38 protein-coding genes, 1 tRNA gene and 4 pseudogenes are annotated in these 43,204 nt (G+C 57.7%); 28 read left to right on the forward strand and 15 right to left on the reverse strand.

Annotated elements, in window-relative coordinates:
• Window positions 1–428: 428 nt before the first annotated feature.
• A pseudogene (locus tag HMPREF3147_RS12545) lies at window positions 429–713 on the reverse strand (transposase); the annotation flags it as partial.
• Between the two features lie 593 nt (window positions 714–1,306).
• Window positions 1,307–2,532: pseudogene (locus HMPREF3147_RS04550) on the reverse strand (IS3 family transposase).
• Window positions 2,533–2,880: 348 nt separating this feature from the next.
• Between HMPREF3147_RS04550 and HMPREF3147_RS04560 the strand changes: the two are divergent.
• From HMPREF3147_RS04560 to HMPREF3147_RS04645, 19 genes and pseudogenes are all read left to right on the forward strand, one after another.
• Complete coding sequence (locus HMPREF3147_RS04560; protein WP_070445058.1) at window positions 2,881–3,474, forward strand: hypothetical protein; 594 nt, start codon at window positions 2,881–2,883, stop codon at window positions 3,472–3,474.
• 130 nt (window positions 3,475–3,604) lie between these two features.
• Complete coding sequence (locus HMPREF3147_RS04565; RefSeq protein WP_070445061.1) at window positions 3,605–4,513, forward strand: tetratricopeptide repeat protein; 909 nt, start codon at window positions 3,605–3,607, stop codon at window positions 4,511–4,513.
• Window positions 4,513–5,496, forward strand: coding sequence for an HAD-IIA family hydrolase (locus tag HMPREF3147_RS04570; protein ID WP_070445064.1), 984 nt, complete (start codon window positions 4,513–4,515; stop codon window positions 5,494–5,496). Before HMPREF3147_RS04565 ends, HMPREF3147_RS04570 begins: the two co-directional genes overlap by 1 nt.
• On the forward strand, window positions 5,487–5,648 hold the full coding sequence (locus HMPREF3147_RS12840; RefSeq protein WP_168160899.1) for a hypothetical protein: 162 nt from the start codon (window positions 5,487–5,489) through the stop codon (window positions 5,646–5,648). The genes HMPREF3147_RS04570 and HMPREF3147_RS12840 overlap by 10 nt, the downstream gene beginning before the upstream one ends.
• A 40-nt stretch (window positions 5,649–5,688) precedes the next feature.
• Window positions 5,689–6,498: a TlyA family RNA methyltransferase gene (locus tag HMPREF3147_RS04575; protein WP_070445067.1), complete on the forward strand. Its 810-nt coding sequence runs from the start codon at window positions 5,689–5,691 to the stop codon at window positions 6,496–6,498.
• Complete coding sequence (locus HMPREF3147_RS04580; protein WP_070445071.1) at window positions 6,495–7,406, forward strand: NAD kinase; 912 nt, start codon at window positions 6,495–6,497, stop codon at window positions 7,404–7,406. The genes HMPREF3147_RS04575 and HMPREF3147_RS04580 overlap by 4 nt, the downstream gene beginning before the upstream one ends.
• Before the next feature lie 38 nt (window positions 7,407–7,444).
• Window positions 7,445–9,121, forward strand: coding sequence for a DNA repair protein RecN (gene recN / locus HMPREF3147_RS04585; RefSeq protein ID WP_070445074.1), 1,677 nt, complete (start codon window positions 7,445–7,447; stop codon window positions 9,119–9,121).
• Window positions 9,122–9,147: 26 nt separating this feature from the next.
• The gene (gene steA / locus HMPREF3147_RS04590; RefSeq protein ID WP_070445078.1) at window positions 9,148–10,332 is read left to right on the forward strand and encodes a putative cytokinetic ring protein SteA; all 1,185 of its coding nucleotides are present in this window, start codon (window positions 9,148–9,150) and stop codon (window positions 10,330–10,332) included.
• Window positions 10,332–11,291, forward strand: a complete 960-nt coding sequence (locus HMPREF3147_RS04595; protein WP_070445081.1) for a copper transporter — start codon at window positions 10,332–10,334, stop codon at window positions 11,289–11,291. Before steA ends, HMPREF3147_RS04595 begins: the two co-directional genes overlap by 1 nt.
• Window positions 11,292–11,930 carry an NUDIX domain-containing protein gene (locus HMPREF3147_RS04600; RefSeq protein ID WP_070445084.1) on the forward strand — a complete coding sequence of 213 codons (639 nt, stop codon included), beginning with the start codon at window positions 11,292–11,294 and terminating at the stop codon, window positions 11,928–11,930. It abuts the gene before it with no gap.
• 41 nt (window positions 11,931–11,971) lie between these two features.
• Entirely contained in the window at window positions 11,972–12,850 is an 879-nt protein-coding gene (gene xerD / locus HMPREF3147_RS04605; RefSeq protein ID WP_070445087.1) for a site-specific tyrosine recombinase XerD, read from the forward strand.
• Window positions 12,851–12,895: 45 nt separating this feature from the next.
• Window positions 12,896–14,011 (forward strand): hypothetical protein, encoded by a 1,116-nt coding sequence (locus tag HMPREF3147_RS04610; RefSeq protein WP_070445090.1) that lies wholly within the window; start codon window positions 12,896–12,898, stop codon window positions 14,009–14,011.
• A 164-nt stretch (window positions 14,012–14,175) separates the two neighbouring features.
• On the forward strand, window positions 14,176–15,054 hold the full coding sequence (locus tag HMPREF3147_RS04615) for a ParA family protein (RefSeq protein WP_201828169.1): 879 nt from the start codon (window positions 14,176–14,178) through the stop codon (window positions 15,052–15,054).
• Window positions 15,055–15,063: 9 nt separating this feature from the next.
• On the forward strand, window positions 15,064–15,861 hold the full coding sequence (locus HMPREF3147_RS04620) for a segregation and condensation protein A (RefSeq protein WP_070445094.1): 798 nt from the start codon (window positions 15,064–15,066) through the stop codon (window positions 15,859–15,861).
• Window positions 15,862–15,877: 16 nt separating this feature from the next.
• Window positions 15,878–16,492, forward strand: a complete 615-nt coding sequence (scpB, locus tag HMPREF3147_RS04625; protein WP_070445097.1) for an SMC-Scp complex subunit ScpB — start codon at window positions 15,878–15,880, stop codon at window positions 16,490–16,492.
• Window positions 16,493–16,579: 87 nt separating this feature from the next.
• Window positions 16,580–17,497, forward strand: a complete 918-nt coding sequence (locus tag HMPREF3147_RS04630) for a pseudouridine synthase (RefSeq protein ID WP_070445100.1) — start codon at window positions 16,580–16,582, stop codon at window positions 17,495–17,497.
• Entirely contained in the window at window positions 17,497–18,207 is a 711-nt protein-coding gene (cmk, locus tag HMPREF3147_RS04635) for a (d)CMP kinase (RefSeq protein WP_070445103.1), read from the forward strand. The genes HMPREF3147_RS04630 and cmk overlap by 1 nt, the downstream gene beginning before the upstream one ends.
• Window positions 18,200–19,828: a ribosome biogenesis GTPase Der gene (gene der, locus HMPREF3147_RS04640; RefSeq protein ID WP_070445106.1), complete on the forward strand. Its 1,629-nt coding sequence runs from the start codon at window positions 18,200–18,202 to the stop codon at window positions 19,826–19,828. Before cmk ends, der begins: the two co-directional genes overlap by 8 nt.
• Before the next feature lie 85 nt (window positions 19,829–19,913).
• Window positions 19,914–20,444: pseudogene (locus HMPREF3147_RS04645) on the forward strand (anaerobic C4-dicarboxylate transporter family protein); the annotation flags it as partial.
• 7 nt (window positions 20,445–20,451) lie between these two features.
• Here the strand turns inward: HMPREF3147_RS04645 and HMPREF3147_RS04650 are convergent.
• The 5 genes from HMPREF3147_RS04650 to HMPREF3147_RS04670 all read right to left on the reverse strand — a co-directional run bounded on the left by HMPREF3147_RS04650 (window position 20,452) and on the right by HMPREF3147_RS04670 (window position 24,864).
• Window positions 20,452–21,060 carry a response regulator transcription factor gene (locus HMPREF3147_RS04650; protein ID WP_070445109.1) on the reverse strand — a complete coding sequence of 203 codons (609 nt, stop codon included), beginning with the start codon at window positions 21,058–21,060 and terminating at the stop codon, window positions 20,452–20,454.
• Window positions 21,057–22,172 (reverse strand): sensor histidine kinase, encoded by a 1,116-nt coding sequence (locus HMPREF3147_RS04655; RefSeq protein WP_070445112.1) that lies wholly within the window; start codon window positions 22,170–22,172, stop codon window positions 21,057–21,059. Before HMPREF3147_RS04655 ends, HMPREF3147_RS04650 begins: the two co-directional genes overlap by 4 nt.
• The gene (locus HMPREF3147_RS04660) at window positions 22,169–22,963 is read right to left on the reverse strand and encodes an ABC transporter permease (RefSeq protein ID WP_070445115.1); all 795 of its coding nucleotides are present in this window, start codon (window positions 22,961–22,963) and stop codon (window positions 22,169–22,171) included. The genes HMPREF3147_RS04655 and HMPREF3147_RS04660 overlap by 4 nt, the downstream gene beginning before the upstream one ends.
• 13 nt (window positions 22,964–22,976) lie before the next feature.
• A complete protein-coding gene (locus tag HMPREF3147_RS04665; RefSeq protein ID WP_070445118.1) occupies window positions 22,977–23,915 on the reverse strand; it encodes an ABC transporter ATP-binding protein in 939 nt (312 codons plus the stop codon).
• A gap of 106 nt (window positions 23,916–24,021) precedes the next feature.
• On the reverse strand, window positions 24,022–24,864 hold the full coding sequence (locus HMPREF3147_RS04670) for a class I SAM-dependent methyltransferase (RefSeq protein ID WP_070445121.1): 843 nt from the start codon (window positions 24,862–24,864) through the stop codon (window positions 24,022–24,024).
• An 82-nt stretch (window positions 24,865–24,946) separates the two neighbouring features.
• Between HMPREF3147_RS04670 and HMPREF3147_RS04675 the strand changes: the two genes are divergently transcribed.
• Window positions 24,947–25,957 carry a CE1 family esterase gene (locus HMPREF3147_RS04675; RefSeq protein WP_236659268.1) on the forward strand — a complete coding sequence of 337 codons (1,011 nt, stop codon included), beginning with the start codon at window positions 24,947–24,949 and terminating at the stop codon, window positions 25,955–25,957.
• A gap of 22 nt (window positions 25,958–25,979) precedes the next feature.
• Here HMPREF3147_RS04675 and HMPREF3147_RS04680 read toward each other — a convergent pair whose 3' ends face one another.
• The gene (locus HMPREF3147_RS04680; protein ID WP_236659420.1) at window positions 25,980–27,062 is read right to left on the reverse strand and encodes a site-specific DNA-methyltransferase; all 1,083 of its coding nucleotides are present in this window, start codon (window positions 27,060–27,062) and stop codon (window positions 25,980–25,982) included.
• Between the two features lie 692 nt (window positions 27,063–27,754).
• Here HMPREF3147_RS04680 and HMPREF3147_RS04685 point away from each other — a divergent pair.
• Together HMPREF3147_RS04685 and HMPREF3147_RS04690 are read left to right on the forward strand one after the other, a co-directional pair.
• Window positions 27,755–27,961: an antitoxin gene (locus HMPREF3147_RS04685; RefSeq protein WP_070445127.1), complete on the forward strand. Its 207-nt coding sequence runs from the start codon at window positions 27,755–27,757 to the stop codon at window positions 27,959–27,961.
• 233 nt (window positions 27,962–28,194) lie between these two features.
• Complete coding sequence (locus HMPREF3147_RS04690; protein WP_246815726.1) at window positions 28,195–29,610, forward strand: TetR/AcrR family transcriptional regulator; 1,416 nt, start codon at window positions 28,195–28,197, stop codon at window positions 29,608–29,610.
• Between the two features lie 221 nt (window positions 29,611–29,831).
• On the opposite strand, the gene HMPREF3147_RS04695 is transcribed toward HMPREF3147_RS04690, so the two are convergent.
• From HMPREF3147_RS04695 to HMPREF3147_RS04710, 4 genes and pseudogenes are all read right to left on the reverse strand, one after another.
• The gene (locus HMPREF3147_RS04695) at window positions 29,832–31,439 is read right to left on the reverse strand and encodes a cation:proton antiporter family protein (RefSeq protein ID WP_070445130.1); all 1,608 of its coding nucleotides are present in this window, start codon (window positions 31,437–31,439) and stop codon (window positions 29,832–29,834) included.
• Between the two features lie 218 nt (window positions 31,440–31,657).
• A tRNA-Pro gene (locus tag HMPREF3147_RS04700) sits at window positions 31,658–31,731 on the reverse strand.
• Window positions 31,732–31,818: 87 nt separating this feature from the next.
• A pseudogene (locus HMPREF3147_RS04705) lies at window positions 31,819–32,218 on the reverse strand (YchJ family protein).
• Window positions 32,219–32,225: 7 nt separating this feature from the next.
• A complete protein-coding gene (locus tag HMPREF3147_RS04710; RefSeq protein WP_210384568.1) occupies window positions 32,226–33,404 on the reverse strand; it encodes a bifunctional alpha/beta hydrolase/OsmC family protein in 1,179 nt (392 codons plus the stop codon).
• 96 nt (window positions 33,405–33,500) lie between these two features.
• On the opposite strand from HMPREF3147_RS04710, the gene secA2 reads away from it, so the two are divergent.
• The 5 genes from secA2 to HMPREF3147_RS04735 all read left to right on the forward strand — a co-directional run bounded on the left by secA2 (window position 33,501) and on the right by HMPREF3147_RS04735 (window position 38,784).
• The gene (gene secA2, locus HMPREF3147_RS04715; RefSeq protein ID WP_070445174.1) at window positions 33,501–35,792 is read left to right on the forward strand and encodes an accessory Sec system translocase SecA2; all 2,292 of its coding nucleotides are present in this window, start codon (window positions 33,501–33,503) and stop codon (window positions 35,790–35,792) included.
• Window positions 35,793–35,879: 87 nt separating this feature from the next.
• Entirely contained in the window at window positions 35,880–36,311 is a 432-nt protein-coding gene (odhI, locus tag HMPREF3147_RS04720) for an oxoglutarate dehydrogenase inhibitor Odhl (RefSeq protein WP_070445142.1), read from the forward strand.
• A gap of 116 nt (window positions 36,312–36,427) precedes the next feature.
• Window positions 36,428–37,183 (forward strand): transcriptional regulator FtsR, encoded by a 756-nt coding sequence (locus tag HMPREF3147_RS04725; protein ID WP_010186535.1) that lies wholly within the window; start codon window positions 36,428–36,430, stop codon window positions 37,181–37,183.
• A gap of 136 nt (window positions 37,184–37,319) precedes the next feature.
• Window positions 37,320–37,910 carry a bifunctional nuclease domain-containing protein gene (locus tag HMPREF3147_RS04730; RefSeq protein ID WP_070445145.1) on the forward strand — a complete coding sequence of 197 codons (591 nt, stop codon included), beginning with the start codon at window positions 37,320–37,322 and terminating at the stop codon, window positions 37,908–37,910.
• A 313-nt stretch (window positions 37,911–38,223) separates the two neighbouring features.
• Complete coding sequence (locus tag HMPREF3147_RS04735; RefSeq protein WP_168160900.1) at window positions 38,224–38,784, forward strand: MerR family transcriptional regulator; 561 nt, start codon at window positions 38,224–38,226, stop codon at window positions 38,782–38,784.
• A 180-nt stretch (window positions 38,785–38,964) separates the two neighbouring features.
• Here the strand turns inward: HMPREF3147_RS04735 and HMPREF3147_RS04740 are convergent, their stop codons facing one another.
• From HMPREF3147_RS04740 to HMPREF3147_RS04750, 3 genes are read right to left on the reverse strand one after another with little or no spacing between them, the layout of a single operon-like run.
• A complete protein-coding gene (locus HMPREF3147_RS04740) occupies window positions 38,965–39,783 on the reverse strand; it encodes a vWA domain-containing protein (RefSeq protein WP_070445153.1) in 819 nt (272 codons plus the stop codon).
• A 56-nt stretch (window positions 39,784–39,839) separates the two neighbouring features.
• Complete coding sequence (locus HMPREF3147_RS04745; RefSeq protein WP_070445156.1) at window positions 39,840–40,694, reverse strand: 3-methyladenine DNA glycosylase; 855 nt, start codon at window positions 40,692–40,694, stop codon at window positions 39,840–39,842.
• Window positions 40,691–41,995, reverse strand: a complete 1,305-nt coding sequence (locus HMPREF3147_RS04750; RefSeq protein WP_070445159.1) for a DEAD/DEAH box helicase — start codon at window positions 41,993–41,995, stop codon at window positions 40,691–40,693. Before HMPREF3147_RS04750 ends, HMPREF3147_RS04745 begins: the two co-directional genes overlap by 4 nt.
• Window positions 41,996–42,110: 115 nt before the next feature.
• Here HMPREF3147_RS04750 and HMPREF3147_RS04755 point away from each other — a divergent pair, with 115 nt between their 5' ends.
• On the forward strand, window positions 42,111–42,920 hold the full coding sequence (locus tag HMPREF3147_RS04755; RefSeq protein ID WP_246815727.1) for a hypothetical protein: 810 nt from the start codon (window positions 42,111–42,113) through the stop codon (window positions 42,918–42,920).
• The last annotated feature ends 284 nt before the right edge of the window (window positions 42,921–43,204 follow it).

Raw genomic sequence — 43,204 nt, forward strand, 5'->3', positions numbered from 1 at the left:
CCGACACCAAACAAAACAAACAACTCAATACACCAAGCCCGTCACCTTTGAGCAACCACTCGACGGTGACGGGTTTCGTCGTCGTTTTCGCACACAGCCTACAAGCACAGACCCGAAAATGCTAAAAGTACAGACCTGAAAGTACAGACCCCCAAGTAACAGGACGCTTCATTACTGAGAATACGCAGTAGACGTACTGAGCCGTTCTCCAAGCTGCCCGTAGCTCGACAGCTCCGGAAGAAATGAGGTTTTCTTGAGCAAAATACCGCTTTAAAAGCGAATTCATGTAATGGGCAAAAGACGCTATGCTCCAATTATTTACCATGTTTCACTCCTCGTATTCGCGCTACTGACAGTCAATGCAGCTTCCGCAGTCCATACCAACTGCATAGTACCTCTGGGTACTTTAGTGCCCAGAGGCTTATCTACATGGCACGTTCGCTACGGGTTCGTCGTTCTAACAGCCAGTCAGACAAGAAGGAACCGTGGCGTAGTTTCGGGATAGCCACATCGACGGTGCTGACCCGTGTATCCAGTAGTCGGTTGCGGTAGCCGTTGCGGTGGTTGACGCGGTTGTCGCTGGTGGTGCCGTAGTCAGCGCTGCCGACAGTATCGTCTTGGGAAGATAGAATTTGGTTGATGAAATCACCGAGCATCTGACGCGTCAGATCGGGTGATGCTTGAGTGAGTAGCTCTTCGAGGTATGCTTTTGGTTGCCAGTTGTGTCGGCACCGGGGGCTTAACTGTGAGAAGCGGGTCGAATAGCGGAGTTCTCCGCTAGGAGGTGTAAAAATTCCTCTGGGTCTTTAACCGTCAAGCGAATGGGTCTTCCGATATTGCGGTGTAGGAGGATATTTGCAGAACCGGCATGGAATGAAATAGTGCCATCCAGGAAGTGAACCCCAAACGTTTGGGATTCGAGTATGGGGCCCGAGGGAAGGATCTCCGCCCCCTTCAGAGATTCCAAACGAACGTTGCTAACTGGAATGCCAAGAACTGAAATCCGAAGGATTTCATCATTCAGCAACACCCCGACATTAAAGAAAATTGCCAGAGACACTAAAAGACCGCATGTGATAAAGGCGGTTTGATCTCTTCTGGTCAAGAAGTAGACACACAATAAGAGTACTGCGAAGATAAGTACGATCCGACTAAAATTATATCCAAATACTCTTGATCGATAACTTGAACCAGTCATGAATATACTCAACTTCCTTCCAACTATCTTCATGGGTAGTAAGGCGAAAATCACCACTGTGAGCATCGTGAGGGAGAATGAAGCGTCCTGGGTTTAGTTCCGCTTCTTTTACGACCCTGTGTTGATGGGCTGGGTGAGATAGTACTCGGTTTCTACTTCCTGTGGGGTGGCGTAGTCCAAAGCTTCGTGAAGCCGTTTGGTGTTCCACCAATGCACCCACCGCAAGGTGGCCAGTTCGACTTCTCCGACCGATGTCCACGGGCCTTGGGCATGAATCAGTTCCGCTTTGTAGAGACCGTTGACTGTTTCGGCTAGAGCATTGTCATAAGAATCGCCGACTGTTCCCACACTCGGCCGGATTCCGGAATCCGCGAGAGCGGTGGAATACTTCAGTGACACGTACTGGCTGCCCCGATCACTATGGTGAATCAGCTGGTTTCCATGGATTCGCCCAGCAGTCGTTAACGCATGCTCCAAAGCCTCCATGGGCAGCGCATCGGTACGCATCGTCGAGCGTGTAGCAACACCAACAATCTTTCGGCTGTAGACATCCACGACAAACGCGGTGTAGGCGAATCCTGACAGGGTACGAACGTAGGTAATGTCGGCAACCCACAACCTTTCTGGTGCTTGTGCACGGAAGTTTCGCTGCACTAGGTCCGGGCGATGATCCGGTGTCTTCGGGCTAGTCGTTGTCACGGGGGTTCGTCCGCGTCTGCGGCCGCAAACACCTGCTAACTTCATTAATCGAGCGGTCTTATCGCGGCCGATATGAAAACCTTCACGGTTCATAGCGTGCCACATTTTGCGGATACCGTAAACCGAGAAATTCTGCGCATGCACACGCTGTATCTCTGGGATGAGAAGGCTATCGCTTAAGGCCCTTGCACTGGGAACACGTGTGGTGGCTTTGCGGTAGCCGCGTGAAGTAATGAATCCACGATCTGCTTGTTTAAGGACTCGGCAGATGGCCCCGGGCCCCAAACTGATCCTTATACGCGTCGATGTAGGAGATCATTTGGTCGTGGGTCGGTCGAGTTCCGCTGCGAAAAAGCCGAAGCAGTCTTAAGAATCCCGTTTGCTCGCTTCAGCTCACGGTTTTCGCGGCGCAAACGCTTGAGCTCTTCTTCCATTGTTTCGCCGCCAGACGCGTCAGAGTCATCACGTACTGAAGCGCTGTCACGATACCAAGCCCGCAACGTATGGTGAGACACTCCAAGCAGCTCACCGACCTCCGTGTAGGCACGTTGCAGTGAGCAGGACTCCAAGCGGACCATTTCGATGATCTGATGGACCGCCTTCTCCTTGAACTCGACGGAATACTTTCTAGGCATAGTTCAATCCTTCCTTAGCTGAGGTAGGAACTAAACCCAGGACGCTTCACACCACACCGCAAACAGCCCAGGACCAGCAACTTGGATGAATGCACATCCAGGTCTGCACTTATAGATAGCGGACCTTCATCGCCCGCGAACTAGAATGATTTCCGTATATGCACTTCGTTCTGAGGGGCCGCTGAGGAGAAGTAGATGAGGTTTTCACAATCATCGAGTCTGTTTACGCATGCTTATAATGCGACCTTCCTGAGGGACTTGAAGGCTGTGCCCTTTAGTCGAAAGAACGATAGTCCTTCTCCCTATGGCCTGTGTCGCGTCTTTGAGGCAGAGGAACCAGTGCCTCAGATGCGTGCTATCCGCGACGGGCTAGTCTTTTTCGGTGCGATGGTCTTGATAGCAGCTTTTATCTTCTTCTTCGGTTTACTGCTGAACAGCATGCAGATTCCAGGATTATTGGCGTTTCTCCTTGGCGGGTTGTTGCTTTACTTTCTTTTTCTTGTAGCTCGGCATATCTTCTTCGCTTTGAGGATTAGCAAGGCTTGGAAGAATGGTTGGATAGAGTTCTACCCAGTCCTCCTCGGGAGCTTTTTCCACGAAGAGAAAGGTGCAAAGGCTGGAAAAAAGGGGCATTTTTATGCCACGAAAGCTCTCGTTGTGGCGCCAAGCGGCGAATCGCGCATGCTTGACGTGATCGTAGAGGGAATGAGCCCGGACCGACTGATTGAGGAAGGCGCGGTCATGGCGAGGGATCACCAAGGGATTCGTCTTGACGCCATTCATAATAATGGCTGGACATTCTGGGCCGTTGTCCGCGGGAAGCAACTGGAGAATGGAAGCGTGGAACATGGACTATCCGCTTCCCAGGTGGCTGCTGGCTTAGACCGCGTGAGGCATTGTTGGCCACTGAACGGGTTAGATTTGCCTCTTGAATTCTCGTGAGTCTTGGACGTCAATCGGTGGTTGTGGGCCGTTTCACTTACTAGCCAGTGTATTGCCGGTTTTGTTTCGCTGACCTGTAGACTGGTTCGGTACATACGGACGCGTCAACCGCAGAAAGTGCATAGCTTTAATGTCTGAATCCAACTCCCGCGACCACCGCCGTGGCCGCGAAGGTTCCTCGGAAGGCAACCGTGGGCACAACCGCTCTGGGGGCCGCAAGTTTGAAAAACGTGGTGGCGCATCGGGGCGTCGTGAAGAGCGCCGCAGTGATCGCCGTGATGAGCGCCGCAATGATCGAAAGCGCCATGGTCGTGATAAGAACAAAGCCTCGCATCCGCAGCGTTCGGGCTACCGTGAGGAGCGTATCAACCGCCGCATGACGGATCCGGACCTGCCTTCTGATATCGACATCACTGATCTCGATCCCTCTGTTTTGCAGGACCTCTCTTCGCTTTCGAAGGAAAACTCCGAAGCAGTGGCTAAGCACCTCATCATGGCGGCGACGTGGCTTGATGACGATCCACAGCTGTCACTTCGCCATGCCCGTGCTGCCAAAGACCGTGCAGGCCGTGTTTCGGTTGCTCGTGAGATGAACGGAATCGCTGCGTATCGCGCCGGCGAGTGGAAGGAAGCACTCGCGGAGCTGCGCGCAGCACGCCGCATTTCCGGTGGCCCTGGTTTGATGGCCGTCATGGCTGATTGCGAGCGCGGACTTGGGCGCCCTGAGAAAGCTGTCGAGCTGTGGCGTAGCGAGGAGGCTAAGGAGCTTAGTCCAGAGGATGCCGTCGAATTGGCCATCGTCGCTGCAGGCGCGCGGCTGGATATGGGCCAGGCAGACTCCGCTGTGGTCACGATTCAGCGTGCGCAGCCCACGAAGGACGCCAAGGGTGTCTCCGCGTGCCGTCTTGCTTATGCCTATGCGAATGCGTTGCTGGAGGCCGGCCGTAAGGATGAGGCACGGGAATGGTTCCAGCATGCTATTGAGATTGACGAAGGAGACTGGACCGACGCCGCGGAGCGTCTGGCCGAGTGTAAATAATGAGTATTCTCAAAACTCACGATTCGTTGCTATTGGATCTTGACGGGACCGTGTGGGAAGGCGGACAGGCCCTTCAATGCGTCGTTGACGTTATTAACTCCTGTGGCATTCCCGCGGTGTATGTGACGAACAATGCGTCGCGTAGCCCCCAGACCGTGGCAGACATGCTCGGTGAGATCGGGCTGGACGCTGATGCCAATCGCGTTGTCACCTCAGCCCAAGCTGTAATAAAAATCGCGCGCGAAGATCTGCCCGCGGGCGCGAAGGTCCTTGTTATTGGCGCAGACTCCTTCCGCGCGCTCGCGCGGGACGCAGGTTTCATCGTCGTCGACAGCGCTGATGATCGGCCTGCCGCCGTGCTGCAGGGCATGGATAAGTCTGTGGGGTGGGAGCAGCTCTCTGAAGGTGCGCTCGCCATCAATCAAGGTGCCAAATACTATGCCTCGAACCTGGATACGTCGCTGCCGACGGAGCGCGGAATGGCTGTGGGTAATGGCTCGCTCGTCGCGGCCGTTGTTTCGACCACCGGTGTTGAACCTATTTCTGCAGGCAAACCGGAGCCCGCTATGTTTACGCAGGCGGCTAAGCTGGTGGGGTCGACCAAACCCCTGGCTGTCGGTGACCGTCTAGACACCGATATCGTCGGTGGTAATAACGCAGCCATGGATACCTTCCACGTGCTGACAGGCGTGTCTCGTGAGCTGGCGCTCATTGAAGCAACACCGGAGGAGCGTCCGAATTTCATTGGTGCCGGATTCCACGAGCTTTCCTTGTCGGAAGCGCAAGCGCGTCCGGGCGCCCAGGGCGGGTTTAGAGCACGTTTTGACGGCTATGACATCGTTCTGCAAGGCGGTAACGAGAAGTCTACGTCGGTCGAGGCACTGCGTACCGTTTTGGAAGTAGCCTGGGCAGGCTCTGAGCCTCCGCGCTACATTCAGCCGCGGAGCGAAGCCGCGGAGAGGGTAGTATCCACATGGCAGTAAAACCCCATGACCCACGCGCAGTGTTGGCTCCAGAGACCCTCAATGCGTCCATCACCGAGATTCTCACCGAGCCGGCAGAGACTCTTGAGGAAGAGCTAGCCCAGCTGGACCGCGCTCATACCGTGTTGCGCGATGCGCTCCAAGATAATTAGCGCGAATCGCCAAGGAATCTAGGGGAAAGAGGACCTAATCATGCCACCGCAACGTCGCCGCCTTGACGCAGAATTGGTGCGCCGCAAGATTGCGCGCTCACGAGAACAAGCCGTTGAGATGATCAAGGCTGGTCGGGTGACGGTTGGGGGCTTCAAGGCTACGAAACCCGCGACAGTGGTCGAGCCTGAGGTGTCGATCAAGGTCGAAGCTAGCGAGGGTGATGATTGGGCGTCGCGTGGTGCTCACAAGCTCCTCGGTGCGCTCGCGGCTTTCGACGTGGACCTCAAGGGCAAGCGTGTCTTGGACGCGGGGGCGTCCACCGGCGGCTTTACTGATGTCTGTTTGCGTCGCGGTGCGGCGGAAGTGTTATCGGTTGACGTGGGCTACGGGCAGCTATTGTGGCGCCTGCAAAATGATGAGCGCGTTACTGTGCTTGACCGCACCAATATTCGCAACCTGACTCTTGAACAGACGAATGGGCCTTGCGACGCTATGGTGGGTGACCTTTCGTTCATCTCCCTAAAGCTGGTACTTCCGGCAATCGTAGAATGCATGGCTGATGGCGCATGGTTATTACCCATGGTCAAGCCTCAGTTTGAAGTAGGAAAGGACCGGATTGGGGCGGGCGGAGTAGTGCGCTCGCCTGAGCTTCGCGCGGAAGTGACTAAGGACGTGGCTGTCTTCGCCCAAGAGCTCGGGTTGAGCGTCAAAGGCGTGGCGGCATCCCCACTACCTGGACCAAGCGGCAATGTTGAATACTTCCTGTGGTTGGTCAAGGATGGCTTGTCCACCCCGCAAGATAAGCTGGATGTACTCATCGACACGGCAATCAAGGAAGGACCCCAGTGAGCAGGACTAGTGCCGCGGAGGGCGCCACTCGCCGCGAAATTCTTCTTGTCCCGCACGCTAGCCGCGAGGACAACCTCGCTGCCACACACCGTGCAGCAGAGCTGCTGCAGGAGGCTGGCATCAAGGTACGCGTTTGCGGAGCGGACACCGTTCTCCCTGGGCTGCAGCACGTGCGGCATACCCCGGCGGCAGCCGAAGGCTGTGAGTTAGTCCTCGTGCTCGGTGGTGATGGCACGTTCTTGCGCGCTGCCGACATGGCACGCGCAGTAGACGTCCCCGTCCTAGGCATCAATCTGGGGCACGTGGGCTTCCTCGCAGAATGGGAAGCGGAGTCCCTAGACCGTGCGCTTGTGCGCGTCATCGAGCAGTCCTATGACGTCGAAGACCGCTTGACCATCGACGTGAGCGTCTTTGATTCGGAAGGCGAGCTGCGGGAGCGTAGTTGGGCGCTCAATGAGGCCTCCATTGAGAACCTCAACCGCTCGGGGGTCCTCGATGCCATCCTCGAGGTAGATGGGCGCCCAGTCTCAGCTTTTGGGTGTGATGGTGTTCTTATCTCCACTCCGACGGGGTCTACGGCCTATGCCTTTTCAGCGGGTGGTCCCGTCTTGTGGCCCTCTCTCGATGCCATCCTGGTGGTTCCGAACAATGCGCATGCACTGTTTACTAAACCACTCGTAGTTTCTCCGGATTCGCAGGTGGCGGTCGAATCGGCCTCGGCTACGACTCCGGCCGTGGTAATCCTCGATGGTTTCCGTGAGATTTCTATGCCGCCGGGTTCGCGCGTGGAAATCGTGCGTGGTGAAAGGCCCGTGCGCTGGGTTCGCTTGGACCAGCAGCCCTTCACCGACCGCCTCGTGTCCAAGCTCCGCCTTCCCGTGGAAGGCTGGCGCGGACCGCGGCATTAACTGCCTTAGCGCGTTTTCAGGAAGGAAGATACCGCACTGTGCTCGTAGATATCAGCATCTCTGACCTCGGCGTTATCGAAAGCTCCGCTGCGGAGCTTTCGCAGGGTCTTACCGTGCTTACCGGTGAAACTGGCGCCGGTAAGACCATGGTTGTGACTGGACTACGCCTGCTGGCTGGCGGTCGCGCTGATGCCTCACGCGTGCGCGATGGGGCCGCGAAGGCGGCTGTGGAAGGTCATTTTTCCTCCGATTCACTGGCTGTGGCGGCGTTGGTCGAGGACGCAGGGGGAGAGCCGGATGAAAACGGTGAGTATATCGCCTCCCGCACGGTGTCTGCGGCGGGACGTTCACGCGCGTACCTGGGTGGGCGTTCGGTACCGGCGGCGACATTGGGGGAATTCGCTTCCCACCTCATCACTGTGCATGGACAAAATGACCAGCTGCGCTTGCTGTCGGCTGATCAACAGTTGGCCGCCATCGATCGCTTCGAGCCTTCCATCGAGAAGTTCCGTACTGCGTATACCGAGGCTTTTAGGAAGTGGCGCGCATTGGCCAAGGACTACCAGCACCGGATGGAGTCCCGTCGTGAGATGGCCCAAGAGGTGGACCGCTTGCAGTTTGCCATCAAGGAGATTTCTGATCTCGAGCCGGAGCCTGGTGAGGATGCTGAGCTCGTGACCCTGATTAAGCGTTTGCAGGACGTCGATGCTTTGCGTGAAGGCGCAGCTACTGCTCTGAGCGCTGTGGACGGTGGAGAAGGTTTTGGTGATGAGGACACTGCTGTCAATCTTGTCGGCGCAGCTGAATCGGCACTAAATGGGGCGAGCGATGCCGAGCTGACCCGGCTGGGAGAGCGGTTGGGTGAAGTCACCGCGCAGCTGACCGATATCGCTGCCGAGCTCACCACGTATTTAAGCGATCTGCCCGCGGATCCCAACCTCCTTGAGGAATCTCTGCAACGTCAGCAGGAGCTTAAGCTCCTCACGCGCAAGTATGCCGCTGACATCGATGGAGTTTTGGCCTGGCGGGACGCCGCTGAAGCGAAACTTGCGACCTTAGATACCTCCACCGAAGCCCTCGAAGCCTTGAAGAAGGACGTAATGGAGGCCGAAAAGACGATGGTGGCCAAGGCAGAAGCACTCACTGCTGCCCGTACTAAGGCAGCGAAGAAACTGGGCACCCAGGTCTCCGAAGAGATCCACGGCTTGGCCATGCCCAACTCCACCTTGACGGTCGCCGTAAAGAAGGCCAAATATTCCAAAACTGGCGCGGATGAGGTTGAGTTCCAACTCAACGGCAAGCCGCTAGCTTCCGCGGCCTCGGGAGGTGAGCTTTCCCGCGTCATGCTGGCTATGGAGGTGGTCCTGGCCAGTGGCGACGGCACCACGCTGGTCTTCGATGAGGTGGATGCCGGCGTCGGAGGGCGTGCGGCGGTGGAAATTGGGCGTCGCCTAGCACGGCTTTCGACTACCAACCAGGTCATCTGCGTTACCCACCTGCCCCAGGTAGCTGCCTATGCAGATTCGCACCTGCATGTGTCCAAAGAGAAGTTCACGTCAGGCGTGGCGGATTTGACCCCTGAGGAGCGCGTCGAGGAGCTCGCTCGTATGCTCGCTGGTCTCGATGACACCGAGACCGGTCGCGCGCACGCTCAGGAGCTTTTCGATAGAGCTCAAGCAGAAGTGGAGACTTTCCGCGCGCCTTCCACACATTGAGCGCCTAACAGGGGAAACTGTCAGGCATGAGTCTGTTTTCCCGTAACACCGATCTGCCTGGAGAACACGGCGCGCTGCGTGATTGCACCCCGGGTGGCAAGGGCATGAAGAAGTTTAGCGCCGGTGACTTCGCCGTCATCAACGCCGCCAATATTTCCCGCCAAGAGGCCCAGACCCTCGTGGACATGAAGCCGGCCGCCGTTATCAACGTCGCCGAGTTTTCCACTGGTTCTATCCCGAACTATGGCCCGCATATGCTTCTCGACGCCGATGTCACCCTCGTTGAAGGCGTCGGTCAAGACTTCGTGAGTAACTTCAAGGATGGAAAGAAGGCTCGACTTACTGAGGACGGAGCGATTTATTCTGGCGATACCCAGTTGTCCTCCGGAACGGTAGTTACTCGTGACCGGGCGGAGAAGAATTTCGCTTCTGCTCAACAGGAACTCATCGATCACATGGAGGCATATTTCGGCAACTCCATCGAGTTCATTCACTCCGAGGGCCCGCTGCTCATCGACGGCCTAGGCGTACCCGATGCGGGTTCCGACATGGCTGGCCGTAAAGTACTCGTGGTCTCGCCCTCCGAGGAACACCGTAAGAAGCTAACACTTCTGCGTAATTTCATCCGCGAGTATGAACCCATCATCATCGGCGTGGATTCTGCAGCCGATACGTTGGTAGAGCTGGGCTACCAGCCTCACTTCATCGTGGGAAATCCCTCCGAGGTGAGCTCGGAAACCTTGCGCAGCGGCGCCCAGGTCATTCTTCCCGCTGAGCCAGACGGAACCGCTGAAGGGCTCGAGCGCATTCAGGATCTGGGGATCGGGGCGATGACTTTCCCAGCAGCTACGGACTCAGCCACCGACCTTGCCCTTCTGTTAGCGGACTACCACGAGGCCCAGATGATCGTGCAGGTAGGGGGAGCTCTCGACCTCGATGACATCTTCGCCAATGAGCCGAATGCTACGCCGGCAGCCTTGCTGTGCCACATGAAGGCAGGAACGCGCCTCGTGGATGCGGACGCTGTTATTAACCTCTATACTGCGCCGAATTCCGGCGCTATGGGGTGGCTGTGGGCGCTGCTCGGCATTCTCGTGGCGCTTGCTGTGGTTATTCTGATCGTCGGCTTGGGTGGCGATGAATCCTTCCTCCAGAACTTGATCGATACCTGGAATAACTTCGCACTGAGCGTGCAGGGGTGGTTCAAGTGATGATGTCTCCTAAATCCCTCGTCGTTGCCGGGCTCGGTTTCGGCGCAGCACTAGGCATTGCACTTGGCACATTGGTGATTGCCCCCAACATGGATTCTGCCCCTGGCCCCGGCGGTGAATCCACAGATGAGGTGCGGGAAAAGTACAGCGAGCTGGTACTGGACAATAAAATTGCAGAGGCTCAGCTGGACTCTGCGGATTCCGTCATGGGCGAACTCGGCCGTTTCGTAGTCGATGGAACCCTAGTCCAGCGCCCAGTCATGGTGCTGAGCATGCCCGATGCTGATGATGCCGATGTTAAGGCCGTGAAGGATCTGCTGGGCTCGGCGGATTCCACCGATGCCGGAAGCATCAAGCTGACCGATAAATTCCTTGCCCAAGATTCGGCAGACAAGCTCCTGTCCCTCGTCACCTCTACCTTGCCGGCCGGCGCGAAGCTCGACAAAAAGAAAGTCGACGCCGGTACTCATTCCGGCCAAGCTCTCGCCGCGGGCCTGCTGATGGATGCTAAAACAACCCAGCCTCTTGCCAGCGTTGAGGACCGGGCCACCTTGCTTCGTGCCTTGCGCGATGCCGGCTATATCGACTACAAAGACGGGACTATTCTTCCAGCCCAAGCAGTCGTTGTCGTGGGCGGCGGCTTGGTCCCAGGGGATGATGAGGACAGCCCTGCCAAGAAGTACGCTATCGATACCACCGTCAAATTCCTCGAAGGTTTTGATTCCGTAGACACCGCTATGGTCTATGCCGGTCGAGTGCAGTCTGCCGGCGATGATGGAGTATTGGATAAGCTGCGTGCCGCCAAGACAGGAATCAGCACTGTGGATTCTATTGATCACCCAGTGTCCCAGATGGCGACAGTCCTGGCGGTGAAGGAACAGCTGGATGGCGGTAAGGGCGTCTACGGTTCTGCGGCGAATGCTGAAGGCGCAGCTCCGGCACTGCCGAAGGACCTCTAGATGTCCCACGATTTTCGCACGGTAGGTAGCGAGATGCTTGTCGACGCTCCCATCATCGCCGTACGTCGCGATGACGTCATCATGCCAGGGGAGGTCGTAGCGCAACGCGAGATTGTAGAGCACCTCGGCGCTGTCGCCGTTGTGGCCTTGGATGAGAACAACCGGGTCGCCATGGTGCAGCAGTACCGCCATAGCGTCGCCAAGCGCCTGTGGGAGCTACCAGCCGGATTGCTCGACGTCAAGGATGAAGATGAGCTCAGCGGCGCGCAACGCGAACTCCAGGAGGAGGCCGGGTTAGCCGCCGAGGAATGGGCAGTGTTGACCGATCTGGTGACCTCCCCGGGCTTCTGTGAGGAAGCCGTGCGCGTCTTCTTAGCGCGTGGCCTGTCCCCCGTGGAGAAGCTCGCAGCCGAAGGCGATGAAGAAGCCGACATGGATTTCGCCTGGGTGCCCCTCGCAGAGGCCGTCGAGCGAATCCTCGCGGGGGAGATCGTGAACTCGATTGCGGTGGCGGGAATTCTCGCAGCTTATGCCTGCGTGCAAGAGGGACGCACAGCGCGCTCGGTCGAAGCGCCCTTCGAGCTGCGCCCGCAATCCCTAGCGCAACGGCGCCCCGGACCGGATCTGAAGAAGCTGTGACGCAGTCAAGCCCCGCCGCAGCTGCTGGACAAGCGTGGTTGATGCACCTCATGGTGGAAAAAGGTGCCTCAAAGAATACGGTGAGCAACTACCGCCGAGATATCAATCGCTACGTTGATTGGCTCGCGGAATCCGGCATCACGGATCTGCGCCGGGTGACCCGCGCGCACGTGGAAAACTACCTCGTTTTTCTCCGAGAATCTTTGGCGCAGTCCTCTGCTAGCCGCGCACTGATTGTGGCGCGCGGCTTGCACAAGTTTGCGCTAGCGGAGGGGATGATTGAGGCGAATGTGGCTGCGGAAGTGACCCCGCCCAAGCGGGCGCAAGCGTTGCCAGAGACACTCAGCGTGCACGACGTCGAGGCTCTCCTCAACGCGATCCCCACCAATGAATCCGCAACACCCATTGATATTCGGGATCGCGCCCTTTTGGAAATGCTGTATGGAACGGGCGCCCGTATTTCCGAAGTGATTTCGCTGAGTGTGGATGATGTGACGGGTGAGGGACCGACGTCGGTGCGCGATATTCTCCTGCTGAGCGGTAAGGGCGATAAGCAGCGCCTGGTTCCGCTGGGCTCGCATGCGGTGAAAGCGGTAGAGAACTACCTGGTGCGTGCCCGACCGGTTTTGGCAACGGGGGCCTCCCACGCCTTATTCCTCAACACTCGGGGAAGGGCTTTGTCACGGCAAAGCGCCTGGGCCGCGATCAAGACCGCAGCGCAGCGCGCACACTTGAGCACTAAAATTTCTCCGCACACTTTGCGGCATTCCTTTGCTACCCACCTGCTAGAAGGCGGGGCGGATGTACGTACCGTGCAGGAGCTCTTGGGACATTCTTCCGTGACGACAACACAGATTTACACGCACGTGACCGCGGATTCGCTCCGCGAAGTATGGCGCACTGCGCACCCACGTGCCTAAAGGCACCTAGAATCATCACGACGTCTACCAATGAAAAGGATTCTTATGGCTTCAACCGCATCTTTCTCCCGAGCTTATCGCGGGATGGCTCTGGCCTTCGCGATCACCGTAGCCCCGCTGTCCGGTATCGTCGCCGGCCCCGTGAGCGGGAAGGGTGGAATAACTGGGATTGGGTCGGCGGTTGCGCACGCGCAAGATGCCACCATCCCGGTGCCGGCTGGTCAGACGACAACCGTCTCCTTGCCTGTGCCTGTCGATGTCAACGTGGCCTCCGATGGATGGAATGTGAGCGCTTCTGGTGGTACGGCAACGGTGACCGCGCCGGCAGCTGGAGGACAAATCAGTGTTCCGGTTACCTACCAGGGCGTGACCATGACTATCGTGCTCGTGGCAGATGCTGAGGTAACTGCCGAGGAACTCAATGACGCGGCTGAAAGTGGTGATCCGGACAGCCTCGGAGGGGGACAGCAGAACCCAGGTGGTGAGGATAGTCTTGGGGATAACGGAGAACCACAGGGTGTCACAGGCGGAGATGAAAAAGAAGGCGGAAATGATCCTGCCACCGGCGGCTCGGCACCTGCCACGGATGGCGGTGGAAAAGGCCAAGCGCGTCCTCCGCGCACTGGCCGCGGCTGGGAGGGTGTCGATGATTCCCACGCGGCTTATGTCAACCTGGAATCCACGATCGACGGACAGACAATTACCGCCAAGCTTGGCTTCAAGCAGGCTCTAGATCTGTACAACCGCTTCAAGCATCTCGAGGATGACGGGGTCACGCTGCGCTACCTCAATGCGGAGGGCGAGTTTGTGGAAGGCGTGAAGCGCGAGATTGATAAAGGCTCGCGCACAATGACGTTGACCTATCCAGAAGGTACGGAGCCTGACAATCCTTTCATCATGCAGTTCTTTAATAAGGACACTCAGTCCGCGGAGCTGGTAGTGACGCTTACGGATCCGACTCGTGAGAACGCTGGTGAGGTACCGCCGGAGCAGCAGCTCGATTCTGATGGCGCTAACGAGTCTGACAGCGAGGATCAGAATAGCTCGAAAGTGGGAGCTGGCGCTCTCGCAGCGGGCATTGTGGGCATCGGGATCATCGCTCTCATCGTCGGGTTTATCGTGAAGAGGCGCCGTTCGACATCGAAGGAAGAGCTTTCTTAATCTAGGCTGCAGGGTTTATTCTGTGGTTTGTGCTAGCTATAATCGCGGCGCGGGCACCCAAGGGGTACCCTATAATCACAAGGATGTAAGAATGTAGCGCCGGTCGGGGCTGCAGTGTCGAAGCGGAAAGGCCGCAGAGAGGCCGTAAGGTCAAGGAAGCAGGTGTGACTGTGAGCGACGAGGGACTGTTTGAGGCCTCAGAAGCACAGGTCGGGTTGACCGGCCGCCCACTGCGGGAGCTTCCGGAACCAGAGCCGTTGGAAAAGCATGGTCCCGCGACGATTATCTCCATGTGCAACCAGAAGGGTGGCGTGGGAAAGACCACGTCCACCATTAACATGGGCGCATGTTTGGCGGAGCTCGGGCGTAAAGTCCTCCTCGTTGACTTGGATCCTCAGGGTGCTCTTTCGGCTGGTCTAGGCCTGACTCACGACCAGATCCAGGACACCATCTATGACGTCATGCTTGACAGCGAGGTCTCGGTGCACTCGGCGATTGTGCATACCGGTGTGGCTGGGCTCGACCTTGTTCCAGCCAACATCGACTTGTCCGCCGCGGAGATCCAGATGGTCAACGAGGTAGGCCGCGAGCACACTCTGGCCCGCGCGCTGCGCCCTGTGCGCAAGGACTATGACTTCATCATCATTGACTGTCAGCCCTCCCTGGGCCTGCTGACCGTCAACGCCTTGGCCTGTTCGCAGGGCGTCATCATTCCTATGGAATGTGAGTTCTTCTCCCTGCGTGGTCTCGCCTTGTTGACCGATACTGTGGAGAAGGTGGCTGACCGAATCAATTTTGACCTCGAGATCATGGGCATTCTGGTCACCATGTTTGATCGCCGCACCCGTCACGCGCGCGAGGTCATGGACCGTGTGGTGGAGTACTTCGGTGACAAGGTGTTCGATACGGTGATTACCCGCACCGTGCGTTTCCCTGAGACATCTGTCGCCGGCGAGCCCATTACTACGTGGGCCCCGAGCTCCCAGGCGGCCAAGCAGTACCGCGACCTAGCTAAAGAGGTCATTGAGCGGGCTAACGGCTAGCCGCCTACTATGACCCAACCGGAGATCACCGGCTTTCGCATCGCGCTGGGCAACTTCGAGGGCCCTTTTGATCTGCTGCTCCAGCTGATTCAGGCAAAGAAGCTGGACGTTACGGAAGTGGCGCTGTCTGAAGTTACTGACGAGTTCGTGGCTTATACACGTGCACTGGGAGAAACTGCGGACTTGGATGAGACTACGGAGTTCCTCCTTATCGCCGCCACACTCCTGGACCTGAAGGCGGCGCGTTTGTTACCGCGCGGCGAGGTTGATGACTTGGAGGACCTAGAGCTTTTGGAGACCCGCGATCTTCTTTTCGCGCGTCTGCTTCAGTATAAGGCCTATAAACAAGTCGCCGACCAGTTCGCGCAGTGGCAACGTGCTGCCCAGCGGCGCTATCCGCGGGCGGTGGCCATGGAGGAACGCTTTAGTGATCTCCTCCCGCCGGTGAAGCTTGGGCACACTCCAGCGAGCTTCGCAGAGCTGGCCGCAGGTGTTTTCCGGCCTAAACCGCCGGAGGAGGTCGCGACGGGGCACATCCACCAAGTTGCCGTTTCCGTGCCGGAGCAGGCCGGAAAGATCCTCACTACGCTCAAGCTGCTGGGTACGGGGCAGTGGATGAGCTTCGATGCCTTAACGAGGGACTGTACTGTCTCTATGGAAATCGTCGGCCGCTTCCTGGCGTTGCTGGAGCTATATAAAGCCAAGGCGGTGGATGCTTCCCAGCCGGAATCTTTGGGGCCGCTCGAACTATCGTGGACTGGACTCGACGTAGATCCGGCCGTAGTCGCAGCAGCGAACTGGGATTAAGGTACGCTACCGAGACATGGACGACACGTCATCTCCGGCACCTAGCGAAGCGGCCACCTCCAGCGGACAGGGAGCTTTGCCCCTCATCCCGCAGCTGCGCTCACGCCTCGAGTCGATACTCCTCGTCGTCGACTCGCCTGCAAGCGTGGAAGAGCTGGCCCGCGTGTTGGACGCGGAGCCCACTGTTATCAGCGATACCTTGCGGGCTGTGGAACGAGAATTGGCCGAGCGTGGTTCCGGAATCGACCTGCGCGAGACACCTGAGGGGTGGCGCTTCTATACGCGTAAAGAGAACGCAGATGCCGTCGAGCAGTTTGTTCTCGATGGCACCCAAACCAAACTCTCCCGCGCCGCCCTGGAAACCTTGGCGGTCATTGCATACCGCCAGCCGGTAACCCGAGCTCAAGTCGCAGGTGTTCGCGGCGTTAACGTTGATGGAGTTGTCCGGACGCTCTTGTTGCGTGGACTTATTCGGGAGATAGAAAGCCCTGAGCCCTCTGTGGGACATGCGCACCAGTATGAAACCACTGAGCTTTTCCTCGAGCTACTCGGCATTGATTCTCTTGAGCGCCTTCCGGATCTTGCTCCGCTGTTGCCAGACATCGAGCAGATCGAGGAGGACTACTCATAAGGGCATACTCTGCGGTAAGATTGCGGCCGGACAGAGGCGTGTTTTCGCGCCCAGCAAATTGAAGAACTATTGAGAGGACACACTCCCGTGACTCCACCCGCTCGCCGCGACGGCACACCGGAAAAGAAAAAGCGTGACAGCGACATGATCGTCTCGAACGCTAAGCCGGCTCGCCACCAGCATGTAAAGAAGAAGGCCACCGCAGATTCCGTCGCCCGAGACCTAGGCGCGGATTGGCTGGTAGGCGCCAACAACAAGAAGAATTCCCAGAATCAGGGCGAACGCCTCCAAAAGGTGTTGGCCAAGGCCGGCGTTGCTTCGCGCCGCCACGCTGAGATCCTGATCGATGAGGGCCGAGTCGAAGTTAACGGCCAGGTCATCATCAAGCAGGGCACCCGTGTGAACCCCAACAAGGACGTCATCCGAGTTGATGGCACCCGCATCAACGTCAACGAACAGACACAGTACTTCGTGCTCAACAAGCCCCGCGGGATGCAGTCCACCATGTCGGATGACATGGGCCGGCCTTGTGTGGGTGATGTCGTGGCTGACCGCGTCGTGGCAGGTCAACGCCTATTCCACGTCGGGCGTCTCGATGCTGACACCGAGGGCCTACTTTTACTGACTAATGATGGCGAGCTTGCTAACCGCCTCATGCACCCTAAGTACGAGGTTTCTAAGACTTACCTGGCTACCGTGCTGGGGGAGGCCGATAAGAAGTTGGTTCGCCAACTGCGTGAGGGCATCGAATTGGAAGATGGCCTGGCACAGGCAGACTATGTGCAAATCGTGGACAAGAACCAGGGCTATTCGCTGGTGCGTGTCGAATTGCACGAGGGGCGCAAGCACATCGTTCGCCGCATGCTGAAGGAAGCCGGCTACCCAGTTCAGCGCCTCGTGCGCACCAAGCTTCACACAGTACAGCTGGGCGATATGAAGCCTGGCTCCCTGCGTGCTCTTAACTCCAATGAATTGACCAGCCTGTACAAGGCGGTGGGGATGTAATGATTTCAAATATGCCCGATCAAGGCCTCATCTTGGCTGTTGACGGCCCCTCTGGGACCGGTAAGTCCACGACGTGCCGTGCGCTGGCCAAGCGGCTTGAGGCGAAGTATGTCGACACTGGGGCCATGTACCGCGTAGCTACTCTGGCTGTACTGCGCGCAGGGGTGGACCCGGCAGATACTGAAGCGGTGATTGCCGCGACTGCAGACCTTCCCCTTGAGGTCTCCGATGACCCTGATTCCACCCAGGTTATCTTCGATGGTGAAGACGTTTCCCGCGTTATCCGTGAGGATGAGGTCACCCGCAATGTCTCGGCGGTATCGGCAATCCCGGAAGTACGTCAGAACCTTGTTGAACTGCAACGGAAGCTGTCGGCACAGGCCCACCGCGCGATTGTGGAAGGACGTGACATCGGCACTGTCGTTCTCGCGGATGCCCCCGCGAAGGCGTATATGACGGCCAGTGCCGAGGTCCGCGCGCAGCGCCGCCACGACCAGAACCTCGCCGCCGGCATTGAATCGGATTTTGACACCGTGCTTGCCGACGTCGAACGGCGCGACGCCGCAGATTCCTCCCGCGCCACCTCGCCGTTGCGCCCGGCTGAGGACGCGGTGCTCGTCGATACGTCCGAGATGACCCGTGAGGAAGTCCTCGACGCACTCATCGCCGTCGTGAAAGAATCTGCTGCAAAGGAGGCCTCGAATGACTAATGAACCGCAGAATCCGGACCTGAATCCCGAGCAGCAGCCGGAAGAATTCGAGACGGAGTTTCATTATCCGGTAGGCAAGCTCGAGGAAGAGGTCGTGCGCGATCCGCACGGCGGCTGGGCGCAAAAAGATTTCGATTCCGAGGACTTCGATTATGAGTTTGACGAGTCAGAATTCGATGATTCGGAATTCGGCGAGGCTGATTTCGGTGAGCAAGACGAACCGACCGAAGGTGATGCCCCACTGAGCGAAGAGGAATGGGCAGCACTATCGCATGCCTTCGGAGTAGGCGAGGAGCACACTGAGGAAAACCTCTGCACTGTGGCCGTGGTCGGCCGCCCGAACGTGGGCAAGTCTTCCCTGGTGAACCGATTCCTTGGCCGCCGTGAAGCAGTGGTGGAGGACCATCCTGGTGTGACCCGTGACCGTGTGTCCTACGTGGCGGACTGGAATGGCCAGCGCTTCTTCGTTCAGGACACCGGTGGTTGGGATCCGAATGTCAAGGGCATCCACGCTGCCATCGCCCGCCAAGCAGAGCAGGCTATGGAGACCGCCGATGTCATCGTGTTCGTGGTGGACACCAAGGTGGGCATCACGGAAACCGATGCTGTGATGGCTCGAAAGCTGCAGCGCTCCGAAGTTCCGGTCATTCTCGTCTCGAACAAGTTTGATTCGGAGACGATGTACGCAGATATGGCCGAGTTCTACGCGCTGGGCTTGGGAGATCCGTGGCCGGTATCCGCCCAGCACGGCCGGGGTGGCGCCGACGTCTTGGATGAGATTCTGCGTTTGTTCCCTGAGGAACCGCGCCATTCTTCGATTACTTCTGGGCCCCGCCGCGTAGCGCTGGTGGGCAAGCCAAATGTGGGTAAGTCCTCGCTTCTGAATAAGCTGACGGCGGAGGAGCGCTCCGTCGTGGACAATGCTGCCGGCACGACTGTCGACCCGGTCGACTCCTTGGTGCAGCTGGATCAGCGGCTATGGAAGTTCATCGACACTGCGGGCCTGCGCAAGAAGGTCAAGAATGCGCAGGGGCACGAGTATTACGCTTCGCTGCGCACGCGCGGCGTGATCGACGCGGCCGAGGTGTGCATCATGCTTATCGATGCCTCCCAGGAAGTCTCCGAGCAAGACCAACGCGTTCTCAATATGATTTTGGAAGCCGGTAAGGCTCTGGTTATTGCCTTCAATAAGTGGGACCTTGTGGATGAGGATCGCCGCTACTACTTGGAGCGCGAGATCGATGAGAACCTGCGGCACCTGCCGTGGGTGACCCGCGTGAATATCTCGGCGGAGACCGGCCGCGCCCTGCAGAAGCTGGAACCCGCCATGATCGAGGCTCTCGAGAGCTGGGATCAGCGCGTGTCGACTGGTCAGCTCAACAACTGGATGCGCGAGGCAATCGCCGCCAACCCGCCGCCGATGAACAATAACCGCCTCCCGCGCGTGCTGTTCGCTACCCAGGCATCCACGCAGCCGCCGACCATCGTGTTGTTTACCACCGGCTTCCTGGATGCGGGCTACCGCCGTTACTTGGAGCGCAAGTTCCGCGAGCGCTTCGGATTCCATGGCTCGCCTGTGCGCATCGCGGTGCGCGTGCGCGAGCGCCGTCAACGCCGATGAGATGTCTGGTTAGTTGACTTTCTGATTGCTGTTGGGGCGGTGCGGCTCTCTTAACAGTATGGCCGTTACGCTGGCATTATACCCAATGAACCTGGTCATCCAGATGAATATGCTGGTGGCCGGCGCCATCATTTTGCTGAGCTGCAAGGTGGAACCGGCGAAGATCGCCTCAACTCCTGTCTTTAAAGCTGGTATGACCGCAGTGTTCTCAGTATTCGGCGTGGCCTGGATGGCAGACACCTTCTTCCAAGCCCACATCGATGCCCTGGAATCCAACCTTGGCAGCGTCGTCGAAGCCGCTCCATGGGCCTACGCTGTCGTCTTGGTTATCGTGTCTAAGCTGGTCAATTCCCAGGCTGCGGCACTCGTAGCTATTGCTCCCATCGGGCTCCAGCTAGGCATTGACCCAGCGGTCATCGTGGGCTTCTACGGTGCTGCTTACGGCTACTTCATTCTGCCGACGTACCCCTCCGATTTGGCCTGCATTGGCTTCGACCGAACCGGTACGACACACATCGGCAAATTCGTCATCAACCACTCGTTCATCATCCCCGGCGCCATCTCTGTCGTTACCTCCTGCGTAGTCGGTTCTGTGCTCGCGCAGATCCTGCTCTAAGTCCCTCCTAAATCCAGCCATTAGCTTCGGCTCGCCGTGCAGCTTCGAAGCGATTTGCTGCCCGCGTCTTCGCCATAATTGCGGAGACGTGGTTGCGCACGGTCCCGCCGCTGAGGTGAAGCTGTGAAGCGATGTCGGCGGAGCCGAGCCCACGCAGCAGTAGGCGACAGACCTCTACTTCTCTTTCGCTCAAAGGATTGTCGGGGGAGAAGAGAATATCTTGAGCAAGCTGCGGATCGATGACTCGCATACCGGAATGGACTCGGCGGATGGCATCAGCGAGTTCGTCGGGCGGGGTGTCTTTGACCAGAAAGCCATCGACACCTGCCTGGAGCGCACGCTTGACGTAACCAGAGCGCCCGAATGTGGTGACGATAAGGCTGCGGCAGCCAGTATCTGCGATAGTTTGTGCCGCATCGATGCCGTTCATGCCGGGCATTTCAATATCCAGTAGAGCCACGTCAACGCTGTGCTTAGCGACGAGTGCAGCGACCTCTGTCCCGGAAGCGCAGTCCGCTACGACTTCTATGTCCGGTTCGGTGTTGAGCAGTGCAGTGAGCGCTCCGCGGACCAGTGACTGGTCTTCGGCGATAAGAACTCGGATCGAAACTGTCATGGCTGCTGAAACTCCTTTACCTCGGTGGTGTTTTCAAGAGTCAAGAGGACAGAGGTTAAGCCGTCGCTACGCCGGATTATGAGGTCGCCGCCCGCGTCGTCAGCACGGCGGCGAAGGCCAGCAAGGCCTGTGAGGCCGGCGGCAAGCGCCTGCTTAGCGTCCTCCGTGAAGCCGCCGCCGTTATCCGTCACTTGCAAGGAGTTTTCGTCTAGGGTTACCCAGCACTCCGTGGCACCAGAATGCCGCACCACATTGGTGGTGAGTTCCCGCAGTGCCCAGGAGAAAAGATCCTCATGTGACTGGGGCTGCGTAAATGTATCGGGAAGGTGGGTTGTGATTCCGGCAGTGTCCAAGATGCGGCGGGCCGCCTGGATCTCACCGGCAAAAGTGGGGTTCTTCATCCGTGTAACTGTCGAGCGGATCTCTGCAAGGGACAGCCTTGAAAGAGCGCTAATTTCCTCGAGCTCGGCGGCTGCTGTCGACGGATCATGGTCGATCAGGCGGAGGGCTACTTCTGACTTGAGATTAATAGCCGTGAGGGTATGACCGAGGAGATCGTGAATATCTGCGGCGATGTCTTCACGTTGTTGAGCTAAATCCAAGTCGTGGCGCAAGGCGGTTTCAGTGTCATCGCGCTGGGACAAAGTGCCCAGCGTCAAGATGAGCAGCGGCCACCCGAAGAGGATGAGTGCGAAATCGATAAAGCGCTGCTCCGCGTAAAACCAAAGAGGGATACCAACTACGGCACCGGTCAGGGCAATGATGGTGGACGCTGTTTTGAGCGGTTGTGTGAAGGACACTAAGGCCCCAAGGTAGGGCGCGAAGACCACAGCCCAGACACCGTGAGATGGAATAGCTAAAAGCGCTAGCAGTGCGAGGATGAGCCACCACGTAGCTACGCGACGCTGGTAGGACCACTCCTGTGGGTAGGAGTGCAACGTTCCGAAAGCAAGAGAATAGGCCACGCAGAAGACGACGGTGATTGCCACTGCCCAGAAACGCCGTCCTGCAGAAGTAGTGGGTTGGAAGAGGATTTGCAGCAGTACAGGAAGGAGAAATATCAGCCAGACTGCGGCGAAGGCGGCATCGCGGGCCTTGAAGCTGTGCATCATGCTCGGTCTTTGTCGCGGCTGCGAAGAAGTAAGCACGTCCCGACGAAAACCACTGTCCATACCGCGATACTAACCCATGCGTACCAGAGAGGATCTTTGATAAAAAGCTGATGGCCATTGATCATTTGAGCTCCTTCAGACAGCGGCCAACGAGCAAGAGCTTGTGCGCCGTACATGGGGGAGAAGCGTCCTACGTCAAGAAGGTTTTCCTTGAGCGGCATGAAGACGTTTCCGGCAAAGGCGAGGATGACTATGCTAGAGGAAGCAATGGACACACTGTTTTCCGATGGAATGAGCATGGCCCAAGCCATGCCGTAGAAGCCGAAGGGGATGGCGCAGGCTACGGTAGCAAGAAAAGCCAGCACCCACTGTTCCAGCTGCATGTTGGCTTTGGTCAGCGCCCCAGTGATGAAAACGGCGGCGATAGGCAAGATAGCTCGAACCGCAATGTTGAGGAAGTGAGCGATTCCCAGCTGGACAGGCTGCAGGGGAGTAAGAGCCAATTGCCGGCCCCACCCCGCGCGGTTCTCTGCGATCATTGAGCCAGCAGCGCCTACAGCACCTGTGGCACCGGCATAGAGCGCCATGCCGATCATGACCATGGCAGCAACGTTTCCGCCGTTGAACTCAACGTCGCCATATTCTTGCATCGCGCCGAAGAGAATGTAGAAGATGATCGGTAGCCCAATACTAAAGAAGAGCGTTGGTAGGTCGCGGCGCAATCGCTTGAGGTCGTGACCGGCGTACCGTAGCGTGGCGGCAAGGTTGGGTGATGCCATGCGTGTGCTCATGGTGGTTGTCTCCTTAAAGATTGGCGGTAGTCGGGGATGCGTTGGAAAGCTCCAAGAAGGAATCCTCCAAGCTATGGCCAGCGATGGTGATATCGCGAGCTGCAGTTTTAGTGAGCAGGAAGCGGGCCACAGCGTCAGAGTCCCGTGTAGTGATGGTGAGGCCAGTTTTGGTGCGTTCTAGGCGGACAACTCCCGGAAGATCAGCACTCAAGAGGGAATTAGGCAGCCCATCGGGAAAGGTGGCGCGAATAATCCGGGTGGAGTTAGATTTGCGGATCTCCTCCGTGGAGCCGTCGGCTTGAACCTCGCCCTTGTTGAGCATGACGATGCGCTGGGCAAAAGAATCTGCTTCCTCAAGGTAATGAGTAGTAAGGACGATGGTCCGGCCGGATTCAGCCTCGTGGTGCATGGCCTCCCAGAAGTGACGCCGAGCCGCGGCATCCATGCCGGCCGTGGGTTCGTCGAGAAGCAACAGCTCCGGATCCCCCAACAGCGCTAAGCCGAACCGCACACGCTGTTGCTCGCCGCCGGAGCATTTCCCCACCCGGCGCGAGAGAATATCGCCTAAGTTCGCGCGCTCAATAATGTCCTTTAATGGGCGGTGGGATGGGAAAGCCGCGCCAAGGAGCTCGAGGGTTTCCTTCACCGTGATATCTGGGAGTAAGCCGCCGGATTGCATGACCGCGCCGATGCGTCCAGTCTTCGCTGCTTCCTTTGGCGAGGTGCCGAGCACGTTAATTGTCCCTGAAGTTGGACTCGTGAGCCCAAGGATGAGGTCAATGAGCGTGGTCTTGCCAGCGCCATTCGTACCCAGCAAACCGACGATTTCACCCCGTTGAATGGTGAGGGAGACATCGTGAAGCGCTGGAACAGGTTCTCGGGAGGATGCGTTGAAGACTTTGCCGACGCCCCTGACATCTACGGCCGGCGGGAGTGTAGGTGTTGTGCTCATATCTTCACGCTATGGCTGTGAAGTATTTGCAGCGTAGAAGAGGTGTCACCAATCGGTGATGACAGTTGTCATGGCTGCCGAAGGCCCGCTCCTGGCCATGGCGGAACTACTCGCCATGGCGGCCCAACAAGAATGCATCCGTACGGTACGGGATGCTCAGCGCTTGTCCGGGGCTAAACCCCATGTGCTCGTAGAGGTACCAGTTGAGGTTGTGCGTCATGCGTTCATGGATTTTCGCTCCATTGCGAAGCCAGTATGAGCGAGTATGCATGAGTGCATGCAGATCTTCGGGGCACAGCTCGTGTTCCCACGTTAAGCGAAGCTCCTCACGGAGCGTCCACGGATCGCTCAAAGCGGGATAGAAACCGGGACGGTGGATATCACCTGAATGCATGATGCGGGAGAGCCGGAGGATCCATGGGTCAGCGTGAACGTCTAGAGTATTCCACACCAAAAGCACTTTTCCCCCTGGGCGGAGCACTCGGTCAAATTCCGCACAAGCTCGATCGACATCGACCCAGTGCCAGGTTTGAGCACAGGTGATGGCGTCGAGGGAGGCGGTATCCGCAGCTGTGTTCTCAGCGGTGGCGCGCCAGCAGGGAATCCCCAGGCGTACCAATACTCGTGCCATATCAGGGGAAGGATCGCTGGCGTAGACGACAGGATTGTGCAGTGACTCGGTCAGTTTGCCGGTTCCTGCCCCAACGTCGAGGACGGTGTGTGCAGAGGAAATAAGTTGCGATACTTCCGGCGGATATCCAGGACGAGCATCGTGGTAGACGTCGGCTCCTTGTTGGAAAGCTCGGGCAGAATGCACCCGCTGTTGAGCAGTGCCGAAGTTAGGAGATTCTTTTCCGGATGCGTGCCGGTAGCTGGGGTAATGCTCGGGTAGTGGGTGCGGAGAGGGTACGCCCAAGGAATCGGATGGGTCGGAAGGCAAAGAGCTCATGATGCCCTCAAACTTACCGTGGTGCTGCAGGTTCGTGGATGTTGGTGGGATGTTTTAAGGTGGACGAGGATATTTTCCGATAATGAATGTGGCGAGGGGAATGATGGGCGAAGATTCCGCAACGCGGCTGCGCCGGTTGCGTGCGCTCGCTGGGTCTGTCGCCGTCGCGGCAACTGTCATGGCGTTGGCGTCGTGCAGCTCGCCTGAAGAGGAAGCACCTACGTCAACCTCCCCAGCAGAGTGGACAAATGATCTCGGTATCCCACTAGCTCCTATGCTGGTCGGCCCGGAGCCTGGACACACGAAGAAAGTTCGGTTGGCCTCTGGTCGGAGCTTCCTTCTCCATGTGCCTGAAAACTACACGCCTGAGCGTTCCTGGCCGGTGCTGCTATCTTTCCACGGGTATACAGATTCTCCGGAGAATATGGAGCAGTACACCCAATTCAATGCCGCTCACGCCATCGTTGCCTACCCAGCGGGGGAGAAGGCCGCGTGGGCGCCAGCCCCCTACGCTGCTACTAGCGCTGAAGAAGACCTAGAATTCGTTCGCTCTCTCGTGGATAGTCTGCGTTCTACTTACGAGGTGGACGATAACGCCATCTATGCCGCAGGTCTGTCCAACGGCGGGGGGTTCGCAGCCTTCCTGGCCTGCCGGATGCCGGGCACCTTTCGATCTGTAGCGACAGTTTCGGCGGCATATTACGAAGGAATCCATACCAATTGTTTGGATAAACCTGTCGGCCGTTTGGATATCCACGGTACAAAAGATCCCGTAGTTAATTACGAAGGCGGAGTGCGCCACGATACTGCCTATTCTTCAGTAGCAGAGGTGCTCGGGCAGGATCAGCGGCGCAATGACTGTCGAGGGGACGTCGATTCCGTGCGCCTGACAAACGGTGCCACTAGAGAGACCTGGACTGCCTGTGAAGCACCGCTACAGCACATCCGCATCGAAGGCGGATCTCACGTATGGCCGGGCGGAAACAATGACACGAAAATCGAAGTCGGACAAGGATTCGCCACCGATGCAGTACTGGATTTCTTTGGCATCCCCGGGCGCCCAGAAGGCACCGAAGAGCACGGCGTGGCCTAGGGGGCGTTACTGCGCGGTTTTGCTAGTCCAGGGTGAAGTGGTCAAAGGGCACATCGAGTGAGCGAACTCGTGCGAGACAGATATCTGCAACCGTGTCGAAGCCTGCTTGGCGCGCCGCACTGGAGGCCTCTGTGGGGGCGGGAATCTGCACCAAATGGAAAGAGCGATGGCCACCGTCCTCGCGGTTGAGCTCGACGACGGCTTGAGCGGTTGTCCCCGAGCCAGCGAAAAAATCAAGGACTACCGCGTCTGGCCCACCGGCGATGGCAATGAGGTGCTTGAGAAGCCGTACGGGTTTAGGGAAGTCGAAGACACCTGTGATGCCGAGAGCTTCTTCGGCATCGCGACGGCCTGTGCGTGTGACTCCGAATCGCTGCCCATCCAGGATGGAACGAGGTCGTGCACCCTTCTTTTCATAGTTTTTGGTGTAGACAAAACCACGCCTGAACACCAATTCTTCGTAGTGTTCAGCAACCTTGTCCTTGCCCCATCGCCAGCGAGCTACCTTTGATTTTCCTTCTGGTTGATGGGGCCAGTACTCGCGGCCGTCGGGGGCGACGATGGGGAAGTCCAGACTGGGTAGGTAGCCCAAAGTTTTAGAGTCCAATCGGACTAAGGAGTAGTTGCCCTTCTCGTCACTGTGGTTGTAGCGGGTCGAGGTCTGCGCCTCTACATCCACATTGAACCCAGGATTTGCTGGGGACTTGGCGTAACACAAGATGTATTCATGTTCTAGTACGGCATACTTCGAGTCATTCTTGCCAGTCCCGCCCTTCTTCCAAATGAGTTGGCCAGCAAAGCAATCTTCACCAAAAACTTCATTCAGAAGGAGGCGTAGATGGGCCGATTCTGATTCGCCGATTGACACGAGGATGAAGCCTGCGTCAGCAAGCACCTCACGCGCCAGGATTAAGCGCGGCAGCATCATGGAAAGCCATTCTGCATGCCACTGCCCAAAATGCTCTGAGCGCATATCGCGGCGCTGTCGGAAGTTGTCACGATAGACAAAGTCTTTACCAGTGTTGTACGGCGGATCGATGTAGATGATGTCCGCGCGCATACCCCGCTCAATAAAGTCATTCAGTGCAGCTAGATTATCTGCCACGCTAACACTGTTAGGGGAAGAACCCCGGCCGCTGATGAGCTTTCGCTTGCTCACAGAGTCTTCTTTGGCCAGCGCAGCAGCTTGTTCCTTGCCCGGCCATACAAGCCCAAAAACCGACCCCACATCGGTGGAAGCGCGCTCTACGGGGGATGGTGCGGTGACGCGAGGGCGCGTGGCAGGAAGGCAATCAGGGGAGGAATGAGACGAAGACATCGTGGCGATTAGTGTGTTGGTTATAGAGATTAAGGACCAAGGGGGGCGTTGAACATCGGGCCCTTTACTCGTTTCCCGCGGCAAAGAGGGAAAAGAGCACAAAAGGATTGTGTCTTAGAGTACAGGCGTTCACAAATGAGAGGGTGATGGCACGTACCAAGTTGTTGAACGAAAAGGGGTAGATGGTGGGGGTGGGGCATTATAGAGATACTTAAAACTCTTAGAATCTAGTTTTCCAAAACTGCCATGCGCTGTTGACAGCGTTAATTTATAAACGCTGTGGCGAAGAACTCAGGGCGTCGGTACGGTGGGGGTGTGTCGGCGCGCACGCCGAAGGCAGCGACCGTAGAGCATCTGTTCGTTGCGTGGGGAGTCTAAGGAGGCTTCACGTAATAGTGAACACGGCTCTGGTGTAGGTGCCTTCGGGTGTTGGAAGCCAGCACTGTTAGAAACAGTAAAGCAAAGGAAGGACTGTAGAAATGGGTATTTTTGACAAGGCAAAGGATGCGCTGAACACCGATAAGGGTGAGCAGATTTCGGATAGCGCACTGGACAAGGGTGCAGACTTGGCTAAGGGAAAGCTGGGCGAGGACAAGGCAGATAAGATTGACTCTGTGCGTGACCAGCTTGATGAACGTATCGGCAACCAGGGTGCTGAGGCTCCCGAGGGCGATGAGCAGAAGTAAAGACTAGCCGCCTCTCCGGCATGGTAGCCTGGGGCGACTAGGGCATGCCCAGTAGTCTAAAAAGTCCTGTCCACAAAGTGGGCAGGACTGTATAAGTTTTACACTAATGTATAGTTCAACCTGTTTTGGTTCAGTTGCGGACTGATGCGGCCAGGAAGGAAACTGAGAATATTCTATAAAGTTTCCTATCTTGCGTTTATGGAATTAGAATTGACCTATTCCTGGGTAGGCTAATGACCGTGATTACTTCAGTAGATGTGGAACACGGTAACCGCCCCTCTCGGCAGCTACTTATTGAGCAAGCCGGCCGGGTCATTGCCAAGGCGGGTATTGATGAAGTCCGCCTGCGGGAGGTTGCAGATCAAGTCGATGTGCCTTTTGGGGAAGCACGGGCACTGTTTGCATCTGAGGCTGAGCTTGTTGAAGCTACTAAGCATTCGCTCAATGAAGCATTGACCTCAGTAGTTGATTTACATCTAGAACGCTTACCTGAAAACGCAACTGCAGTGGACAAGCTCCGGGCCACAGCTCTGTCGTATTTCTCTTTTGCGGTTGAGGATCCTTCCGCCTTCGCAGCATTTACTGCGGTCCACGCAACGCCGCAGGTGGGGCTGAAGGCGGAAGATTTTGGTGACCGAGGCGGGCGCGCCGAGACGTGCCCTATAATGCGGATGCTTTTTGAGCTGACTGAAGACGCTATAAGGGAATCTGGCGGCCGAGAGGTCGATGCAAAGGGGACTCTGCTTTCAGCGTTGTCTATCTTCTCGCATTTGCACGGCGTAACGCAGCTCGCTGCTGAAGGAATCTTGCGTTACCTTTCGCCAGCAGCCAAGAAGCAGACGTTTAGTGCTGTTATGGATACTCTCAGCGTTGGTCTTTACCCATTTTTTAGGGGTGAGCGAATTGAACGCACCATTCCTTATGGATTGGTGGGGGAGCAGCCGGAAGCGCTTTTGACAAAGGCTAAGGATCTTCCACGCACGACAGAAGAAGAGCAGCGTTCAGCGCTGCTTCGGGGTGCTGTCGAGGAGATTCTTGATCGTGGTGTAACCGGACTGTACATCGGCGGAGCTGCGAATCGAGCAGGCCTCAGCGTTCAAGAGGCTGAACACCTGTTTGAAAGTGATAAGGAACTAGCTAACTATCTTGAGCGCTATCTGGACAAGATCAACTATGAGTTCATTTACCGTCAGGTGGCTGCATTGCCTGAAGATGCTAGTGCCGTATCCAAGATTAAGGCCACAGGTTATGGGTATGTCTCACATGCCCTGTATGACCCACAAGGTTTCGATACGCTGATCAAGATTGCATCTGGGCCAATCGTCCCCATGTCATTCGAAGATAATTTCCTCCCGAATGCAAACAAAGCGGTCGAGCTCGAGCGCGACTTTAGCGAGTTTGGACGAGCTTTTGGCTTCATTATGTCTCTTGTGCGCGAGGTTATCGATGAGGTTGATGGACCACGCACCCCGTGGGTGCTTTTCACCCTAGTTATTTCGGTATGGGCGGGTGCTCATGGTCTTTCCATGTTGAGCACAAAGGGTCCATTGCGTGGTTATGACTCGGACTTCATTTTTGAAGTCCTCACGCAGTATATGGATATCGAATTTGGCGGTATCATGCGAAGCCTTAGCGGTATGGCAAACTAGTTTCACTCTCGTGACGGTGCAGCGTTCCTAGTTGGCCGCAACGCTTATCACGGCTAATCTCCACTTCCTTAAGGGGAAGCGGAGATTTTTCTTCTTAGTTCTTCCGTGTGAAGTTACTTTGTGGCGGGTGAGATATGCGTAGTTTCTAGGTGCATTTGTGTGGCCGGAGGAGGAGAAAGCCCGCCGGGGTGGGAAGGCGCCGCTCCGATGCCGTCGTAGACCTAGAGCTCACCAGCCAGGCGCAGGCGCCGCATCTGGTTTTCGGTGAAGGTCCGTTCGGCCAGTGATTCGCCTGCACCGTCCTGCAGATGCACCACGACGTTAAGCCCGAGTTCCTCGAGGTCTTCTACGTCCTCGCGGTACATTGCCACCGAGCTAATGGTGCATTCCTCGGGGTTGATATCGGAGGCGAAGATCTCCTTGACTGCGTCGACGTTCGCGTGCTGGGCGGGCATAGCAAGCATGATCATGTCAATGTGGTGACTGTCCTTGACACGCTCCCAGAAGTCGACATCGGTGGCATCGCCTTCCACGACATTGAAGCCGCGCTCTTGGAGGTGGCGCACCCGGGCTGGATCATGCTCCACGCCTAAGACTTTCGCGCCATAGACCTCTGTGAGCTCCTTGTAACAGGAAAGTCCTAGGCGGCCGACCCCAAGGACCAAAGCATGGGCATCCCCCAGCTCGATCGGACGATCTTCCGGGTGAATCTTGTGCGGTGGGCGCGTAGGTAAGCGTTTGGCCACGTGCGTGGCCCGCGAGACGCTCTGTGGGTTGAAAATGGCGGAGATGACGAAGCTCAAGGACACTGCGAGAACCAATGAAAGTAGCCAGCGCTGATTCAGCCAGCCGTCTTCCACCCCGAGGGCAGCAATGATTAACGCGAATTCGGAATAATTGGCCAGGAGCAAAGACGCGAGGACGGAAGTACGGTTGCGCAGCCCTAGTGTCCACAGGATGGCCCAGTAGGCGATTCCCTGGACAGGCAAAAGCATTAGGAGCAGGCTGGCGTCAAGGAGGTGCTGCCACGTCGGGAGGCCCAGGAAGCCGATGTTGACGAAGAAGCCAACCAGCAGCAATTCTTTGAGTGTGAACAGTGAATGGCTGAGTTGTTCCGCCCCAGGGGAGCGAGAGAGAACCACGCCCATGATGAGAGCACCCAGACTGCCCGAGAGTCCGACCCATTCGAAAAGAGCATAACCAGGCAGAAGGGCCATCACGATGCCGAATAGTGCGCCCAGCTCACCGTGGCCGAGCTTGTACCAGCGGCGCGTTGTCAATGCCAGTAGCGGCACGATGAGTACAAGCAAGAGGGCAGTCAAGCTGGGCGGCTCCCCGCGGAGAATGCTCATGAAGGCAACAGCGATGATGTCCTGCATAATGAGTACGCCAATACAGATATTTCCGTACAGGGCTTGTTCATCGCCGCGGTCCTGCAGGATTTTTAAGACCACGATGGTGCTTGAGAAGCTCAGTACCAGGGCGATGTTGACAGCTACCGAAAAGCTCGTAGGCCCAAATACACCAAGAGCCCCGAGTGCTGTAATGAAGCCCGCTCCGAGCAGAGTCATCACGAGTACATGTGCGCTGGCTGTCAGCCACACAGCTTTATCAGTTAAGGCCCTGAGATCGAGGCGTAACCCGATTGCGAAAAGCATGAGAGTAACGCCAATGTCCGCGAATAGATTTAATGCTTCGACATGCTCGACTCCGCCGGCGTTGAGCGCAAAGCCAGCGGCGAGAAATCCAATAAGTGGAGGCAGGCGCACTGCCCACGCGATGAGGCCGCAACCAAACACCACAGCGAGGTAGGTCAACAACAATTCCATGAATTGTAATAGTGCCTCAACCCAGGTTATAGCCCTAGTTAGAAACGCTCTTTAGCCCATGAGGGGGAGAAACATAGGGGCAGCGCTGCTTGGCGACGACACATTAGGCACTTTGAAGTTCTGAGTTACGGTGGACTAGCCGGCTAGTCCACCTCAGGATGGGAAAGGAAAACGTGAGAAAAGGCTGGCCAGAATCGCTCTGACCAGCCGTAATACTGTCGGACTAACAGGATTTGAACCTGCGACCCCTACACCCCCAGTGTAGTGCGCTACCAAACTGCGCCATAGTCCGCCGTCGCACTATTTCGTGCAACTGCTACAGATTACACCAGCGGTATTCGCTTCGACAAATCCCAGCTCAACCTCTGTTTTAAAGGCTCTAAAACTCTCCGGTGGAACAGACCCACTGCCCGCCTTGGCGGCGAAAAGAGGAGCGCTCCCGTTGAGAGCCCTTGGCAGCTCCCTTATAGAAAGCCTCGAATTCAACGATGCCGGTCTGGTCCAAGGGGCCGCCCGCGACGGTGTCGATAATGTCGAGGCGATAAAAGCGAATGCCGGTTTCGGCGAGGTCGAGGCGCTCCGGGCGGGTTTCGGGGTCCCAGGTGCGCAGCAAATAATCCTCGTCGCCGGTGACGAAAGCGCTGAAACGCGAGCGCATCAGGGCCTCCGCTGAGGGGGGCGGGTGTGCCGGTATGGTAGCGCGAGCAGCACTCGCCGAAGCTTAGGCCGGTACCGCAGGGGCAGCGGGCGGCAGGATCAAGTGGGTTAAGAACAACCATGGGCGGCTTATTCTGCAGTGGTTGCCACGGCGGTGGCGATGTCCACAGCGAGGAGGGAGTCGATGGTGGTGGAAGCGGCGGCGTCGGCAAGCGCGCGTTGTTGATCGGCACTCAGAGAAGCAGGAAGCGTCACCATACGTGTGAAACGAGATTCGGATTCTTGGCTAACCCTTACAGATACCGCTTCGAGTACCTTCGCGTCGATTTTCTGCGCCTTGCCCGCTTCTTTGATGGCCTGAGTGCTTGCCGCAGCCACAGCGGACATAAGAAGGCCTTCCGCGGTGAAACCTTGGCCTTTGCCGCCGTTCTTTTTCGTGCGGTCAGCGCTCACCGATCGGTCATTGTGGCGCACGACGACGCCCATCCTGGTTCCAACTGCCGGGATTGCAAGCGCTGAGTCCTCAGCAACTGGGGTGGGAATGCTCTCCGGAACAATGAACTGCTCCGCCCACGCCCCGATGAGGTCGGCGGCACGGGCTGCCGCGCCCTGCTTAGTCACCAGGTGATCGGCCTTATCCAAGGCGACGAGGGACTTGGGATAACGCGTGGTCCGGAAAATATTTTGCGCGTTATCAATGCCCACCGTTTGATCAATGGGGGAATGCAGCACCATGAGGGGCTTGCGCAGACGCGGAAGATAGTCCTCCGGGTTGGTCTCAGCAAGGTCTTCGAGGAAGAGACGCGAAATGGTCAGCGCCCGGCCACCAAGGGTGACCTCGACTTCACCGTTGGCGTCGACCTCGCCGATCTTGTCGGCGTAGTGCAGCACGGAGTGTGCAGGATCGAAGGGGGCGCCGATGGTGGCCACGGCCTTGAGGGAGCGAATGTTGTTGGCCGCGGCCAGAGCGGCAGCCCCGCCCAGTGAATGGCCCATGAGTAGCTGCGGTGCGGAATAGTTCTGTGCTAGCCAGTCAGCGGCGGCCTGGATATCGGCAACATTCTGGCTGAAACATGTGTCCGCAAAATTTCCTTCGGATTGGCCTAGGCCAGGAAAATCAAAGCGCAGGGTAGCGATGCCAAAGTTAGTCAGCTGTTTGCTCACGCGGGCAGCGCCCGGGGTATGGCGCGAGCCGGCAAAGCAGTGCGCGAAGATGGCGAAGGCTTGCGGAGGGGAGTCAGGAAAGTCGATGGTTCCGGCCATCGTGGTACCGGTGCTGGAGGGGAGCGACACGTTCACGGATTGCATGACCATAAGGATATAAGGGCGAACGCACGCCTGCGAACCGGGGTTGACTAGAGTCGATAGAAGACCTGTATGACGCACAAGGATGGAGGAGTGCTCATGGGCGCATTCGATTGGTTCTGGAAGGCAATGGGCGCGCAGTCCGAACGCAACAACAAGAAGTCGAAAGCCGTTGTGACGGCCGCAGATTCCGCGGTAGAGGATATCGCGAACCTGTCGGATGCAGAGGTTGCCGCCACCGCACGGGAGTGCGTGAAGGACGGCAAGATCGCGGATAAATCCCGCTTCCTCGCAGCCCTAGCCGTGGCCAGCGAACGCAAGCTTGGCATGCGTCCCTTTACTGTCCAGTCCCAAGCTGTGCTGCGTCTTCTTGAAGGCGACGTTATCCAGATGGCCACTGGTGAGGGAAAGACGCTGGTGGGAGCCATGGCCGCGACGGGTTTTGCGCTGACCGGCAAGCGCGTGCACCTGGTGACAGTGAACAATTATCTAGCAGCGCGCGACGCTGAATGGATGCGCCCGCTCGTGGAGTTCTTTGGACTCACGGTGGCCCCGGTAACGGAGAAGCTCGGCCCGGAAGAACGCCGCGCGGCTTACATATCCGACATCATCTATGCACCAGTCAATGAGCTCGGTTTCGATGTGCTACGGGATAACCAGATCACGTCCCGCCAGCAAACGGTGCAAGCGCGCGCGGATGTGGCGTTGGTGGATGAAGCGGATTCTGTGCTTGTCGACGAAGCCCTCGTCCCCCTCGTCCTCGCCGGAAATCGCCCCGGTGAGGAATCTACGGGCCACATCACCAACGTGGTTTCCCGGCTGCGAGAGGAGCAGGACTACGTTATTGCGGAGGATGGGCGCACGGTAGCGCTCACCGACGAGGGCGCGGCGCGTGTGGAGCACGAATTGGGACTCGACTCGCTCTACTCGGAGGAGAACATCGGCTCCGTGCTGGTCAAAGTTAACTTAGCGCTGCACGCTAAGGCATTGCTTATCCGCGATATTCACTACATCATCACGGACGGAAAACTGCAGCTTATCGACGCCTCCCGCGGCCGCGTAGCGGAACTGCAGCGCTGGCCGGATGGCCTCCAGGCCGCGGTGGAGGCCAAGGAAGGCCTAGAGGTGTCAGAAGGAGGGCGCATCCTCGACACCATTACGCTCCAGGAGCTCATGCGGCGCTATCCGCTAGTGTGCGGCATGACCGGAACCGCAGTGGAGGCAACAGACCAACTGCGTCAGTTCTATGACCTGCACGTCTCGGTCATCGACCGTAACAAGGAACTGCAGCGCTTCGACGAACCTGACCGCATTTATGCCTCCGTGGATGAAAAATCCCGTGCCATCGTCAATGAAATCGTGGCAATCAATAGCACTGGCCAGCCGGTACTCGTGGGTACCCACGATGTTGCTGAATCAGAAGACCTCGCCGAAGCCCTGCGTGAACAGGGGATTACGGTCAACGTCCTCAACGCAAAAAATGATGAGGACGAGGCGCGCATCGTTGCGGAAGCAGGCGACGTGGGGCGAGTGACTGTGTCTACCCAGATGGCGGGCCGCGGCACCGATATCAAGCTGGGCGGCGCGGATGAGTCTGACCGTGAAGCCGTTGTTGAAAAGGGCGGTTTGGCAGTGCTCGGCACCTCGCGGCACCGCTCCTCCCGTTTGGATAACCAGTTGCGCGGGCGTGCAGGCCGCCAAGGAGATCCGGGCATGTCGCTCTTTTTCGTTTCCTTGGAGGATGACGTGGTCAAACAGGGCGGGGAAGATGAATCCTTGTCCGCGCGCCCCGATGCCGATGGGCTCATCGATTCCAAGCGCGTCCGGGACTTCATTGCACACTGCCAACGCGTGACGGAAGGGCAACTGCTGGAGATTCACGCGCAAACCTGGAAGTACAACCAGCTGCTCGCGGACCAACGCATCATTATCGATGAGCGCCGTGCCAAGTTGCTCGACACTGATCAAGCCTGGCAGGAGTTGGCTGAACGGGCGCCCGAACGCGCAGCCGAGCTTGGCGACGTCCCCGCGGAAGCTCGTGAGCGGGCTGCCCGCGAGATTATGCTGTACCACCTAGATTTGGCGTGGGCCGACCACCTAGAGCTGATGGATGACGTTCGTGAATCCATCCACTTGCGCGCCATCGCCCGCGAGACGCCCATCGACGAATACCACCGCATCGCGGTGCGTGAATTTAAGGACTTGGCGCAGCGGGCAGTTGATGATGCTCTTGATACTTTTAAGACTGTGCTTATTGATTCTGAGGGTGCCCACCTCGAGGATCATGGGCTGTCTCGACCGAGCGCCACGTGGACTTATATGGTCTCTGATAACCCACTATCTGGGGGCGGAAATTCCGTGCTCAAGGGCATAGGAAACATTTTCCGCTAATGTAAATGCGCCAGAGGTGACTCGCGCGGACAGCGGAGTCGCTAATATGGAATGAGTCAACATCGATCCGACCCTTCGGAGGTAAAAATGAGCGAGAATACCGGAACGCCGGAACCGCAGGCAGAGACTACTTCTGTCTTCCGCGCTGATCTTCTCAAGGAGATGGAAAACGGCACCGCGGCGGGTTCTGACGCCTCCGTTGCCGGCGCTGAGAACCTGGCAGAGGGCCAGGCGCTGCTCGTCGTAAAGCGCGGTCCCAACGCTGGCGCACGCTTCCTGCTGGATCAGCCGACCACTACCGCCGGACGCCACCCAGAAGCAGACATCTTCCTTGATGATGTCACGGTGTCCCGCCGCCATGCCGAGTTCCGCTCCAAAGACGGCCAATTTGAGGTTGTCGATGTCGGATCGCTCAACGGCACTTACGTCAACCGTGAGCCGCGCAATGCGCAGGTGCTGGAAGTAGGCGATGAAATCCAGATCGGTAAGTTCCGCCTGGTTTTTATTGCCCCTCAATAAAGCAGTTCTAGTTAGCAGGAACTAACGGGTGCGAGGGGAGTAGGTTTATTTCGCACCCTGCCCACGTTCCCGCTGTGTCCAAGTGAAACCGTGTAGAAAGCAGTAGTAGTCCTATCGTGAGTGCGCAGAAGTCCACCGCCGCTGCCGCAGCAGCGTCTTCCGTGGCCAAGAAGACCAAGCCTGCTAAGCAGAAGCCCATGTCTATTGGCGTAACGCTGAAGCACGTTCAGAAGCAATTTCCGGACGTGACGGTGTCGAAGATTCGCTTCTTGGAGTCTGAGGGGCTGATTACTCCGGAGCGCACCGCAAAGGGCTACCGTCGCTATTACCAAAAAGACTTGGACCGCCTGCGCTACATTCTGACTGCGCAGCGTGATCACTACACGCCGCTCAAGGTCATTCGGGAACAACTGGATGCGATGGACTCGGGGCAGGTGACCGCTATTGTCTCCTCCCAGGCTGAGGCCCTTATCAGCGCTGAGCAGCTACGTGCGCCGGTAGTTACCCGGCTTACCGACGCCGACGTGGCCGACCAAGCCGGAACAACGCAGGAAAACATCGCGAAACTGGTCTCGGTGGGCCTGATCAAGCCGGATCCGGCGGGCTTCTTCGACACGGATGACGTGTCCATTGTCTCCGCGGCCGTGGCGCTGGAGTCCTTTGGGCTCGAGGCTCGGCAGTTGAAATCGCTGCGCAATGCTGCCCGACGCCAGGCGGACATGATTTCGCAGGTGGCAACGCCGGTCGCGCATTCGAAGTCTGATACCGCCCCGCAACAGGCGGAGGAACTGTCACAGCAGATGGCGGCCCTGGTTTTATCGCTCCACGGGACGTTGGTCAAGACCGAGCTTCGCGACGAATTCCGGCCTTAAAACCTGATGCCTGGCTCGCGATGGAATGTGGCCTAACCCAGGCTTCGTGTCGCCTTCTCGTGCCACTCCGAGTATCTTTACGCTGCCTAGCTGGCCCGAGAACCATGTGCAAGAAAAGTGTGTAAAAGTGGGTCCCATGACTACTGAAGTACTGAAATTTTTAGGAATCCATCCCGTCGGACCCGAAAACAATCTGTGCGCTCTTTTCTACTGGGAAGAGGCGGACCGGCACGTGCCAGTGTGGGTCTCACCGATTGATGGGGCGCGCGTGCTGCAAGTCCTCGAGCGCCATTTCAACGCGCGGCCAAGTACCTACGAGCTGCTCATCGCCTTCGCGGACCAGCTCGATGGCATCGAGCACATCTGCGTCTCCGAGTACCGCAAAGGCGTTTTCATGGTTGATCTTGTGGACGGAACCGGCGAAGAGCATGATGCCCGTCTGTCCGATGCACTCGTCCTGGCAGACCACTATGGGCTACCCATCCATTTTGAAAAGGATGTGCTCGACGAGGTGGCCATCTACATTAGCGACGAGGACCTTAAAGAGTATTACGACCTAGAGCGCGAGGCGGAATCCCCGGAAACCTTTCCAGAGAAGCGCATGCGCGACTTTCAAGAGCGAGCTGCTCAGCAGAAAACGCAGGAAGATGATGGCTTCGAGCAGATGATGCGTGATTCTGGCATATCGGAGGAGGACTTGCTCGGAGGAGAGGAAGGGGAGGACTAACTCCTTCACTGTGAGGAGCCTAGGTTCCGCGTGGTTCAATAGCGGACTTATGTTCTAAACCGACCTTTGATGGACAGAGCGGCGCCCTTACGGGCGCCGCTTTTCTCGTGCTGTCACTGAAATTTTTTAATGACACGCGTGTGACTAATGATGACAAAGTGAATCAAAAAGTCTAAAGTTCTACTAGAGGTTCACCGATGACGACCCTTGACGCCGTCGCTGACGTGTCCTTTAATAGAAAAATAGAACTCCCCTCAAGTATCACTGGAGTAATTACGTGAGCAGTAAGAATAATCGTACTGAGTCCAGCGCCCTGCCGCTCGACGAGATTGCCGCCAACACCTACGTTCAGGAATCTCTCTTCGATGTAGGGCCTGATGAGGAGCTGGGCTACCGCGTTCCCATCGCGTGTCAGGTAGCTGGAATCACCTATCGCCAGCTGGACTACTGGGCGCGCACCGACTTGGTTAAGCCCTCGATCCGTACTGCCCGCGGTTCCGGTTCCCAGCGCTTGTACTCCTTTAAAGACGTGCTGGTCCTGAAGATTGTCAAGCGCCTTCTGGATACCGGAATCTCCCTCCAGAACATCCGCCTCGCCGTGGAGTCTTTGCGCGACCGCGGCGTCAACGATCTTGCTGAGCTCACCTTGGTGTCGGACGGCACCACGGTCTACGAGTGCCGGTCTAACGACGAAGTTATCGACCTGCTGGCCGGCGGCCAAGGCGTGTTCGGCATCGCTGTGCCGGGTATTCTCAAGGAACTCTCTGGTACCATTACTTCCTTCCCAGCCGAGCGTGTTGTAGAGGAAGAAGACATCGACGTTGTCATTGGCCTCGACGAGCTGGCCGCTCGCCGCAAGCGCAAGACCTCCTAAAACGCCTACCACAGGAAGCCGCCGCCGCTCCTCCTCCTGCGCACTGCAGCTCACGTCAGTGCTGTTGAGGATGCGGCGGCTTTTCTTCTCTGCAGCCCTGCACCCACATGACGGTTTTACGTGCCCGCACACCGTCGCTTCAAGCAAGGCCGCGCATCCTCCAGGTGCGTACCTAAATTATTACGCCCCAGCGGCGCTCGCGATGCTTTCTTGTGCATTGGAAGGATTCGAGACAGTGGAATAATCGTCTGCGAGTTTTTCCAACTCTGTGTCCTTTTCGCCATCACCGATATGGACCACACTCAAACTAACGCCTTCACCGCGAGCGTTCTTGGCTGCCTCCGCAAAGCTTGCGTCATCCATATCCTGTTGGGTCCCAGTGGTAATCAGCACGACGCGAGTGTTTTCGCCACTACCAGCTGTTTGATCCGTGGCGTTATCGAGTGCCGCAACGACGGCGCTGCGTGTTTGTGGTACACCGCCGGTGCCGAACTGCCCCACGGCAAAGGCGACGTTCTCGGCGTCGCCGTAAGCAACATTTTGACGGAAGCCCACGATGGCTGTTGCGGAAATGGGGGAGGAATAGTTCCAGAGAGCCACTTGGCTTCCCTTCGCGCCGACCGCCGTTGCCGCCTCCGCCACGCCCTGAGTGACAGCATCGAAGTACGGCGCAAGGCTGTCGGATGTATCGAGCAGGAACAGCGTATTTGGCGCGACATCTTCAGGGGCCTTGTCTTCCGAGCTGGGCGCGGCCGAAGAAGGCTGCTCTGATTCCGAAGACGTGGCGGATTCCGGAGTCTTGGCCGCAGTGCTGGTGGGGGCTTCCTCAGTGGAAGTCGCAGCGGTTGTGTCCGCAGCCTCTGTTTCAGATTTTGAGGAATCTCCCTCTCGGAAAAGGAAGAAACCGCCGATGGCCAGCGCCAACACCGCCAGGACGGCCACGATGATGACCCACGGTGCAAATGCGTAGTTATTTTTTCCATCCGAGTGCCGAGCCATCTTTTTCCTTCCGCGCTGAGGTCTCGGGGCCGCGCAATGCGTCCCGATGGGTCACATCAATGGTCTCTCATTGTAGCGCTCAGCGCTGCTCTAATTTGGGAGACAAGCCGCGCGCGGAGTGGCTCGGAGGCGTCGGCAAGCGCGCGTTGGCGTCGCACGTACTCCGACTTTCCCTCGGGCGTTTCGATAGGAACGACACCAAAACCCCATTCGCGACAATCGTAGGGAGAGGCCTCCATATCGAGTCTGCGTGCGGCGACGGCCAGACGGAAGGTGTCAAGAAACAACTCACCCGGCACCAGAGGCCCCAATTTCCACGCCCACTTATAGAGATCCATGCTCACATGGACGCACCCTGCTTGGTCGTTTTCCGGCTGGTCTTCGCGGCTCAGCACCGTGAGATTGAGCGGACGCGCGGGCTCCGTAAAGAAACGGAAGGCATCGTAATGGGTGCACTTGATGCGGTGCTTGTCGACGACCTCATTCGTCCCCTCCGCCCCTAACCGCAACGGCAGGTCATGGCGTGGAGAATCGGTGCGGTAGACCATGGCCCATTCATGCAGCCCAAAACAATCAAATTGGGTGGGGTTGCGTGTGGTCTTTTCCAGTAGGTCAAGGATGTAGCGCACGGTACCGCCGCGGCGCTCGAGGAAGGCCTCGGTGTCTACCGCAATTCCCTCAGCAGTGCGGTGGTAGTAGCGCCAGTCGCTGTGTGGAGCATCCCCTGCCAGGGTGATGCCTACCCCTGGGTGCCAACGCCGCAGATGCGAAGGGCGAACAGGGTAGTACTCGAAGAGAAAGTCGTAGACAGGGTGGTAGGAACCAGGGTGCCGAAAGCGCTTGAGGAACTCATCTGCTGATTCCTCATGCTTGCGCATTCGAGCTTGCCAGTCTGTGGTCTGCAGAATCATCGTTGACCTGCGTTGCCCCGTCGGCGGCGCGAGTTACGGTGGCGCTGGCCTTGGCTGCCCGCCCGCTGACGCGATGCCTGCTTCTTAGATGGTTGCTGGTGTGGTGGGCCGAGCGGTTCGCCCTTTGGCTTGCGTGCACCGGTCATCTGGGCAAGCTCAGGACTGCTGGCGGGGTTGGCGCGGTCGCTGATGTCGAGGTCGGTGTGTTTGACCCCAGCTTTCGCGATGAGTTTAGCCACCTCGTCGCGCTGTTCATCAGTGACGAGCGTGACAACGGTGCCTGAATCTCCACCGCGCGCCGTGCGGCCGGAACGGTGCAGGTAGGCCTTGTGTTCCGCGGGCGGGTCAACGTGGACGACGAGGGAAACGTCCGCGATGTCGATTCCCCGCGCGGCGATGTCGGTGGCGACGAGCACAGGAACGCTGCCGTCGGCGAAGCCCTCTATAGCCTTTGTCCGTGAGCCCTGGCCCTTATCGCCGTGGAGGGGCAGCGCATTGATACCGACTCTGCGGAGTTTTTTGGCCTGCCTGTCGACGCCGTGCTTAGTGCGCATGAACATGATGGTCTTGCCTTTGCGTGCACCTAGGCGCAGGACGACGTCGTTGCGCGCCTCACGCGTGCCGATGTATATCAGGTGGTGCTCCATCGTGTCCACGGCGGCCTCGACAGGCGCGGTGGAGTGAGTTACGGGCTCGTGCATGAACTGCTGGACCAGCTTGTTGACTTCACCGTCGAGGGTGGCGGAGAAGAGTAGGCGTTGGCCGTCTGGTGGGGTGAGCTTAAGTAGTTTGCGCACTTGGGGGAGAAACCCCATGTCCGCCATCTGGTCGGCCTCGTCGAGGGCAGTGATGGCGACGTGGTCGAAGAAGAGCTTGCCCTGGTCGATCAGATCCTGTGCTCGCCCCGGTGTGGCAACGAGCAGGTCGACCGGGCGCGCGAGTGAGCGAATGTGGTTGTTGATGTTGACGCCTCCGACTACCGCAAGCACACGCAGGCCGAGGGCAGCTGCTGGTTCTTCCAGGCGCTGCTGGATCTGGGTTGCCAACTCGCGTGTTGGTGCCAGAACGAGCCCACGTGGGTGCGCGGGGCGGGAAACACCAGATTTTGCCAGCCGGGACAACATAGGAAGACCGAACGTAAAGGTTTTCCCCGAACCGGTGGGGCCGCGGCCGAGGACGTCCTTGCCGGAGAGGGTGTCGGGGATCGCGGCTTCTTGGATAGGGAAGGGGGTCGTGATGCCCTGCTTATCTAGAACACGGACAACATCGCGGGGGAGGCCGAGATCGGCGAAAGTACTCATCGGATGGCAGTCTAATGCGCTGCACCGTCAGATCGAAAAGCTATGACGGGGAACGGGCCTCGCATCCTGCATTTTTCACAATATTGTGACGTGGTTCTCTGTTAGATTGATCGGCATGACGAACCCTTTCGCTAACCCGCAACAACCGCCCGGTGGATTTGGACAGAACCCACAGCAAGGCCACCCAGCGCACAACCAAGCAGCACCTGGATTTAACAATCAGAATCAAGGGCCTAACGCCAGCGGACCGGCAATGCCGCAGCCGCCGGAAAAGAAGTCGAGCTCGAAGAAGGTGCTGTGGATTGTACTGGCAGTAATCCTTGTACTCGCTATTATCGCAGCCGTCGCAATCTTTGCTGCGGTTTCCTTCTTCAAGGATGTCGCAGCCGACTTCGACGAAGCACCACGAGACGTCGCGGCTTCTGATGACGCGTATTGGAATAGTACATACGACGCTGATGATGTCGACAGGATCCGAGCCTCCGAGGTATCTGCTCCGGTGCCCGAACCGCTTATTGGGCTTTCGGACGAGTGCTATGAGGACACGTCTTTCTTTGGGCAGTCGGACTATCTGGGCTTGGACGTGCAGTGGGTTCCGACGATCTCTTGTATCTATGGCCCGGACAGGGAGTTCGTGGCTCAGTACACAGAGAACGCGGACGCGATTCGCGATACAGAAAGCGTTGGGCTGAGCGATTCCGTTGAGGACTTCACTTCGGCCCGCGGTTCTCAGATTGCCGCCTTTGGTGAGGCAGAGGAGTACGTGATTGCGGAAGTTCTCGAGGATGGCGACGCGGTCATTGAGTACGTCATGGATGGTTATGACGACAACGGGGAGGAAGCTGATTTGAATGATCTAGCAACCTATCTTGTGGGTGCGGGCATCCTTGAGCTGACTCCGGGAGGCCCGCCGGTGGATGCCTAGCTTTTAGCGCCGCACCTCCCATCCATCCGCCGGCTGCACAGCCCGCGAGCGCGCATTTGTCATCCGCAGGCGGTGTGGATAGCCGGGATAGCGGGCAGTAAAGTTCTCGGCCGCCCCTGCTTCAGGTCGATTGCTTTCGAGAACTAGCTTGAAAGTGTTTCGCTGCGGTGGGGCATCGCACGGTCGACTTGTTGTCACACACCACGGGTATCCCGTTAATCTTTCGGTTGGCGGGTCTCGTTCTTTAAGGGCTTAAACCCGGCCTTACTGTCACTGCCGTTGCA

The organism is Corynebacterium sp. HMSC05D03, from assembly GCF_001807205.1.
Taxonomy (GTDB): Bacteria; Actinomycetota; Actinomycetes; order Mycobacteriales; family Mycobacteriaceae; genus Corynebacterium; species Corynebacterium aurimucosum.

Bases quoted from the DNA above. Each gene is read 5' to 3' on its own strand.
- HMPREF3147_RS04560 (WP_070445058.1), top strand. From the start codon at position 2,881: ATGCGTGCTATCCGCGACGGGCTAGTCTTTTTCGGTGCGATGGTCTTG.
- HMPREF3147_RS04565 (WP_070445061.1), top strand. From the start codon at position 3,605: ATGTCTGAATCCAACTCCCGCGACCACCGCCGTGGCCGCGAAGGTTCC.
- HMPREF3147_RS04570 (WP_070445064.1), top strand. From the start codon at position 4,513: ATGAGTATTCTCAAAACTCACGATTCGTTGCTATTGGATCTTGACGGG.
- HMPREF3147_RS12840 (WP_168160899.1), top strand. From the start codon at position 5,487: ATGGCAGTAAAACCCCATGACCCACGCGCAGTGTTGGCTCCAGAGACC.
- HMPREF3147_RS04575 (WP_070445067.1), top strand. From the start codon at position 5,689: ATGCCACCGCAACGTCGCCGCCTTGACGCAGAATTGGTGCGCCGCAAG.
- steA (WP_070445078.1), top strand. From the start codon at position 9,148: ATGAGTCTGTTTTCCCGTAACACCGATCTGCCTGGAGAACACGGCGCG.
- HMPREF3147_RS04595 (WP_070445081.1), top strand. From the start codon at position 10,332: ATGATGTCTCCTAAATCCCTCGTCGTTGCCGGGCTCGGTTTCGGCGCA.
- HMPREF3147_RS04600 (WP_070445084.1), top strand. From the start codon at position 11,292: ATGTCCCACGATTTTCGCACGGTAGGTAGCGAGATGCTTGTCGACGCT.
- xerD (WP_070445087.1), top strand. From the start codon at position 11,972: ATGCACCTCATGGTGGAAAAAGGTGCCTCAAAGAATACGGTGAGCAAC.
- HMPREF3147_RS04610 (WP_070445090.1), top strand. From the start codon at position 12,896: ATGGCTTCAACCGCATCTTTCTCCCGAGCTTATCGCGGGATGGCTCTG.
- HMPREF3147_RS04620 (WP_070445094.1), top strand. From the start codon at position 15,064: ATGACCCAACCGGAGATCACCGGCTTTCGCATCGCGCTGGGCAACTTC.
- scpB (WP_070445097.1), top strand. From the start codon at position 15,878: ATGGACGACACGTCATCTCCGGCACCTAGCGAAGCGGCCACCTCCAGC.
- cmk (WP_070445103.1), top strand. From the start codon at position 17,497: ATGATTTCAAATATGCCCGATCAAGGCCTCATCTTGGCTGTTGACGGC.
- der (WP_070445106.1), top strand. From the start codon at position 18,200: ATGACTAATGAACCGCAGAATCCGGACCTGAATCCCGAGCAGCAGCCG.
- HMPREF3147_RS04650 (WP_070445109.1), bottom strand. From the start codon at position 21,060: ATGACAGTTTCGATCCGAGTTCTTATCGCCGAAGACCAGTCACTGGTC.
- HMPREF3147_RS04655 (WP_070445112.1), bottom strand. From the start codon at position 22,172: ATGATGCACAGCTTCAAGGCCCGCGATGCCGCCTTCGCCGCAGTCTGG.
- HMPREF3147_RS04660 (WP_070445115.1), bottom strand. From the start codon at position 22,963: ATGAGCACACGCATGGCATCACCCAACCTTGCCGCCACGCTACGGTAC.
- HMPREF3147_RS04665 (WP_070445118.1), bottom strand. From the start codon at position 23,915: ATGAGCACAACACCTACACTCCCGCCGGCCGTAGATGTCAGGGGCGTC.
- HMPREF3147_RS04670 (WP_070445121.1), bottom strand. From the start codon at position 24,864: ATGAGCTCTTTGCCTTCCGACCCATCCGATTCCTTGGGCGTACCCTCT.
- HMPREF3147_RS04675 (WP_236659268.1), top strand. From the start codon at position 24,947: ATGAATGTGGCGAGGGGAATGATGGGCGAAGATTCCGCAACGCGGCTG.
- HMPREF3147_RS04685 (WP_070445127.1), top strand. From the start codon at position 27,755: ATGGGTATTTTTGACAAGGCAAAGGATGCGCTGAACACCGATAAGGGT.
- HMPREF3147_RS04690 (WP_246815726.1), top strand. From the start codon at position 28,195: ATGACCGTGATTACTTCAGTAGATGTGGAACACGGTAACCGCCCCTCT.
- HMPREF3147_RS04695 (WP_070445130.1), bottom strand. From the start codon at position 31,439: ATGGAATTGTTGTTGACCTACCTCGCTGTGGTGTTTGGTTGCGGCCTC.
- HMPREF3147_RS04710 (WP_210384568.1), bottom strand. From the start codon at position 33,404: ATGCAATCCGTGAACGTGTCGCTCCCCTCCAGCACCGGTACCACGATG.
- secA2 (WP_070445174.1), top strand. From the start codon at position 33,501: ATGGGCGCATTCGATTGGTTCTGGAAGGCAATGGGCGCGCAGTCCGAA.
- odhI (WP_070445142.1), top strand. From the start codon at position 35,880: ATGAGCGAGAATACCGGAACGCCGGAACCGCAGGCAGAGACTACTTCT.
- HMPREF3147_RS04730 (WP_070445145.1), top strand. From the start codon at position 37,320: ATGACTACTGAAGTACTGAAATTTTTAGGAATCCATCCCGTCGGACCC.
- HMPREF3147_RS04740 (WP_070445153.1), bottom strand. From the start codon at position 39,783: ATGGCTCGGCACTCGGATGGAAAAAATAACTACGCATTTGCACCGTGG.
- HMPREF3147_RS04745 (WP_070445156.1), bottom strand. From the start codon at position 40,694: ATGATTCTGCAGACCACAGACTGGCAAGCTCGAATGCGCAAGCATGAG.
- HMPREF3147_RS04750 (WP_070445159.1), bottom strand. From the start codon at position 41,995: ATGAGTACTTTCGCCGATCTCGGCCTCCCCCGCGATGTTGTCCGTGTT.
- HMPREF3147_RS04755 (WP_246815727.1), top strand. From the start codon at position 42,111: ATGACGAACCCTTTCGCTAACCCGCAACAACCGCCCGGTGGATTTGGA.